The organism is Alcanivorax nanhaiticus (genome assembly GCF_000756665.1).
Lineage (GTDB): Bacteria > Pseudomonadota > Gammaproteobacteria > Pseudomonadales > Alcanivoracaceae > Alcanivorax > Alcanivorax nanhaiticus.
Genome location: NZ_ARXV01000005.1, coordinates 1 through 57,671 on the forward strand (window position 1 = coordinate 1; position 57,671 = coordinate 57,671).

At 58.2% G+C, this 57,671-nt stretch carries 51 protein-coding genes, 2 tRNA genes and 1 pseudogene (1 of these 54 running past the window's edge); 25 read left to right on the forward strand and 29 right to left on the reverse strand.

Annotated features, from left to right (window positions below; translation table 11 throughout):
• Window positions 1-180: 180 nt before the first annotated feature.
• Window positions 181-1,380: a tyrosine--tRNA ligase gene (gene tyrS, locus Y5S_RS07485; protein ID WP_035231884.1), complete on the reverse strand. Its 1,200-nt coding sequence runs from the start codon at window positions 1,378-1,380 to the stop codon at window positions 181-183.
• 172 nt (window positions 1,381-1,552) lie between these two features.
• On the opposite strand from tyrS, the gene Y5S_RS07490 reads away from it, so the two are divergent.
• The gene (locus Y5S_RS07490; protein WP_052041457.1) at window positions 1,553-2,872 is read left to right on the forward strand and encodes a peptidoglycan DD-metalloendopeptidase family protein; all 1,320 of its coding nucleotides are present in this window, start codon (window positions 1,553-1,555) and stop codon (window positions 2,870-2,872) included.
• Window positions 2,862-3,950 (forward strand): anhydro-N-acetylmuramic acid kinase, encoded by a 1,089-nt coding sequence (locus Y5S_RS07495; RefSeq protein WP_035231886.1) that lies wholly within the window; start codon window positions 2,862-2,864, stop codon window positions 3,948-3,950. The genes Y5S_RS07490 and Y5S_RS07495 overlap by 11 nt, the downstream gene beginning before the upstream one ends.
• 192 nt (window positions 3,951-4,142) lie before the next feature.
• On the opposite strand, the gene Y5S_RS07500 is transcribed toward Y5S_RS07495, so the two are convergent.
• The 6 genes from Y5S_RS07500 to Y5S_RS07525 all read right to left on the reverse strand — a co-directional run bounded on the left by Y5S_RS07500 (window position 4,143) and on the right by Y5S_RS07525 (window position 9,038).
• Window positions 4,143-4,676 (reverse strand): phosphatase PAP2 family protein, encoded by a 534-nt coding sequence (locus tag Y5S_RS07500; protein ID WP_231552651.1) that lies wholly within the window; start codon window positions 4,674-4,676, stop codon window positions 4,143-4,145.
• Window positions 4,677-4,862: 186 nt separating this feature from the next.
• Window positions 4,863-5,201, reverse strand: coding sequence for an iron-sulfur cluster insertion protein ErpA (erpA, locus tag Y5S_RS07505; RefSeq protein WP_052041459.1), 339 nt, complete (start codon window positions 5,199-5,201; stop codon window positions 4,863-4,865).
• 85 nt (window positions 5,202-5,286) lie between these two features.
• On the reverse strand, window positions 5,287-5,751 hold the full coding sequence (locus Y5S_RS07510) for a bactofilin family protein (protein WP_035231890.1): 465 nt from the start codon (window positions 5,749-5,751) through the stop codon (window positions 5,287-5,289).
• Between the two features lie 9 nt (window positions 5,752-5,760).
• A complete protein-coding gene (locus Y5S_RS07515) occupies window positions 5,761-6,489 on the reverse strand; it encodes a DUF6776 family protein (RefSeq protein WP_035231893.1) in 729 nt (242 codons plus the stop codon).
• 2 nt (window positions 6,490-6,491) lie between these two features.
• Window positions 6,492-7,547, reverse strand: coding sequence for an N-acetyl-gamma-glutamyl-phosphate reductase (argC, locus tag Y5S_RS07520; RefSeq protein ID WP_035231896.1), 1,056 nt, complete (start codon window positions 7,545-7,547; stop codon window positions 6,492-6,494).
• An 81-nt stretch (window positions 7,548-7,628) separates the two neighbouring features.
• Entirely contained in the window at window positions 7,629-9,038 is a 1,410-nt protein-coding gene (locus tag Y5S_RS07525; RefSeq protein WP_035231897.1) for a chloride channel protein, read from the reverse strand.
• A gap of 102 nt (window positions 9,039-9,140) precedes the next feature.
• On the opposite strand from Y5S_RS07525, the gene hemJ reads away from it, so the two are divergent.
• The 4 genes from hemJ to hemL all read left to right on the forward strand — a co-directional run bounded on the left by hemJ (window position 9,141) and on the right by hemL (window position 12,376).
• Complete coding sequence (hemJ, locus tag Y5S_RS07530) at window positions 9,141-9,584, forward strand: protoporphyrinogen oxidase HemJ (RefSeq protein WP_035231898.1); 444 nt, start codon at window positions 9,141-9,143, stop codon at window positions 9,582-9,584.
• Window positions 9,585-9,669: 85 nt separating this feature from the next.
• Complete coding sequence (gene thiD, locus Y5S_RS07535) at window positions 9,670-10,428, forward strand: bifunctional hydroxymethylpyrimidine kinase/phosphomethylpyrimidine kinase (RefSeq protein WP_035231900.1); 759 nt, start codon at window positions 9,670-9,672, stop codon at window positions 10,426-10,428.
• Window positions 10,428-11,057 carry a thiamine phosphate synthase gene (gene thiE / locus Y5S_RS07540; RefSeq protein WP_035231903.1) on the forward strand — a complete coding sequence of 210 codons (630 nt, stop codon included), beginning with the start codon at window positions 10,428-10,430 and terminating at the stop codon, window positions 11,055-11,057. The genes thiD and thiE overlap by 1 nt, the downstream gene beginning before the upstream one ends.
• Window positions 11,058-11,089: 32 nt before the next feature.
• Complete coding sequence (gene hemL, locus Y5S_RS07545; protein WP_035231905.1) at window positions 11,090-12,376, forward strand: glutamate-1-semialdehyde 2,1-aminomutase; 1,287 nt, start codon at window positions 11,090-11,092, stop codon at window positions 12,374-12,376.
• A 95-nt stretch (window positions 12,377-12,471) separates the two neighbouring features.
• On the opposite strand, the gene ybaK is transcribed toward hemL, so the two are convergent.
• From ybaK to mrcB, 3 genes are all read right to left on the reverse strand, one after another.
• Complete coding sequence (gene ybaK / locus Y5S_RS07550; RefSeq protein ID WP_035231907.1) at window positions 12,472-12,954, reverse strand: Cys-tRNA(Pro) deacylase; 483 nt, start codon at window positions 12,952-12,954, stop codon at window positions 12,472-12,474.
• Window positions 12,951-13,406, reverse strand: coding sequence for a tetratricopeptide repeat protein (locus Y5S_RS07555; RefSeq protein ID WP_035231908.1), 456 nt, complete (start codon window positions 13,404-13,406; stop codon window positions 12,951-12,953). The genes ybaK and Y5S_RS07555 overlap by 4 nt, the downstream gene beginning before the upstream one ends.
• 77 nt (window positions 13,407-13,483) lie before the next feature.
• The gene (gene mrcB, locus Y5S_RS07560; RefSeq protein WP_035231910.1) at window positions 13,484-15,835 is read right to left on the reverse strand and encodes a penicillin-binding protein 1B; all 2,352 of its coding nucleotides are present in this window, start codon (window positions 15,833-15,835) and stop codon (window positions 13,484-13,486) included.
• A 148-nt stretch (window positions 15,836-15,983) separates the two neighbouring features.
• Between mrcB and Y5S_RS07565 the strand changes: the two genes are divergently transcribed.
• The 4 genes from Y5S_RS07565 to Y5S_RS07580 all read left to right on the forward strand — a co-directional run bounded on the left by Y5S_RS07565 (window position 15,984) and on the right by Y5S_RS07580 (window position 19,843).
• Entirely contained in the window at window positions 15,984-16,988 is a 1,005-nt protein-coding gene (locus Y5S_RS07565) for an adenosine kinase (protein WP_035231912.1), read from the forward strand.
• A gap of 103 nt (window positions 16,989-17,091) precedes the next feature.
• Complete coding sequence (locus Y5S_RS07570; RefSeq protein WP_035231914.1) at window positions 17,092-17,424, forward strand: Rieske (2Fe-2S) protein; 333 nt, start codon at window positions 17,092-17,094, stop codon at window positions 17,422-17,424.
• Window positions 17,421-18,383: a serine/threonine protein kinase gene (locus Y5S_RS07575; RefSeq protein ID WP_035231915.1), complete on the forward strand. Its 963-nt coding sequence runs from the start codon at window positions 17,421-17,423 to the stop codon at window positions 18,381-18,383. Before Y5S_RS07570 ends, Y5S_RS07575 begins: the two co-directional genes overlap by 4 nt.
• Before the next feature lie 122 nt (window positions 18,384-18,505).
• Entirely contained in the window at window positions 18,506-19,843 is a 1,338-nt protein-coding gene (locus Y5S_RS07580; protein ID WP_156107641.1) for an NHL repeat-containing protein, read from the forward strand.
• 80 nt (window positions 19,844-19,923) lie between these two features.
• Here Y5S_RS07580 and sfsA read toward each other — a convergent pair whose 3' ends face one another.
• Together sfsA and Y5S_RS07590 are read right to left on the reverse strand one after the other, a co-directional pair.
• On the reverse strand, window positions 19,924-20,643 hold the full coding sequence (sfsA, locus tag Y5S_RS07585) for a DNA/RNA nuclease SfsA (protein ID WP_035231916.1): 720 nt from the start codon (window positions 20,641-20,643) through the stop codon (window positions 19,924-19,926).
• Complete coding sequence (locus Y5S_RS07590) at window positions 20,640-21,806, reverse strand: aminotransferase class I/II-fold pyridoxal phosphate-dependent enzyme (RefSeq protein WP_035231918.1); 1,167 nt, start codon at window positions 21,804-21,806, stop codon at window positions 20,640-20,642. The genes sfsA and Y5S_RS07590 overlap by 4 nt, the downstream gene beginning before the upstream one ends.
• A 200-nt stretch (window positions 21,807-22,006) precedes the next feature.
• Between Y5S_RS07590 and Y5S_RS20005 the strand changes: the two are divergent.
• From Y5S_RS20005 to Y5S_RS07655, 14 genes and pseudogenes are all read left to right on the forward strand, one after another.
• Window positions 22,007-22,306, forward strand: a pseudogene (locus tag Y5S_RS20005) (hypothetical protein); the annotation flags it as partial.
• 474 nt (window positions 22,307-22,780) lie between these two features.
• On the forward strand, window positions 22,781-23,197 hold the full coding sequence (gene dksA / locus Y5S_RS20010) for an RNA polymerase-binding protein DksA (protein ID WP_052041477.1): 417 nt from the start codon (window positions 22,781-22,783) through the stop codon (window positions 23,195-23,197).
• 187 nt (window positions 23,198-23,384) lie between these two features.
• Window positions 23,385-24,272, forward strand: coding sequence for a tRNA glutamyl-Q(34) synthetase GluQRS (gene gluQRS / locus Y5S_RS07600; RefSeq protein ID WP_035231922.1), 888 nt, complete (start codon window positions 23,385-23,387; stop codon window positions 24,270-24,272).
• Between the two features lie 202 nt (window positions 24,273-24,474).
• Window positions 24,475-24,651: a hypothetical protein gene (locus Y5S_RS19845; RefSeq protein ID WP_007149317.1), complete on the forward strand. Its 177-nt coding sequence runs from the start codon at window positions 24,475-24,477 to the stop codon at window positions 24,649-24,651.
• On the forward strand, window positions 24,641-27,577 hold the full coding sequence (locus Y5S_RS07610) for a sensor histidine kinase (RefSeq protein WP_035231927.1): 2,937 nt from the start codon (window positions 24,641-24,643) through the stop codon (window positions 27,575-27,577). Before Y5S_RS19845 ends, Y5S_RS07610 begins: the two co-directional genes overlap by 11 nt.
• Before the next feature lie 83 nt (window positions 27,578-27,660).
• Window positions 27,661-28,989: a sigma-54-dependent transcriptional regulator gene (locus tag Y5S_RS07615; RefSeq protein WP_035231929.1), complete on the forward strand. Its 1,329-nt coding sequence runs from the start codon at window positions 27,661-27,663 to the stop codon at window positions 28,987-28,989.
• Between the two features lie 710 nt (window positions 28,990-29,699).
• Window positions 29,700-31,010: a polynucleotide adenylyltransferase PcnB gene (gene pcnB, locus Y5S_RS07620; RefSeq protein ID WP_052041478.1), complete on the forward strand. Its 1,311-nt coding sequence runs from the start codon at window positions 29,700-29,702 to the stop codon at window positions 31,008-31,010.
• A 60-nt stretch (window positions 31,011-31,070) separates the two neighbouring features.
• Window positions 31,071-31,574, forward strand: a complete 504-nt coding sequence (gene folK, locus Y5S_RS07625; RefSeq protein WP_035231930.1) for a 2-amino-4-hydroxy-6-hydroxymethyldihydropteridine diphosphokinase — start codon at window positions 31,071-31,073, stop codon at window positions 31,572-31,574.
• Window positions 31,558-32,259 (forward strand): deoxynucleoside kinase, encoded by a 702-nt coding sequence (locus tag Y5S_RS07630; protein ID WP_052041461.1) that lies wholly within the window; start codon window positions 31,558-31,560, stop codon window positions 32,257-32,259. The genes folK and Y5S_RS07630 overlap by 17 nt, the downstream gene beginning before the upstream one ends.
• Before the next feature lie 264 nt (window positions 32,260-32,523).
• The gene (panB, locus tag Y5S_RS07635; RefSeq protein ID WP_035231932.1) at window positions 32,524-33,312 is read left to right on the forward strand and encodes a 3-methyl-2-oxobutanoate hydroxymethyltransferase; all 789 of its coding nucleotides are present in this window, start codon (window positions 32,524-32,526) and stop codon (window positions 33,310-33,312) included.
• 173 nt (window positions 33,313-33,485) lie between these two features.
• Window positions 33,486-34,343, forward strand: a complete 858-nt coding sequence (gene panC / locus Y5S_RS07640) for a pantoate--beta-alanine ligase (protein ID WP_035231934.1) — start codon at window positions 33,486-33,488, stop codon at window positions 34,341-34,343.
• A gap of 88 nt (window positions 34,344-34,431) precedes the next feature.
• A complete protein-coding gene (panD, locus tag Y5S_RS07645; protein WP_035231936.1) occupies window positions 34,432-34,812 on the forward strand; it encodes an aspartate 1-decarboxylase in 381 nt (126 codons plus the stop codon).
• A gap of 308 nt (window positions 34,813-35,120) precedes the next feature.
• Window positions 35,121-37,058: an acetate--CoA ligase gene (gene acs / locus Y5S_RS07650; RefSeq protein WP_035231938.1), complete on the forward strand. Its 1,938-nt coding sequence runs from the start codon at window positions 35,121-35,123 to the stop codon at window positions 37,056-37,058.
• Window positions 37,059-37,275: 217 nt separating this feature from the next.
• Window positions 37,276-37,587: a TRL domain-containing protein gene (locus Y5S_RS07655; RefSeq protein WP_035231940.1), complete on the forward strand. Its 312-nt coding sequence runs from the start codon at window positions 37,276-37,278 to the stop codon at window positions 37,585-37,587.
• A 77-nt stretch (window positions 37,588-37,664) separates the two neighbouring features.
• Here the strand turns inward: Y5S_RS07655 and pnp are convergent, their stop codons facing one another.
• The 15 genes from pnp to rlmE all read right to left on the reverse strand — a co-directional run bounded on the left by pnp (window position 37,665) and on the right by rlmE (window position 53,734).
• Window positions 37,665-39,758 carry a polyribonucleotide nucleotidyltransferase gene (gene pnp, locus Y5S_RS07660; protein ID WP_035231942.1) on the reverse strand — a complete coding sequence of 698 codons (2,094 nt, stop codon included), beginning with the start codon at window positions 39,756-39,758 and terminating at the stop codon, window positions 37,665-37,667.
• A gap of 273 nt (window positions 39,759-40,031) precedes the next feature.
• Window positions 40,032-40,301 (reverse strand): 30S ribosomal protein S15, encoded by a 270-nt coding sequence (gene rpsO, locus Y5S_RS07665; RefSeq protein WP_035231943.1) that lies wholly within the window; start codon window positions 40,299-40,301, stop codon window positions 40,032-40,034.
• Window positions 40,302-40,394: 93 nt separating this feature from the next.
• Window positions 40,395-41,312, reverse strand: coding sequence for a tRNA pseudouridine(55) synthase TruB (gene truB / locus Y5S_RS07670; RefSeq protein WP_035231944.1), 918 nt, complete (start codon window positions 41,310-41,312; stop codon window positions 40,395-40,397).
• Between the two features lie 48 nt (window positions 41,313-41,360).
• Entirely contained in the window at window positions 41,361-41,771 is a 411-nt protein-coding gene (gene rbfA / locus Y5S_RS07675) for a 30S ribosome-binding factor RbfA (protein WP_035231945.1), read from the reverse strand.
• A gap of 24 nt (window positions 41,772-41,795) precedes the next feature.
• Window positions 41,796-44,483, reverse strand: a complete 2,688-nt coding sequence (gene infB / locus Y5S_RS07680) for a translation initiation factor IF-2 (protein WP_035231946.1) — start codon at window positions 44,481-44,483, stop codon at window positions 41,796-41,798.
• Between the two features lie 233 nt (window positions 44,484-44,716).
• Window positions 44,717-46,219 carry a transcription termination factor NusA gene (gene nusA, locus Y5S_RS07685; protein ID WP_035231948.1) on the reverse strand — a complete coding sequence of 501 codons (1,503 nt, stop codon included), beginning with the start codon at window positions 46,217-46,219 and terminating at the stop codon, window positions 44,717-44,719.
• A gap of 39 nt (window positions 46,220-46,258) precedes the next feature.
• A complete protein-coding gene (gene rimP / locus Y5S_RS07690; protein ID WP_035231950.1) occupies window positions 46,259-46,714 on the reverse strand; it encodes a ribosome maturation factor RimP in 456 nt (151 codons plus the stop codon).
• Window positions 46,715-46,919: 205 nt separating this feature from the next.
• Window positions 46,920-46,996 (reverse strand) — tRNA-Met (locus Y5S_RS07695).
• A 259-nt stretch (window positions 46,997-47,255) separates the two neighbouring features.
• Window positions 47,256-47,341, reverse strand: a tRNA-Leu gene (locus Y5S_RS07700).
• Between the two features lie 14 nt (window positions 47,342-47,355).
• A complete protein-coding gene (secG, locus tag Y5S_RS07705; protein WP_035231951.1) occupies window positions 47,356-47,799 on the reverse strand; it encodes a preprotein translocase subunit SecG in 444 nt (147 codons plus the stop codon).
• A gap of 28 nt (window positions 47,800-47,827) precedes the next feature.
• Complete coding sequence (tpiA, locus tag Y5S_RS07710; protein ID WP_035231953.1) at window positions 47,828-48,574, reverse strand: triose-phosphate isomerase; 747 nt, start codon at window positions 48,572-48,574, stop codon at window positions 47,828-47,830.
• Window positions 48,575-48,742: 168 nt separating this feature from the next.
• Window positions 48,743-50,077, reverse strand: coding sequence for a phosphoglucosamine mutase (glmM, locus tag Y5S_RS07715; protein ID WP_035231955.1), 1,335 nt, complete (start codon window positions 50,075-50,077; stop codon window positions 48,743-48,745).
• Window positions 50,077-50,946: a dihydropteroate synthase gene (folP, locus tag Y5S_RS07720; protein WP_035231957.1), complete on the reverse strand. Its 870-nt coding sequence runs from the start codon at window positions 50,944-50,946 to the stop codon at window positions 50,077-50,079. Before folP ends, glmM begins: the two co-directional genes overlap by 1 nt.
• A 113-nt stretch (window positions 50,947-51,059) precedes the next feature.
• Window positions 51,060-52,970, reverse strand: a complete 1,911-nt coding sequence (ftsH, locus tag Y5S_RS07725) for an ATP-dependent zinc metalloprotease FtsH (protein WP_156107643.1) — start codon at window positions 52,968-52,970, stop codon at window positions 51,060-51,062.
• Between the two features lie 137 nt (window positions 52,971-53,107).
• Complete coding sequence (rlmE, locus tag Y5S_RS07730; protein ID WP_035231962.1) at window positions 53,108-53,734, reverse strand: 23S rRNA (uridine(2552)-2'-O)-methyltransferase RlmE; 627 nt, start codon at window positions 53,732-53,734, stop codon at window positions 53,108-53,110.
• Window positions 53,735-54,025: 291 nt separating this feature from the next.
• Between rlmE and Y5S_RS07735 the strand changes: the two genes are divergently transcribed.
• Window positions 54,026-54,340 carry a YhbY family RNA-binding protein gene (locus Y5S_RS07735; protein ID WP_035231963.1) on the forward strand — a complete coding sequence of 105 codons (315 nt, stop codon included), beginning with the start codon at window positions 54,026-54,028 and terminating at the stop codon, window positions 54,338-54,340.
• 102 nt (window positions 54,341-54,442) lie between these two features.
• Here the strand turns inward: Y5S_RS07735 and greA are convergent, their stop codons facing one another.
• Complete coding sequence (gene greA / locus Y5S_RS07740) at window positions 54,443-54,919, reverse strand: transcription elongation factor GreA (RefSeq protein WP_035231966.1); 477 nt, start codon at window positions 54,917-54,919, stop codon at window positions 54,443-54,445.
• Window positions 54,920-54,984: 65 nt separating this feature from the next.
• On the reverse strand, window positions 54,985-57,671 hold the 3' portion of the coding sequence (gene carB, locus Y5S_RS07745; protein WP_035231969.1) for a carbamoyl-phosphate synthase large subunit. The gene runs 532 nt beyond the window's last position; the window shows 2,687 of its 3,219 coding nt (coding positions 533-3,219); its start codon lies beyond the right edge, outside the window — the gene reads right to left on this strand; the stop codon is at window positions 54,985-54,987.

Sequence of the window (57,671 nt, forward strand, 5' to 3'; positions counted from 1 at the left end):
TGCTTGCCTGATTGTTAAAGAGCGTCTCGTTCGTGGCGCCGTGTTTCGTTGTTGCCCCGTCGAGGAGTGCGCATTCTAGGGATTTCCCCGTGGGAGTCAAACCCTTTTTCGCACTTTTTTTAAAAAACTTGCCGAACGTTCATTTTCTACCCAAAAAGGCCCTAAAAGGGCCATTTTTGGTTACTTAATGATCACTTTGGCGATCTTTTTCTTGCCCGCCTGAATGACATGGCTATCGCCGGCACGGAAAGTTCGCTCCTCGGAGAGCTTCTCCCCATCCAGATACACCGCACCACGGGCAAATACATCCTTGGCCGCCTTACCGTTCTGGGCCAGTCCAGCCTCACGGAGCAGCGGCACGATATGGATATCGGCCTGATCACCCAGCTCCACCACCACTTCGGGCACATTGTCCGGGATCTCACCAAGCGCAATCTGGTTACCTGCAGACTTGGGTGCAGCTTCCGCCGCCTCTGCCCCATGGAAGCGTGTCACCATTTCCAGCGCAAAGCGCTTCTTTGCCTCCTGGGGCGTACCGAGCTTGTCCGCCTCAACCTTAATGGCCTCCAGCTCCTCATTAGAGCAGGCACTCAGCAGCTCATAGTAGCGCCAGGTCAAATCATCCGGAAGCGACAGCAACTTTCTGTACATATCACCGGGGGCATCATTTACCCCAACATAGTTACCCAGCGACTTGGACATCTTTTGCACCCCGTCCAGGCCCTCCAGAATGGGCATGGTCAGGCAAATCTGCGGTGCCTGGCCATGAGACTTCTGCAGTGTACGCCCCATCAACAGGTTGAACTTTTGATCCGTGCCGCCCAGCTCCACATCCGCCTCCAGCGCCACAGAGTCATAGCCTTGCACCAGCGGGTACAGGAACTCATGAATGGCAATGGGCTGATTTCCCTTGTAGCGCTTGTCGAAATCATCACGTTCCAGCATCCGCGCCACAGTGTACTGACCGGCCAGCTTGATCATTCCCGCCGCGCCGATCTCATTCATCCAGCTGGAATTGAATTCCACCCGGGTCTTGGCGGGATCCAGAATCTTGAATACCTGCTCTTTATAGGTCTCCGCATTGCGCAGCACATCTTCGCGGCTCAGCGGCGGGCGAGTCGCGCTCTTGCCTGTAGGATCACCGATCATGCCGGTGAAATCACCAATCAGAAAGATCACCTCATGTCCCAGCTCCTGGAACTGGCGCAATTTGTTGATCAGCACCGTATGGCCAAGGTGCAAATCCGGTGCTGTCGGATCGAACCCCGCCTTGACGCGCAGGGGGCGGCCAGAAGCCAGCTTTTCCCGCAATTCGTCTTCCTGGATGATTTCATCCGCCCCTCGGGAAATGAGCGCCAGTTGTTCGTCCACCGTGGCCATGCCTACCTCTGCTGATCTGCGGCTATCTGGGTTGGGGGCTGCGCCCCCGTGAAAGCGCGCCATTGTAGCACTTGAATGCGGCCAGAGAAGGCAGGTATCTTTGCAGGTCTGTTTTTCGTTGTGTCTCTGTTACTCTCGGCACGCTTTCACCCAACCAGATCCCGCGATTTTCATGAAACAATTTTTCTCTGCTGTCGGCAGACTGGTGCGCCAGTTTCCCCGCACCCATTTACTGCTGGCCATGGTGGTCCTCGGTGGCGTCATTATCGTCGCCCTTCAACCCGATGCGCCGGCACCTCAGCAAGCCACCAAAACCCTGGAATTGCCTGCCCGATCCATCACCACTGCGCCAGCACCCGAACAACCCTCCCCTCCCAAAGGCCCTCAATGGCAGACGCTGACGGTTAAACCCGGCGACAGCCTCTCCTCCCTGCTTCACCCTCTGGGGGTTGGTGCTGGTCAGGTGTACGCTCTGATCAACAGCGATGAAAAGCTGGCACGCCTGACCAAACTGCGCCCCGGAGAGCAGCTGGAGGTTATCGTCAGCGAAGATGGCGCACTGCGAGGCGTTCGCTACAACCCCTCGCGGGTAGAAACGCTGACCGCCAAACTCACTGGCGGCGGCTGGACGGCACGCCTCAGCCAGCGGGAATATCAGAAACAAACTCGCTTTGCTCAGGCCGAAATCACCAATTCACTGTTCCTGGCTGGCGCCGCTGCAGGCATCAGTGATCGACTGACCATGCAACTGGCGGAGCTCTTCGCCTGGGACGTGGACTTCGTCCTGGATATCCGCAAAGGCGACCAGTTCCGGGTGCTCTATGAAGAACTGTATCTGGACGGCGAAAAAGTGGGAGAAGGCGATATTCTGATGGCGGAGTTCTGGAATCAGGGCCGTCACCTGTCCGCATTTCGCTATGAAACCCTGTCCGGCGATGTGGAATACCTGGATATCAAGGGCGATTCGATGCGCAAGGAGTTCATCCGCACACCAGTCGCCTTTGCCCGCATCAGCTCACGCTTCAATCTGAGCCGCAAGCATCCGGTACTCAACCGAATTCGCGCCCACAAGGGCACCGACTATGCAGCGCCATCTGGCACTCCGATCCGCGCCGCCGGAGACGGCAAAGTCATCTTTGCCGGGGTCAAGGGGGGTTACGGCAACGTCATCATTCTCAAACATGGCCAGATCTACACCACCCTGTATGCCCACATGCGCAGCTTTGCCAAGGGCATTCGGGTCGGCAAACGGGTGAAACAGGGGCAAACCATCGGCTATGTCGGCTCTTCCGGCCTGGCCACCGGTCCTCACTTGCATTATGAATTCCGTATCAACGGGGTGCATCGCAACCCGCAAACCGTGCCTCTTCCCAAGGCTCGGGGCATCAATGACAACGAGCGCTCGGAATTCCTGATCGCCGCCAACCGGCTCAAGGCACAGATGACCCTGTTTGCCGAAGCCGCAACCCTGGCCAGCAGCGATGTCTTCTAAGCTTTATATCGGCTTGATGACCGGCACCAGCGTCGACGGGGTCGACGCGGTGCTGGCTGAAGTCAGCGACCAGGATTTCACTCTGGTTTCCAGCCATAGCCACGACCTCCCCGCCTCTCTAGCAGCAGACATTCTGGCCCTGTGCCAACCCGGCGACAGCGAGCTGGATAGCGCAGGCAAAGTCAGCCGCCAGCTCGGCCGAGTCTATGCCGAGGCCTGCCATGCACTACTTGAGAGTGCGGGCGTAGCCGCCTGCCAGATCAACGCCATTGGCTGCCACGGGCAGACCGTGCGCCACAGGCCAGGACCAGACGGTTTCAGCATTCAGCTTGGCTGCCCGGACACCCTGGCCTGCGCCACCGGCATTCCGGTGGTCAGCAACTTCCGCAATAAGGATATGGCGCTTGGCGGTCAGGGCGCCCCCCTTGTTCCCCCATTCCACAGCCGCCTGTTTGGCGTGGATGGCGAGCGACGCGCCGTGGTGAATATCGGCGGCATGGCCAATGCCTCTCTGCTGGACGGAGAAACGCTGGTGGGCGGATTCGATACCGGCCCCGGCAACGTGCTGCTGGACCTGTGGAACCAGCTACACAATGGCACCCCCTATGATGCAGGAGGCTGCTGGGCGGCCAGCGGCAAGGTCAACAAGCCGCTACTCAAGCGACTGCTTCGTGATCCGTATTTCCGTCAGCCGCCGCCGAAAAGCACGGGCCGGGAGCGCTTCAATCGTCAGTGGCTCACCCAGCACCTGGAAAACGATCTGCCTGCCGAGAACCTGCAGGCAACACTGGCTGAACTGACAGCACGCAGCATCCATGACAGTCTGGCCGAATTTGCCCCGCAGCGAATGCTGATCTGCGGCGGCGGCGCCCATAATCAGGACCTGCTGGAGCGTCTCAAGCAAAATAGTGGCGTCCCGGTTGAAAGCACCGCTAACGCTGGCCTGGACCCGGACTGGGTAGAAGCGGCAGCCTTTGCCTGGCTGGCATGGGCTCGACTTGAGGAGAAACCGGGTAACGCGCCCGTGGTCACCGGGGCATCAAGGGAAGCCATTCTGGGACAGGTCACACTGCCGTAAGAGCAGCTACTAGCTACGAGCTATGAGCTATGAGCTACCAGACGCGAACCAAGGATTGCGCCAACCGACAAACTCCTGGGCCGCGCTTCGGCGTTGCTTTTACCCTCGCCCAGACGCAGCGCACCGCAGCGAATCTTGCTCCGGCTTTTCCTACACCTCGCAGCTAGTAGCTCGTAGCTCGTAGCTAGCCCCTCAAACCAACCAGAGGCCGATCATGGCGCAACTGAAGCCCAGGGTAGCACCAGCGAGGATGTCCGAGGGATAGTGAACGCCCAGCAGCACCCGGGACAGCCCCACCATCACCGCCAGCCCCAGCGCCAACGCCATTACCGGCGGATAGAACACACACAGCAAGGTTGCCATCACGAAGGCGGCAGCGGTATGTCCGGAGGGGAAGCTGAAACGGTCCGCCGGCTGAATGAACGCCGACAGACTTTCCAATGCATCTGCCGGGCGTGGTCGCTGAATCAGGTGTTTGAGCCCCACAAACAGCGGCACTTCAAGGGCATAGGCAGCCATGGCCGTGAGCGCAAACAAGCTTCCGCCTTCCTTATCGAACCACCAGATCAACAAGGTCAGCGCCACATAGAAAGGGCCGTCACCCAACCGGGAGATCTGGCGAGCCATCCGCGCGCGACGCTCGGCCTGAGGCTGCTGCAACAGCCAGCACATGGCCCGGGTATCGGCGGCGGTCATTTTCTGAAATGTCGGTTTTGTCGTCATCATGGGTTTAGTTTCCACCCCAAAAACGACGAAATGTTGATCAACTGGTTAAGGTTTTATGACAGCAAGAGGCGCAACAGGCAGAAGCCCTGTGGGAGCGGTCGTTCGACCGCGAAAGAGGCTGGCAGGGTATGTCACTCGGAAACGTGAGTATCGCGGTGGAACCACCGCTCCCACGGAACGCCAGAATCAGACCGAAAAGGAGGAGCCGCAGCCACAGGTGGTGGCGGCGTTGGGGTTGCTGACCACGAAGCGGGAACCCATCAGACCTTTCTCATAGTCCACCTGGGAACCATCCAGATACTGAATGCTCATGGCGTCTACCAGCAAGGTGACACCGTCTTTCTCGACGATGGTGTCATCGTCGTTCACCGCTTCATCAAAGGTGAAGCCATAGGAAAATCCGGCACAGCCGCCCCCGGTGATATACACCCGCAGCTTGAGTTCAGGATTACCTTCGTCGTCGCGCAGCTCTTTTACCTTGGCAGCGGCGGCGTCAGTGAATGAGATCGGGGCTTGCTCGGTCATACTCTCGCTAATGCTATAAAGACAGAAAACCCGCTGTCTTGTTCAGACAGCGGGTTCACTATGTTCCAGTACCCGACTAAAACAGTCAAGAATTATCCGCGGCCGCCTGCTTGCCTGCTTCGACCTTTTCGCCTTTTTTATCGGGCGCAGGCAGATTGCGGCGCTCATCATCAAGGCGAACCAGCTTGCCGTTGACCCGAGCCCCCATGACCATCTCGATCATCAGGTAATAGACATTGCCTTCAACGGATGCCTTTTCCGCCAGCTCCAGATTTTCAGTGGCGTGGACATCTCCTTCGACGCGACCATTGATGACCACCTGAGGCACCTGAATTTCGCCTTTGACCACCCCGGTTTCACCAATAATCAGACGGCCACCTTCCTTGCCGACACTGATATTGCCTTCCACCGTGCCTTGAACATGCAAGCCACCGGTGAACTCAACATCCCCGCTAACCTTGGCGCTGGGGGCAATGAGGGTATGGTTCCGGTAATCCTGGGACGCAGCTCCACCACTGGAAGCTGCATTTTTCTTGTCTCGCCCTAGCACACGTCTCTCCTACTGCCACTTTATGGTTTTCTGTGTTTCGTAACGGTTTCTGCCGCCGCTCTCAGCATCCACGTCCAGCGCAATAATCTCCACCCCTTCTGGCAGAATAAAGCGCCCATTCAGCTCCTGAAAATAGCGAAACCGGAAGCGCGTCTCACTTCCGTCGTTCAACCAATCGCTACCAGACAGCTTGATGGCCTGACCGTCGCGGCTGCCGCGCAGGGTCAGGGAAATGTCACCGGACAGATAATTACGGTTATCGCCGGACTGGACCAGCACCACTTTGTAACTGTACTCACCCTCTTTCTCGGTGGGCTGCAGGGTCAACTTCTCGATCTGCATACCCCGCTCGCTGCCCCCTGGAGCCATCACATTCTTGTAGAACGCCACCGCCTCTTCCAGCTCAGCCGCCTGATCGCGTAAGCCTTTGATCTCCTGACGCAGATTTTCACGGGCCTGCTGGGTCACTTCCGTGTCCGTACGGTACAGGGCAAGCTCATTGCGCGCGGCCTCCAACTCCCGGGACTGGCTCTTCAGCTCTGCCCGTAACCGACGATTGGTTTCCGACGTATCGAGAGCACCGCTGTTACCACTCCACAACCCGCCAAAGAACAGCACCAACGCCGCCACGATGGCACCGCTAATGAGCAAGCGGCGGCGCTTTTTTCGCTGGGAAGGGCTTACCGGAATCAACACAACATCGTCGATACCCGCCCGGCTTTTCGGTTTCTTCGCCATAATCAGGGTGCCAGCGGAACCACAGAAAGCCCCGCCGCCTCATCCAGACCAAACATGATATTCATTGCCTGCACAGCCTGACCGGACGCACCCTTGACCAGATTATCGATCACGGACAGCACCACAATCACATTCTCACCCCGCGGCTGATGCAACGCGATACGACAGGTATTGGCCCCTTTCACAAAGCGGGTTTCCGGATGACTGCCTAACGGCATCACGTCCACGAATGGCTCGTTGGCATAGCGAGCTTCATAGGCCGCCTGCATCTCTTCCAGTGATGGCGCGCCCTCCACCAACTGACCATACAACGTGGCGTGAATGCCACGGATCATGGGAATCAGGTGCGGCACAAAAGTCGCCTTGACCGGACCTCCTGCGATGTCGGCGAGCCCCTGTTCGATCTCGGGCAAGTGACGGTGACCGCTGGCCCCATAGGCTTTGTAGCTTTCGCCAGCTTCCGCCAGCAACATTGCCACTTTAGCCCCTTTCCCTGCACCACTGGCCCCGCTGGCGGCGTTGGCAATCAACTGATCCGGTTTGATCCAGCCATTTTCCAGCAACGGCAGGTATCCCAACTGGATAGACGTGGGATAACAGCCCGCACAGGCCACCAGCCGGGCATCACGCATCTTTTCCCGGTTGACCTCAGGCAGGCCATAAACAGCTTCGGCTAGCAATTCCGGGCACGCATGGGGCTCACCGTACCACTCGCTCCACAGCTCATGATCACGCAGACGAAAATCAGCAGACAGATCCACCACCCGCACGCCGGCGTCCATCAGCTCGGGCATCATGCGCATGGCCACGTTGTGGGGGGTCGCAAAGAACACCACATCGCATTGAGCAAGGCGTGTCACATCCGGCTCGGAGAACACCAAATCCGTGCGACCACGCAACGAGGGGAACATGTCAGCCACCGCCGTGCCGGCATCGCCACGGGAGGTAATCACCTCCAGCTCTGCCTGAGGGTGATTGACCAGCAGGCGCAGCAGCTCAACCCCGGTATACCCGGTACCGCCAACTACCCCTACCTTGAGGACAGACCCCGTTGCCATATCGCTTACTCCAACCAGTTAACATCTTCACCGCAAAGCGCGGCCACGCATAATAGGCGTCGCAGCCTGCCCTCAGCAACTTTAGCCCGGCAGCTTGCGCTCGCTCTCTTCATTGCCAACCTCTGCCTGTGCTTCCTCGACGCGAGGTTTCTCCAATGCCATCCCCTGCCCATCGGCCATGCGTTCGGCCAGAGAATCGTAAAGCGGCCGCGCCCAGACCAGTTTGGCCACCGCAGCGGAGAGGAAAGCCCCGGCCATTAATGGCAACAGAATATCGTGGCGGTTGCCTGTGAGCTCCATCACGATCACAAAGGAAGTGATTGGACGCTGAATGACCGCTGCCAGAAACGCCGCCATCGCCACCAACGTAAGTCCGACTATCGAAACGTCCGGAAAAAAGCTGCCCACTACATTACCAAAACCTGCCCCGGCAGCGAGACTCGGCGAGAACAGCCCTCCCGGAATACCGGTGAAGTAGGACACCAGCGTGGCCGACATTTTAGCCAGCGCAAAACTCCAGTTACCCGGGTGCTCGCCATCCAGCAGCGTACTCGCCTGCTCATAACCACTGCCGTAAGTCGCACCCCCGGTGGCGAGCCCGAGGAATACCAGCACCAGCGAACACATCAGCACAACGCGATAGGGGTGTGCCTTGGCATAAGGGGAGAGAAACTGGCTGCCGCGAATAAGCAGGCGACTGAACAAACCACCAAACAGACCACACACCAGCGCCGTCACCCCAATCGCCAGCCAGTCCCTGGTGATATCCAGCGTTCCGCCCGGATGCCCGAAAAAGCTGTAGTGCCCCATGATCATCAAAACCACCACCCCGGACAGGATGATCGCCAGGATCAGGGTACCACTGGTGCGCTGCTCGAAGGAGCCTGCCAACTCTTCAATGGCAAACACAATCCCCGCCAGGGGCGCGTTAAAAGCCGCCGACACCCCCGCTGCACCACCCGCCACAATCAGGGAATTATCCACATACTTCTGGTTGAGCCTGCCAATCTGGCCCACCGAGTACATCATCGCCGCACCCATGTGCACACTGGGCCCTTCGCGGCCGATACTGGCCCCGCACAGCAACCCCAGGCAGGTAAGTACGAATTTGCCAAAAATGACGCGCAAGGAAAGAAAGGTGGGCCGCAGCCAGTGGTAGCGCTGCTTGAGCACCACCAACACCTGGGGAATACCACTGCCCTGGGATTCCGTGCCCAATTGACGCATCAGCCAGACAATCAGCAGCATGCCAAGTGGGGTCACCAGCACCGGGAGATACGGGGAACGATCATGAATCTGCGTAAAGGTGTGAGAGGCCAGCTCGGCCACCCAGGCAAACGCCACCACCAGCAGCCCCACCAGAATCGCGCCGGTCCAGAACACCATGCGCAATTTCCAGTCCTGCCAGGAGCCCAGTTGTCTGCGGCTGACGCGTCGCGTGCGAAACAGGTAGTAACGCAACAATCGACGATGGCGAGGCCGCTTGTTCACAGGACTCCTTACGGATTCGAAATAGAGAATGGGAAGGCTGTATAGTGTACGCCGACTAAAGCGCCACTTCTATTCCACACGCCATAACCACAGGATCAAACGATGCAGTTCGCACTCGACCACTTTCTCTGGATCAAGGCCATCCACCTGATCGCCGTTATCTGCTGGTTTGCCGGCATCTTCTATCTGCCACGCCTGTTCGTATACCACGCCATGGCCGAGGATCAGATCAGCAAGGATCGCTTCAAGATCATGGAGCGCAAGCTGTACCGGGGCATCATGAACCCCAGCATGATCATCACCGTAGTACTGGGCCTGTGGATGTTCATGGCCAACATGGAAGCCTACAAGGGCAGCGGCTGGATGCATGCCAAACTGACACTGGTATTCCTGTTGATCGGCTATCACCATGTTTGTCTCACCTACATGAAAAAATTCGCTAACGACGCTAACACCAAGAGCGACAAGTTTTACCGGATCTTCAACGAGATTCCTGTATTCCTGTTGGTCGCCATTGTTATTCTCGTCATAGTTCGTCCATTTTGATCACGCCTGATGCCTGACCACCAAGCGCCGGACGACAATCCAGCACCCGCTGTCAGGCATCCGGCACCTTGCCTCAGGCACGCCAATGAAACCGAATATTCTTGTTATTGCCGGCCATGACCCCTCCGGGGGAGCTGGCATCCATGCAGATATCGAGGCTATCCGAGCCCTGGGAGGCTTTGCTTCCACCCTGATCACCGGGCTGACCGTGCAAAACAGTCAGAATGTACGCGGTTTCCAGCTCACAGATATTGCCCTGCTGGAGCAACAGGCAGAGGCCCTGCTGGATGACATCGAGTATCAGGCCGTCAAGATCGGCATGACCGGGTCGGTGGCGATTATCGAGTTTATCGCTCGCCTGCTGGATCGCCTGCCCGGCGTCCCGGTGGTGCTTGACCCGGTGCTGGCTGCCGAAGCGGGTGGCAGCCTGACCCGCGAATCCCTTGCCGACGTCATGCTGGAACAGCTGGCTCCACGGTGCGAAGTCATGACCCCCAACCTGCCAGAGGCGGAACAACTCAGTGGCCTGCAAGGGGTGCAGTCCTGCGGCGAAGCACTGGTGCAAGCAAGCGGCCAGTCGGTACTCATTACCGGCACCCATGACGACACCGCTCACGTGACCAATCACCTGTTCACCGCCAGCGGCACCCAGCAGTGGCAATGGGAACGCCTGCCGCATAGTTACCACGGCTCCGGCTGCACCCTGGCGTCCTCCATCGCCTGCCTGCGCGGCCACGGCGAATCGCTGGCCAATGCGGTGGCCGATGGACAAGCGCACGTGGATCGATTTCTACGCAACGCCTTCCGCCCCGGCCATGGCCAGTACGTTCCGGACCGCCGCTGATGAAGCAAAACATCCAGGGGCTGTATGCCATCACTGACCCGACGCTGACCCCGGACGAGCACCTGCTTCCGGCTGCCGAGGCGGCATTGTTTGGCGGTGCCAGGCTGCTGCAATACCGTGACAAGACCGCCCCCCCCGACCTGCGCCGTCGCCGGGCCAGCCAGCTGCGCGCGCTCTGCCACGAATACGAGGCATTGTTCATCGTCAATGACGACCCCGCACTGGCCGCAGAAGTGAACGCAGATGGTGTCCATATCGGTCAGAGCGATGGCGGCATCGCCACCGCCCGCGCCCTGCTGGGCGACAATCGCATTATCGGCGTGACCTGCCACGGTGACCTGACACTGGCGCGGGAAGCAGCAGCTGCGGGCGCAGATTACCTGGCCATGGGGCGTTTCTTTCCCTCCCGCACCAAGCCTCAAGCCCCCCCTGCCGAGATTGCCACTCTGAAACAGGCCTGCGGCGAGTTTCATCTGCCCGTGGTAGCCATCGGCGGGGTGAATGCGGATAATGCGCCCCTGCTGATCCAGGCTGGCGCCGCCAGCGTGGCCGTTATCGAGGCCCTGTTCGGCCATTCCGACCCGGCGGATATCGAAGCCGCTGCACGTCGTATCAGCACGCTTTTTTGACCCTTTCGGGTTCCAGATTCAGGAGACACACCATGCCCCGCAAGCAATCCGAGAAACTGTTTCGTCAGGCCCAGAAGCACATCCCCGGAGGCGTCAACTCTCCGGTACGCGCATTCAAGGGCGTCGGTGGCACCCCGGTGTTCTTCCACCAGGCCGAGGGTCCCTACCTGTTTGATGAAGACGACAACCGTTACATCGACTATGTGGGCTCCTGGGGCCCAATGATCCTCGGCCACAATCACCCTGAGGTCATCAGCGCGGTGCAGTCCGCCGTAAACAATGGCCTCAGCTTCGGCGCGCCGACTGCTGCCGAGATCGCCATGGCCGACAAGGTCTGCGAACTGGTGCCCTCCATGGACATGGTACGCATGGTCAACTCCGGCACCGAAGCCACCATGAGCGCCATCCGTCTGGCTCGGGGCTACACCGGCCGCGACAAGATCATCAAGTTTGAAGGCTGCTACCACGGCCACGTGGACAGCCTGCTGGTAAAAGCCGGCTCCGGCGCCCTGACACTTGGTAATCCCAGTTCCCCGGGTGTGCCAGAAGCGGTGACTGCCGACACCCTGGTGCTCAACTACAACGATGCCGCTGCCGTGGAAACCGCCTTTAATGAATATGGCGCGGACATTGCCGCCGTGATCGTTGAGCCCGTGGCCGGCAACATGAATTGCGTGCCGCCCACCCCGGCGTTTCTGCAATCGCTGCGCAAGTATTGCGACGACAACGGCAGCGTGCTGATTTTTGATGAAGTGATGACCGGTTTCCGGGTCGCTCTGGGCGGTGCCCAGGCCATGTATGACATCACTCCTGATATGACCACCCTGGGCAAGATTATTGGTGGCGGCATGCCGGTGGGGGCCTTCGGCGGCAAAAAGGAAATCATGGAGCATCTGGCCCCGCTGGGGCCGGTCTACCAGGCGGGCACTCTGTCCGGCAACCCCGTTGCCATGGCCGCCGGCCTCGCTACCCTGAAGCTGATCAGCCAGCCTGGGTTCCACGAAGCCCTGACAGAGAAGACCACCCGTTTACTCAATGGCCTCACCGAAGCCGCCCATGCTGAAGGCGTCGCTTTCACCACTGCTCAAGCTGGAGCCATGTTCGGTCTGTTCTTCACCGACCAGAGCCGGGTCAGCAGCTTTGCCGAAGTAATGGCCTGCGACAGCGACCGCTTCAACCGCTTCTTCCACGCCATGCTGGATCAAGGCATCTATCTGGCACCCAGCGCGTTCGAAGCCGGTTTTGTGTCTGCTGCACACAGCGAAGAGGACATCGATGCCACCATTGCGGCGGCAAGAAAGGCATTCGGGAAGGTCTGAAGAAACAGGTTCGAGTTGCGAGAAGCGAGTTTCGAAAAGCAAAAGCGGAGAACCGCATTGTTTAAAGGTTTTCGCAACTCGTAACTCGCTTCTCGTTACTCCTTACTGCTTTTATTGCGGACCAGCTCGGCCAGTTTTCCCCCGGTGAGCTTTAGCAAGTCCTGCGGCGCCATGGCGATTTCCAGGCCGCGCCGGCCGGCGCTCATATAGAGGGTTTCCTGCGTCCCGGCACTTTGCTCAAGATACAGAGGCAACCGCTTTTTCTGGCCCAACGGGCTGATCCCACCGAGCACATAACCCGTCAGGCGCTGCGCCTTGTCCGCCGGACACATCTGCGCCTTCTTGCCGCCGTGAGCCTTGGCGAGAAATTTGAGATCCAGCTGATAAATCACCGGCACCATGGCCACCACCGGCTCATCATCTACCAGTGCCACCAGGGTCTTGAACACTTGCTCAGGCGGCAAACCCAAGACTTCGGCTGCTTCCAGACCGTAACTTTCCGCCTTGGGATCATGCTCATAGCTGAGCAGCTGATGTGGCACCTTTGCCTTTTTGGTCGCCGCTACCGCCGGGGTCATACCGGCTTACCGGGCATCAACGCATCAGCCGCATGCTGGCGGGCTTCGTCTGCCCCAGTCTTGTCTCCCTGCCGCTCCCGCGCAGTGGCAACCAACTCCCACAGATCCGCACGATACTGCGGGTGATCCGGCGCCAACCGCAACGCTTTCAGGGCAAAACCTTCGGCACTGCGGGCATCACCTTCGAACAAGCGCAGATCTGCCAGCGATTTGTACAGCCAGGAAGAGTCCGGAGCGATATTCAATGCCCGCTCCAGATAACGCTCCGCGGCCGCAGTCTCTCCCTGCTGACGAGCCGTTTCGGCACGCTGCAGCAGGGACAACGCTGGCGACCCTTCCAGCTCAACGCTAGCGCTCATGGGTTCTGTCGGAGCATCAGGAACGCTCACCGCACAACCGGTCAGCCAAAAACTCACAACCAGTACTCGAAACAACATCTGCATCGCTTTCATCCTGATAGCTCTTTGCTGCCAGTAAGCAGCGGAAAACACCGAATCAGCTCGCCAGCAAATTCCCACAAAAAGGCCCGCTAATCAAACAACCCCTTGAACCAGCCCTTGATCCCCTTACCGGTTTGCTTCACTGCCCCGCAGCCATCTGCATCCTGGGGAATTGAGGCTTCCAGCATCGGGTAGCGGCGCGCATCGCCACACCCTTCTGCGCTGACCTGTTGGCCATTGGGGTTCATCCACACCCACTCCACACCGGCAGGCGGGTTCTGGGAAAGGCTGCGCTGGGGCAGCTTGCCCATCAATCGTGCCCATACCGGCAGTGCACCACTGGAACCGGTGATACCAGCATTGCCATTGTCATCCCGACCGACCCAGACCACCGCCAGATGGTTGGCGGAGAAACCGGCAAACCAGGCATCACGATAATCATCACTGGTGCCTGTCTTGCCCGCCACGTTCAGCCCTTCGGGCAAATAAGCACGAGCCGAACGGGCGGTGCCATTGTCCACCACCTGCTGCATGGCCCATTGGGTGAGGAAGGCCGGCCCCGCTTCAATCACCTCGTCCGCGCTGACCGGGTAACGAGCCAACGGCTGCCCTTCCTTATCCAGCACATCGGTAATGGAGCGTAGCCGGGTACTGAAGCCGCCGGTGGCCAGCGGCTGATACATCATCGCCACTTCAAAAGGGGTGAGCGCCAGACTGCCAAGCAGAATGCTTGGGTAGCGAGGTACGTTTCGGGTCACTCCCAGGGTTTCCATGGTGCCGGCCACCTTATCCAGCCCCACATCCAGTCCAAGCCGTGCAGTGGCCTGGTTCCTGGACTGAGCCAGCACATCCACCACCGGCATGGCCCCACGCGCCTGCTTGTCAAAGTTTTGGGGCTCCCACAGGTCACCATTTGGCATCGCCACTTGAATCGGACCGTCTTCCACCAGAGTTGCCAACGACCATTTCTGGGGCTGCTGAACAGCAGAGAGAATAACCGCCGGCTTGGCCAGCGACCCCATGGGACGTTGGGCATCCAGCGCACGGTTAAAGCCCGCCTCTCGCGAGTTACGGTTACTCACCAGAGCCAGCACATCACCCTGAGCGGGAGCCACCACCACCACGGCACCGTTCAGTTTCTTGTCCTGTTTCGGGTCACGGTTATCGAGATGTTCTTTCAGTGCACCCTCAGCGGCCAGCTGGGCCAACACGTCCAGAGTCGAGTGAATATTCAGCCCCTCATCGCTGAGGACTTCCGGCGGGTAATCCCGCGCCAGCTGTCGCCGCACCAAATCAATAAAGGCAGGGAAGGCATACAGTGCGGAAGCCCCCCGCGGTACCACTTCCAGCGGCCGGGCACTGTATTTATCAAAATCGGCCTGGGACAGCGCGCCCTGTTCCACCGCCACCCCGAGCACCGTATTACGGCGTTCCAGCGCCCGCTCAGGACGACGGCGGGGATCGTACCAGCTGGGCCCCTTCAGCAGCGCCACCAGCGTGGCCAGCTGATGAGGTTCAAGCTCCTGTAAAGGACGCCCGAACAGGAACTGGGCTCCCAACCCCATGCCATGGATGGCGCGAGCGCCGTCCTGACCCAGATAGACCTCATTCAGGTAAGCCTCAAGGATTTGCTGCTTGCTGTAATGCAGCTCCAGCAGCAATGCCATAGGCATTTCCAACAGCTTGCGTGACAAGGTGCGGTCGGAGGTAAGCCAGAAATTTTTCACCAGCTGCTGCGTCAGGGTACTACCACCCTGCACTAACCTTCCGGCTTTCAGGTTAGCCAGCATGGCGCGGGCCAGACCGCGCAAAGAGACCCCATGGTGGTCGTAAAAGCCCTGGTCTTCGGTGGCGATCAGCATCTCCACCAACAGCGGTGGCACCTCCTCCAAGGGAACCAGCACCCGGTCTTCCGCATGCTGAGGATGAATACTGCCGATTTGCAGCGGCTCCAGACGGGCAAGTCCATCGCCCCCAGCCTGTAGAAACTGAATCTGCCCGCCAGAGAGAGACAGGCGAATACGGCGCGGCTTTTCCCCGCCGTCACTGTCGTGAAAACCCCGGGTGTGAATCAACAAGCTGTTACCCTGGGCCGAAAAACTGCCTGGGGTAGAAGCCCTGGAATCCTTGCGATAACGCATCAGGTCGAGCAGCTTGAGCATGTCTTCTCTGGACAATACCCGCCCCTCATACAGCTCTACCGGGCGCGCATACACCCGCGCGGGCAGCTGCCAGACATGGGCATCAAAACGCTGTCGAACCATGGCATCCAGATACGCCATCCCTGCCGCCCCGATGACCAGCAAGACCAGTGACACCTTGGCCACAAACGCCCAACTGAACCAGCGACGGCTGGCCGTCTTTTTCTTTCGGGCCGGCGTTTTCTTGCGTGGTGATTGCCCCCGCGATCGCGCCGGGGTCTTTTTCGTGTTTTTAGCCATGGGGACGCAGTATAGAGAATAGTGTGGGTATTTTATGAGTGCAGGATACGCATTATGTTCCGCGCATCGGCAGGTCAGGTTTTGCAACTGGCTCTCAGCAGCCCATAATAGCCGCCCTTACAAGCCCATAACGCGACACGGAGCCTCCATGACCAAGAAATATGACGTTTATGCCCTCGGCAATGCCCTGGTGGATACCGAAATCGAGGTCAGTGACGCCTTTCTGGAACGCATGGAAATCGGCAAGGGCTTGATGACCCTGGTGGATGAAGCTCGCCAGACCGAATTGCTGACCGCGCTGGCCGATGAAGCCGAGCCCCATAAACAGGTCAGCGGCGGCTCGGCCTGTAACACGGTGGTCGCCGCACGCTACTTTGGTGGCAGCGGCTACTATGCGTGCAAAGTCGCCAGTGATGCGACCGGCGATATTTTCGTCAACGATCTTACTGCGGCCGGGGTCGACACTAACATGAACGGTAACCGCGACAGCGGCATTTCCGGCAAATGTCTGGTCATGCTCACCCCCGATGCCGAACGCACCATGAATACTTATCTGGGTATTTCCAGCGAGGTTTCAGAAAAGGATCTGGACGAAGCGGCCATCGCTGCCAGCCGCTATGTGTATCTGGAAGGCTACCTGGTCAGTGGTGAAGGCTCCCGTGCAGCCACCGTCAAACTGCGCCAGCTGGCGGAAAAGCATGGTGTCAAAACCTCGCTGACCTTCTCCGATCCGGCCATGGTGCAATTCTTCAAGGATGGCCTTACCGAAATGCTCGGTGACGGCGTGGACCTGCTGTTCTGCAATGAAGCGGAAGCTACCGGCTTTACCGACACCGATAGCGTAGAAGCAGCACTCGAAGCCCTGAAAGCGGTATGCCGTTCTGCCGTCATTACCCTTGGCGCGAAAGGTGCCCTGGTTTGGGACGGCATCGATACGCACCGCATTGACCCTGTGGAAGTGAAAGCCGTCGATACGAATGGAGCGGGAGATCTGTTTGCTGGTGCTTTCCTGTACGCCATCACTCATGGTCATGACTTTGCTACCGCCGGCAAGCTGGCCTCCGTCGCGTCTGCCAGACTGGTGACAGAATTTGGTCCACGCCTGGCCGCCGAAGATCACCTGGAAATCCGCAAGGCGGTACTGGGCGAATAAGCCAGGGGCTGAAATGGGCGCAAACCTGTCTCTGCGCCTGATGACATAATGGTGGAGATGGACTGACGGCCATTTCCGCCCGCGAAGACACACTGGAAGCACCATGGAACACGTTTGCAACCTGGACGACATTGAGCACGAGAGCGCCCGGGAATTTCAAAAAGATGGCCAACCTGTCGTAGTGGCAAAATTTGATGGCCAGGTACATGCCTACATCAACTGGTGCCCCCATCTGGGCATCGAGCTGAATTTCATGCCCGACGAATTCATGGACAGCGACAAGCAATTCATCATGTGCGCCAACCACGGTGCGTTATTCGAAGTGCAATCAGGCAACTGCCTGTCCGGTCCGTGCATGGGAGAAAAGCTGGTGCCGGTGCAGGTGGAAGTGCGCGGTGATGAGATCTGGCTGGGCGAGGTACCGGAGCCCGCATGAACACGGAGACCGGCCATCCCTTCGATCTGCTCACCCCGGACTTTATGCTGGATGCGGTGGATGCGGCCGGCTTTCTCAGCGATGGCCGCCTGCTGCAGCTGAACAGCTTTGAAAACCGGGTTTATCAGGTGGGCCAGGAAGAGGGGCCGCCGGTCATCGTCAAATTCTACCGCCCCAACCGCTGGAGCGACGAACAGATTCTCGAAGAGCACGCTTTCAGCCTGTTTCTGGTAGAGCGAGATCTTCCCGTCATCGCCCCGGAAGTACGCGAGGGCAACAGCCTGTTCCATTGCGATGGATTTTCCTTCGCGGTATTCCGCCGCGCGGGCGGGCACGCCCCGGAACTGGCCAACGATAGTCATCTGGAACAACTTGGCCGTACCCTGGCCCGCTGGCACGCTTGCGGCAGCGACCGCCCTTACCAGCAGCGTCCCACTCTGGATGTGGTCGAGGATATTCGCACCGCCAGCACCTACCTGATCAACGACGTGGTAGACCTGAACTATCGCGGCCAGTACCGCGACCTGATTGGCCAGTTGCTGGAAACGATTGCCAACCGCCTTGATGGCCAGAGCTTTCCGCTACTCAACGTCCACGGCGACTGCCACACCGGCAACATCCTGTGGCGAGATGATAGTCCACACTTCGTGGACCTGGACGACAGCCTGCGGGCCCCAGCCATGCAAGACTTGTGGATGCTGCTGTCCGGCGAAGACGACGAGCAGCAACACCAGCTGCGAGTACTGGCCCAGGGCTATGACACCTTCCTGCCCTTCCCCTGGGAACAGAAAGCCCTGATCGAGCCGCTGCGCATTCGCCGCATGGTCTGCTACGACGCCTGGCTGGCCCGGCGCTGGGACGATCCCGCTTTCCCGCCAGCCTTCCCCTGGTTCGAGTCCATGAACTATTGGGGGCAACAGATCAACCTGCTTCAGCAGCAATCTCAAAACCTGCTCTGATTCCGTGATGACAGCCCCCCTAGCGGCTATAACAGATTACAGCCTCACGCTCTCAAATCGTTACCAAGTGGTTACTTTTTAACCGCCAACGCAGTTCTATACTGAATAGTGAGCCCAAGGGGATGGAACCCCCTGGACCGCCTGATACCAACGACTGGATCACGGGGGACACTGCCATGGCCGCACGGACGCTATTATGGATTGCGATAGGAGCCACTCTACTCTCCGGGTGCGGGGGAGGCGGAGGCAGTAGCGGCGGGGGCGGTAACAATGCTTCAGGCAATCCCCCTCCCCCCACGTTCAACTTCAAGACCGCATCCGTGGTGATTGGGCAAGCCGATTTCACCAGCAGCAGCCCCAACCAGGGGGGCACCACTGCAGCCAATACCATCAACAATCCCTATGGCAGCCCCGCATACGACAACGGGGTGCTCTACCTTCCCGATGGTGGCAATAACCGGATTCTGGGATTTAACGCCTTGCCAACCATCAACAATGCCACCGCCGACTTTGTTATCGGCCAGACCGGCGACACCCAGAATACTTCCGGAACCAGTGCTTCAGCCGTCGACTCGCCCCAGTCTCCCTCAATCAGCGATGGACAACTCTTTATTACCGATTACTTCAATAACCGCGCTCTGGTGTATAACCCAGTGCCGACCACAGGCCCGGTTTCTGCCAGCCTGGCACTGGGCCAGGCCGACCTCACCAGCAACGCAGAGGCATGTTCACAAACCGGCATGATCGCGCCGGAAAGTCTGTCCGCCGCCGCTGGCAAGCTGGTCGTTGCGGATACCGACAACAGCCGGGTACTGATCTGGAATAACAATAGCAGCCTCTCCAATGGCAGCCCGGCCGATGTGGTACTGGGTCAGAACAGCTTCACCAACTGCACCGATAATGATGACGATCAGAACGGCAGCCCGGACGCCCAACCCAGTAATCGCACCCTGGCCTTTCCTACTGGCGTCTGGACAGACGGCAACAAACTGGTGGTTCTGGATTCGGATAACAATCGCGCCCTGATCTGGAACAGCTTTCCAACCACCCACTTTACGCCTGCGGACATAGTACTGGGGCAGGAGACATTCCAGAACAACACCGCCAATGATGACAATCAGGATGGAGTTCCGGAGGCCAAGGCAACAGCGCGAACCCTTAACTTTCCCTACGACGGTGTGGACTCCGATGGTACGCGGCTGGTGATTACCGACTCAGACAACCACCGTGTACTGATCTGGAACCAGTTTCCGCAGGTCAGCTTCGATCCCGCTGACGAAGTGATCGGGCAAACCGATTTCTTCAACAATCTACCCAATGATGATGATCAGGACGGGCTACCAGATACGCAACCCAGTAATCGCACTCTGAACGAGCCCACCGGTGTCGCCTTGATCGACAGCCAGACGCTGATCGTCGGAGACAGACAAAACAACCGCTTCCTGCTGTTCCGCAAATAAGGAACCTCTCAATAACTCCACGCTGAGTATGCAAGGAGTTATTGAGCGGCTACCTGGCCGGCCAACCCCGACTACCGACTCTACACCTGTAAAGGGAGAGGCGTTACCAATTGAAGCGCCTGGGGTGACACCTCAGCCTTCCAGGCCAGCACCTGCACTCCCGCAGCCATGGCCTCGCGCAACAGCTGGCCGTAGCGTTGGTCAATCTCATCTGCAGGCCGGGCCATTTGAGCCCCTGTGTGTTGAACACAGAAAAACAGCACCGCGCTTTTCCCTGATGCCACCACCGACATCAGCGTCTGCAAGTGCTTTTGACCTCGCTCAGTCACGGAATCAGGAAACGCAATCACCCCATCATCCCTGTCCTCAGGCCCCGGCCCCAACGTCACGTTTTTCACTTCGATAAAGGTATGCGGATCGCTGCGTTCACCCAGTGCCAGATCAAAACGGCTATCACCATATTTCACCTCCCGCTCGACCCCGCTCTGTGGCGACAGCTCAGGAATCTGCCCGGCTCGAACCGCCTCCTCCACCAGTGCATTGGGGCGGCCGGTATTCACCCCGGCCCAATGACCATGCGCTACCTGCAACGCCTCCAGGGTATGGCGATACTTGCGTTTGGGATTCCCGCTATCGGAAATCAGCGCCTGCTGGGGCGTTCCCAGCACACAGTTTTTCATGGAACCGGTATTCGGGCAGTGCACGGTGATCTCACTACCATCGGCGCGAACTACATCCGCCATAAAACGTTTATAGCGACGCAACAGGGTGACGGTTTCCAGCGGCGGGTCAAACTTCACAGGTTCTCCAGATAATGCTCGATACGATGCAGCGCCTCGGTAAGACGTGACTCCGTGCAAGTATAAGCCAACCGCACATAGCGACCGTGATCATGGCCTTCGCCAAAATCCAGCCCCGGTGTCATGGCGACACCGGCTTTCTCCAACAGGTCCACACAGAAAGCAAAGCTGTCATCGGTGAAGGCACTGACATCCGCGTAAAGGTAAAAGGCACCGTCGGCACGGGACACCACAGGCACCTTGAGATGGGCCAAACCATTAAGCAGACACTGCCGACGACGAGCCAGCAATTGGTGGCGCTGCTCAAGAATGGTCAGGGAGGCTTCTTCCAGTGCGGCAATGGCACCGTACTGCGCCGGAGTAGAGGGAGCCAAAAACAGGTTCTGGGCCAGCCGCTCGATGGCGGGCACCAGTGCAGGCGGTGCCACCAACCAACCAAGCCGCCAGCCCGTCATGCAGAAATACTTGCTGAAGCTGTTGATGACGACCACATCATCCGTTTCCGCCAGCACCGACCCCGCGGGCTGGCCATAGCACAAGCCCTGGTAGATCTCGTCCACCAGCAGGGTGCCGCCCCGTTGCTTCACCGCTTTTGCCATCTCGGCCAGCAGCGTCGGGCTCAACATATTGCCAGTAGGATTATCCGGGCTGGCGACCATGGCCACCCTGGTGCTGTCCTGCCAGGCCTCCGTCAAATCCCGGGTCGTCAACGCAAACTGGTTTTCCGCCGACAGTACCAGCGGCTGCACTTCGCCACCGACCAGGCGGACGAATTGCCGATTGCAGGGGTAGCCAGGGTCCGGCAACAACACCCCATCACCGGGGTTGATCAGCGCAGCCAGCGCCAGCTGCAACGCCCCGGACGCCCCTGGCGTTACCACCACCTGCCCCGGAGACACCGCCGCACCAAAGCGCTCCCGGTAATCGGCGGCAATAGCTTCACGCAGGGCAGGCAGGCCTGCAGCCGGCGTATAACCGGTCTGGCCATGGGCCATGGCATCCCGAATGGCATCCATGACGGGATCTGGCGTACTGAAATCCGGCTCCCCGACCTGCAGGTGAATCACATCCCGCCCCTGGGCAGTCAGCTGCTGGGCGCGCTCTAACAGGGCCATCACGTGAAAGGGCGGTACCTCGCTGGCATAGCGTGACAATTGGCTCATCGCAAGTTTCCTCTTCCATGCAATGCCTGCATGGCTATAATCGGCCAGATTTTCATCAATCAGGCTACCTCTTTGCGGCAGGCTCTGTAATTGGTGACAAGACTTGCCCATAAGGGGTAAGGTCGAAGATTACATTATGCCCTTGAGGGAAGTTCGGGCACAGACAGAGAGTCAAGACCATGCTAAGGGAGTTATTAAAAATGGCCACCGGCAAAAAGAAAGCGCCGAAGAAAGCGGCGGCTAAAAAACAAGCATCCGGAACTGCAGCCAGCAAGAAAGCCACGGCTTCCTCAGCAAAGAAAGCTCCTGCCAAAAAAGCCGCGGTGAAAAAGCCCGCCGCGAAGAAAGCCGCAGTGAAGAAAGCGCCCGCCAAGAAGGCGGTAGCAAAGAAGGCGGCGGTCAAGAAAGCCGTGGCCAAGAAACCGGCCAGCAAAGCGACCACCGCCAAAAAAGCGCCTGCAAAGGCTCCCGCCAAGAAAGCCGTAGCGAAGAAGGCCGTGGCCAAGAAAGCCGCCGTGAAAAAACCTGCGGCAAAGAAGCCCGCCGCCAAGCCGGCCGCAAAGAAAGCGGCAGCCAGCAAGCCCGCCACGAAAAAAGCCGTAGCGAAAAAAGCACCGGCCAAAAAGGCGGTCGCGAAGAAACCGGCAAGCAAACCCGTAGCAAACAAGGCTGCAGCTCCGAAACCGGCCAGCAAGGCCAAGACTACCAAAGCGACAGCAGCCAAACCCGCTGCTGCCGCCAAGCCTGCGGCCAAAAAAGCCGCAGTCAAGAAAGCAGCACCGGCTGCACCAAGAACAAAGCTGCCTACCTCCGGGAAGGCACGGTCCGCAGCAGCAACCGCTGCGGCCACCCGCACAACGTACCCCGGTACCGCCAGGACAGCGTCTGCCGGCAATGGAATGTCGCCGAGCCGATCCACCTCTTCCGCTCAGGTAAAAAAGAACGTGAAAAAGTCATCCAACTCCGCTTCCTCCATGGCGCAGCTGCACGGTTTCGAGCCGTACCAGCCCAAGCCGAACGAGGAATACATGAATGAAAGCCAGCGCGAACACTTCCGCAAGATCCTTTTGGCCTGGCGCCAAGAGTTGATGGAAGAAGCTGATCGCACCATGCACCATCTTCAGGACGAGCAGGTCAACCTGCCCGATCCCGCCGATCGCGCCACCCAGGAAGAAGAATTCGCCCTGGAACTGCGTACCCGGGATCGTGAGCGCAAGCTTCTCAAGAAGATCGAGAAAACCCTGGATCTGGTCGATAAGGACGATTACGGCTACTGCGAAGCCTGCGGTATCGAAATCGGCATCCGTCGCCTGGAAGCCCGCCCCACCGCCGAGATGTGCATCGATTGCAAGGAACTGGCGGAGATCAAGGAAAAGCAGCTGGCAGGATAAAAGCAGTGAAGAGTTAACAGTGAACAGTGAATAGCTCGCGTTAGCGGGCTGTTGTTCCTGAAATGCCTGAAGCCGCGCCCACCCCTTGTGCGCGGCTTCTTGCGTTTAAACTCCTCACACGCTTGGCGCGCCGCTGTTAATTGTTAATTGTTAACTGTTAACTGTTAACTGTTCACTGTTTTGCCCTATGACCTATCGCGGACGTTTCGCCCCAACCCCCTCCGGCCCGTTGCATTTTGGTTCGCTGGTGGCAGCACTGGCCAGTTGGCTGGAGGCGCGTGCTGCGGGTGGGGAGTGGCTGGTACGGGTGGATGATCTGGATCCACCGCGGGAAGTACCCGGTGCCGCCGATACCATCCTGTGGCAGCTGGAACAGTTCGGGTTGGAGTGGGATCACAGCGTGATCTATCAAAGCCAACGCCACAGCGCCTATCAAGCGGCCGTGGATCAGCTGCTGGAGCAGGGACACGCTTTTTACTGCACGCTCACCCGCAAGCAACTGGCAGCCCTGGATCACAACCATCCCGGTATCCGTGCCGCCGTTGATGCCAACGCAGATGCATCAATTCGGCTTGCAGTGCCAGACCGTGAACTCTGCTATGGCGATGACATTCAGGGGGAAGTCTGCAACAACCTCCACAACGACGGCGGAGCCTTTGTCATCCGCCGACGTGACGGCCTGTTCGGCTACCAACTGGCCTGCGCACTGGATGATGCCGACGACGGCATTACCCATGTGTTGCGCGGCGCCGACTTGCTCGATTCCACCCTTCGCCAGCGCTGGCTGCTGGAATGCCTCGGCCGCCCCGCCCCGCACTACGCCCATCTGCCTGTGATCACTGATGGCCGCGACACCAAGCTGTCCAAGTCCGGCGGCAGCGAAGCGCTCGATCCTGGTCGCGCCAGCAAACTTCTCAGCGCGGCCCTGTATTGCATGGGACTGCAACCGCCGAAAGATCTTCAGGGCGCACCACCTGCCACCCTGCTCGAATGGGGCAAAGTCCATTACCCCGAACACCACTGGCCCCCAGGCCGGAAGCAACCCCTGCCCGCCGAGTTGAAAGTTGAAAGTTGAAAGTTCAAACGCGGCGCAGGTTACTGCGAGTGCGAAGGCGGAGCCCGCGATTCAGCGTATCGGCGTGGGCACAGAGGAGAAGCAACCCCAACCCCATCTCGCGCTTTTCAACTTTCAACTTTGAACTTTAAACTGCCGTCCCCGCTTTTACACACCTCCCCCACCTGACGTATGCTTTTCGCCTTGAAGGGGCAAAACCACCATGTATACCGATCGCCTGCTTATCATTTTCATTCTGGGAACCTACTTGCTATCCCCGGCGATTATCGACTGGTGGAGCGAAGGGGGCCGCGCCTGGTACCGGCCCTATTTGATCTGGCTGGGATTGATTGCCCTCAGTTACTGGATCGCCAAGAGCAAAGACGTCGATGGTCTATAGTGTCAGTGAACTGATCGCCATCGCCGGCGGTTATCTACTTTTTCTTTTTCTGGTCGCCTGGATTACTGAGCGGGGCTGGCTGCCTGCTCGCCTGGTTCGGCATCCTGCGGTTTACGTCTTTTCACTGGGCGTCTATGCCAGTGCCTGGGCGGTGTATGGTTCGGTGGGCTATGCCTACCAGTATGGCTATAACTTCCTCTCTTATTTTCTGGGCATATCCGGTGTATTCCTGCTCGCGCCCATACTGCTCGCTCCGATCCTGCGCCTGACCGCCACCTACCAGCTCAGCTCATTGGCCGATCTGTTTGCCTTCCGTTATCGCAGCAGAATGGCTGGCGCTCTGACCACCATTATCATGCTGATTGGGGTATTGCCCCTGCTGGCACTACAACTGAAGGCGGTAGGTGAATCCATCCAGATTCTTACCGGCACCGACGACCCTCGCTCACTGGCCGGCGGCTTCTGCATCATGATGGTGATCTTCGCCATTCTGTTTGGTGCGCGCCATGCCACGGCACGGGAAAAACACGAAGGTCTGGTGGTGGCCATCGCCACCGAATCGCTGATCAAGCTACTGGCCTTCGGCGCGGTTGCGCTGCTGGGCTTGTACGGGGTATTCGACGGCCCCGGTGATCTTGGTGCCTGGCTGGATGAACACCCGGAGATGCTGGCGCGTCTTTATTACCCGCTTCAGGATGGCACCTGGCATTCCATGATCATGGCATTCTTTGTGTCTGCGGTGGTGTTGCCGCACATGTTCTACATGGCTTTCACGGAAAACCTCAATCCGCGCGCGCTGATCACCGCCAGCTGGGCCCTGCCCCTGATGTTCCTGGTAATGGCGCTGTGCGTGCCAGTTATCCTCTGGGCCGCGGCCGCCAGTAACGCCCCGACACCTCCGGACTACTACGCGATTGGTATTGGCATGGTCACCGGTGGGCAGGGGGCCGTGCTGGGGTATCTGGCCGGGCTGGCAGGGGCTAGCGGCATGCTGATTGTCGCCACCCTCGCACTCTCCGGCATGTGCCTCAACCACCTTATCCTGCCAGCCAGCCCTCTTCATCAAGGGCAGAACCTGTATCGAAACCTGCTCTGGACGCGCCGCACCCTGATCGGTGCCATCCTGGCGCTGGCATATCTGTTCTACCGTTTTACTGGCGCCAACCACACTCTGGTTGAGCTGGGTGTGCTGTCCTTTGTCGCCACACTGCAGTTTGTGCCGGGCTTGATCGGCGCATTATTCTGGCCCACAGGCAATCGCAATGGCTTGTTTGCCGGCCTGATCATTGGCTTCCTGTTCTGGCTGCTGTTGCTACTGTTGCCCATCACCTACCCCAGCCTGCAGATTCCCGAACTGATGGAGCTACTGGGGATGCGTTACCAAAGCGGCGCCAACCAGTGGCACCATGTCGCTATTGCCTCGGTATCGGCCAACGGGCTGGTCTACGCCATCGTATCCATCGTCACCCCCATGTCCCAGGCGGAAAAGAATGCCGCCGAGGCCTGTGCGGTGGATAGTCTGCGGCGCCCTTACCGCTGGGAGCTGGAAGCCAAGAGTGTTGATGAATTCATCGACGCGCTGAGCCAACCGCTTGGCCCCATCACTGCCACTCGCGAAGTGGAAATGGCACTGCGTGATCTGAGACTTCCGCGCACAGAAACCCGGCCCTATGCCCTGCGTCGGCTGCGTGACCAGCTGGAAACCAACCTGTCCGGCCTGCTTGGCCCTTCTGTCTCTCACCAGCTGATGGATGACCACCTGCCCTATCTGCCCAAGGAAGAGCAAAGCACCAGCGAAGATATCCAGTTCATCGAATCCAGACTGGAACAATATCGGGACCGCCTCTCGGGCCTGGCAGCAGAATTGGACGGGCTGCGCCGTTTCCACCGTCAAACCTTGCTGGAACTGCCCATGGGGGTGGTGTCGTTGGGCGCCGACGATGAGATCATCGGCTGGAACCAGGCCATGGAGGCTCTCACCGGTATCACCTCTGCCGACACCATTGGTTCACGCCTGGCCGATCTGGACGATCCCTGGGGGGAGTTCCTCACCCGTTTCAGCCGTGACCCCAGCGCCCATCAGCCTCAACAGTCTCTTGAAGTGAGTGGCCAGACCCGCTGGCTGAGCCTGCATAAATCATCCGTAATGGGGGTGGGCACCGCAGAGCAGGCGGGCGGTCAGGTACTGGTGATCGAAGACATCACCGAGCTGCGTCACATGGAAGCCCATCTGGCCCACAACGAACGTCTGGCCTCTATCGGGCGACTGGCTGCTGGCGTGGCCCATGAAATTGGCAATCCGGTCACCGCCATCGCCTGCCTGGCACAAAACCTGGATAGCGAAAGCGACGCTCGCGAACAGATGGAATCCAGCCAGCAGATCCTTGAGCAGACTCGCCGAATCACCCGCATCGTGGAGTCGCTGGTCACGTTCAGCCACTCCGGCAGCGTTCGCCAGAGCGAACATGTGCCGGTCAGCATTCGTGACACAGTAGCAGAAGCCATCTCTCTCTTGCTGCTGGACCCGGATCATCGTCAACAACACTTCGATAACCAGTGCCCGGCCAACAAATGGGTGCAAGGCGATCCCCAGCGCTTGCTGCAGGTATTTATCAATCTGCTGGGTAACGCCGCCGATGCCTGCAAACCGGAACAACCTATTAGCATTCATTGCCAGGAGCACGACTCCTGGCTGGAGATTCAGGTAGAAGACCTCGGCCACGGTATCCCGGCTGATGTGCGGGATGCGCTATTCGAACCCTTTGTGACCAGTAAAAGCCCTGGCCGTGGTACAGGTCTTGGCCTCGCGCTGGTTTACAGTATTATCGAGGAACATTTCGGTAGCATCAGCGTAGAAAGCCCACTAAACGAACATGGCGGCACACGCTTTATTATTCGACTGCCGATCCACACCATTACAAGCTGAGTGAGTATTTTTCCGAAGGGAGCTCCCCCGTCGGGACAATCTTCCTGATAGTATTTGTCAGTCAGTACAGGAACCCATGATTCATGAGCCACATCCTGATTGTTGAAGACGAGCCTGTCATTCGCGGCGCACTGCGCAAATTGCTCGAGCGCCATGATCACTCCGTAGCAGAAGCAGACTCTGTAGAGCAGGCCAGAGAGAACAACCTCAATCAGTTTGATCTCATCATCAGCGATCTCCGGCTCCCCGGCGAACCCGGCACCAAGATGATCGATGCGGCCGGCACCACCCCCGTATTGATCATGACCAGCTATGCCAGCCTGCGTTCCGCCGTGGACGCCATGCGCCAGGGCGCAGTGGACTACATTCCCAAGCCTTTTGATCATGACGAAATGCTACTGGCTGTAGATCGGGTATTGAAAGAAGGTCGCCTGAATCGCGGCAACCGCGCCCTGCGCAGAGATATCGAACGCAGCTTCCCGGTACATAACATGGTCGGCGAAAGCGAAGTCATGCAGGAACTTCGTCACCGCATCAGTCGGGTTGGCCCTACCAACACCCCCGTCCTCATCATGGGCGAAGCCGGCACCGGCAAGGAGCTCACCGCCAGAGCCCTGCACGAAAACAGCGAGCGCACGTCTGGCCCCATGGTTTCCGTTCAGTGTGCAGCCATACCGCGCAATCTCCAGATTACCGAGCTGTTCGGGGATGATGACAATCCAGGCAGGATCGAAGAGGCCGATGGTGGCACCTTGTTCCTGGACGAAATTGGTGAGCTCGCCAGCGAAGTCCAGAGTCGCTTGCTGACACTACTGACACACCATGAAATTCATCGCCAGGGCTCTCTGTCCCCCCGCAAGGTCGATGTCAGGATACTGGCAAGTAGTCAGCTGGATCTGCCAACCCGGGTCGCCGAGGGGGCCTTCAGACAGGACCTCTATTACCGGCTCAATGTCATGGAGCTTACCCTGCCGCCTTTGCGCGAACGCGGTAATGATCTGGATTCCCTGGCAGATGCCCTGCTCAGCCGGGGGGTGGAGAAACTCAATCGCCCGGGACTGTCTTTCACCGAATCTGCACGCCAGGCCATGCACAACTACAGCTGGCCAGGAAATGTTCGGGAGCTGGAAAACGTGATTGAGCGGGCCATTATCCTCAGTGAGGAAGACGGCATCGGCCCCGCACAGCTGGGCCTGAACCCCAACCGCACCCCGCAACGGGTGAGCCGGGCCAGCCTGGACCCCAGTGAAGACCTCTCTCTGGAGGACTATTTCACCCGCTTCGTGATGGAAAATCAGGACAGCATGACGGAGACGGAGCTAGCCCAGAAGCTGGGTATCAGCCGAAAAAGCCTGTGGGAACGGCGCCAGAGACTGGGAATCCCGCGCAAAAAAGGCGCCGCAAGGCGTTAAATACGCATTGATATGCGGCTGAGGCGACTCAAAAGCGTTCATATTTCCTGCCGCTGGCCGCCTAATCCAGCCCACTCATCATTCAAGCCAATCAAAAAATTGCACCTTTGCATGGGCATTTTTTTTCCGGCTTTTGCCAAAACCGCGGCAAACACCTGGCAAGTGTTACCTCACTACCCAAGAAAGTAACACTGGTGTTACCCGCGTCACCCGCATCTGAAAGGCTTTTTTACAACAGAGTTGCAAGCTATTGTTTTTAAAGGAATTCACGCCGTGTTGCAAAGGCAGGGGGTCACAGGCACTATGAATCCCACGCCAGCAAACAACAAAAACAACGGCGTAACGGCTCAACAATAACAACAAGAAAGAATAAGAAGAATTTCACGAGCCAATGCAGTGCTGCTTGCAGCACAAGGCAGATAACAACACAAACAATAATAACAACAGAATCAGCGCAAAATATGGGAGTCACAACTTCGGTTGTGGCTCCTTTTTACTTTAGGGCTTTCACAAACCCAATTGCCGAGTATACGTGAGGAATCCCTCACCCGGCGAGGAAAAAGTGCTACCATCCCCGCTTTACTGCTTCTTTCTCTGAGTCCGGATATTCACGCATGCCCTGCAAGCTTCTAACAAGCACAATCAACTGGCTCAACCAGCTTCTGGAACATGTGACAGGGTGGTTTAAAAAGGGTTCCCACAATCCTTCAATGAATTCACCCCGAATTATCCCTCGCGATCAACACCCGATTTCCCGCCAGCAAATTTCCCGTGCCGCCCTGAATGTGCTCTATGGTCTGCACAAGGCCGGATTCGAGGCATTTCTGGTGGGCGGCTGCTTGCGCGACATCCTTTGTGGCCGGGAACCCAAGGACTTTGACGTTTCCACCAATGCCACCCCCGAGCAGGTGAATCGGCTATTCAAGCGCAGCCGTATCATCGGGCGCCGCTTTCAGATTGTGCATGTCCGCTTTGGCCGTGAAGTCATTGAAGTCTCCACCTTCCGGGCCATGAACCGGGACGAAAACCCGGACAAGCAACAGCATCACGCCCACGAAGAAACCGGCTTGGTACTGCGCGACAACACCTGGGGCAGCATCGAAGAAGATGCCCTGCGCCGCGATTTCACCTGCAACGCGCTGTACTACAACATCGCCGATTTCACCCTGCATGACTTCACCGGCAGCTTGCAGGACATCGAAAACGAGCGAATCCACCTGATCGGCGACCCGCACACCCGTTATCGCGAAGATCCGGTACGCATGCTGCGCGCGGCCCGTTTCGCCGCCAAACTGGGGTTCCATATCGACAAGGCCACCGCCGAGCCGATCCCGGAACTGGCCGAACTGCTGCTGCAGGTTCCCTCTGCACGCCTGTTTGATGAAGTCCTGAAACTGTTCCTCAGCGGCCACGCCCGGGCGTCCTACGAACAGCTTCAGCAGCTGCACTTGTTCCGCTTCCTGTTCCCCGGCACCCAGAAAGCGCTGGAGGGCGAACAAGGCCCGGTCTGGGAAGATATGCTGCTGGCCGCCATGGACAACACCGACAAGCGACTCGCCGTAGACAAGCCCGTCACGCCTGCCTTCATCTACGCGGTGTTGCTGTGGCCGGAAATCCAGCAGCGTATCGGCGGCTACCTTTCCAGCGGTCTGCCGCCCGCCCAGGCCCTGCACAAGGCGGCCACAAGGGCACTCAATGATCAGATCCAGCACACTGCCATACCTCGTCGCTTCTCTACCGTGATGCGGGAAATGTGGGAGCTGCAACTGCGACTGGACAAACGTGCCGGTCGTCGTGCCGATGCACTGATGGAGCATCCCCGTTTCCGGGCCGCCTATGATTTCCTGCTGTTGCGCGAACAGGCGGGCGAGATCAAACCCGGGCTGGGAGACTGGTGGACCCGCTATCAGGAAGAAGACGAACAAGGACGCCGGCAGATGGTCAGCAACCTGGGCAACCAGAGCAACAGCACCAAGCGCCGCCGCCGTCGCCGTCCGCGTAAACCCAAGGCCGAGGGGTAACCCCCTCGTGCCAAGCACTTAGCACTAGCATCTAACACCCAGCACTTCTGGAAACGTGTCATGCAGGCTTTCATCGGACTTGGCAGCAATCTGGATAACCCCGTCCAACGGTTAATCAGCGCCCTGGCAGCGCTGCAGCGCTTGCCCGGCATAACACTGTTACATCATTCCCGCCTGTTCAGCAGCGCCCCCATTGGCCCCCAGGATCAGCCGGACTATGTCAATGCGGTGGCCGCAATTCGCTTTGCGGGCTCCCCCCACGATCTTCTGTATACCTTGCAGGCACTGGAATTGGCAGGAGGCCGGCAACGGCTGCGTCACTGGGGCGAACGCACCCTGGATCTGGATATCCTGCTCATTGATGATCAGCGTATCGACAGCCCGGACTTGCTGGTACCCCACCCGCAAATGACCCAGCGCGCCTTTGTGCTGGTACCGCTGATGGACATAGACCCGCACTGCCTCTTGCCGGACGGCACTCCTCTGAGTAGTTTTCTGGATCAGGTAGAGGATCAACAGCTATCGCCACTGGACGAACTGGATCTCGATGCACTCATTGACTGATAAAACACTCACCGAACGCATTGAACAACGCCGCCAGGCCGGCACCCTGCCGCGCTTTATTGCGGTGGAAGGCCCCATCGGCGCAGGCAAGACCAGCCTGGCTCGCCGCTTGGCCATGACGTTTGGCTATGACTTGCTGCTGGAACAGGCGGAGGAGAACCCCTTCCTCACTCGCTTCTATCAGGACCCCGCTCGTTACGCACTGCAAACCGAGCTGTTCTTCCTGTTCCAGCGGGCAGACCAATTACGCCAAATCCAGCAGCAGGATCTGTTTGCTGGCCCCCGCATTGCCGACTTCCTGATCGACAAGAACCGCCTGTTTGCCCAGGTCACCCTGGATGACGATGAATTTGAACTGTATCGCAATGTGGATGACCACCTGACCCTGGATGCCCCACAACCGGACCTGGTGATCTACCTTCAAGCCCCTTCACCAGTACTGCGCCAGCGTATTTCCCGGCGTGGCAACGACTTCGAACAGGGCATTGAAGGTGACTACCTGGACCGCCTGAGCAATGCCTATACGGAGTTCTTCCATTTTTACGACCGCGCGCCGCTACTGATCGTCAATGCTGCCGAGATTGATTTGGTGAATCACGACCGGGATTACCACCAACTGATCGGCGAGCTGCTGGACATCCGCTCCGGGCGACACTATTTTAACCCCCGGCCGCTAGTGGACTGATTCCCACCTTGGCCAGCTGATTCTGAATTCAGCCGGGACCGCCATTATTGATGGTGTGGAGCGGCAAGTGACAAGTTTCAAGTTGCAACGCGGTCCGGGAGAGCGGTAACGATGACGCCCAGATCCGCACACAACACGCCGGCATGTGCTGAAGCGCGGCAAAAGAGCAGCCAGTTAGCAAGGCCTCGCCCGCGCCTTGCAACTTGAAACTTGTGACTTGCAACGCTTATCTCCGGCCAGCCCATCGTTTTCGGGAGGTTTCCCATGTCCGTGACCATTCGCACCCTGCAAAAACGCAAACAGGACGGTGAAAAATTCTCCGTTCTCACCGCCTATGACGCCTGTTTTTCCAAGCTGATTTCTGAAGCGGGGATCGATGCCATTCTGGTTGGCGACTCCCTGGGCAATGTCATCCAGGGCCAGTCCAGCACTGTCCCGGTCACCCTTGAGCAGATGGCCTATCACACCGAATGCGTGGCCCGCGGCAACAGTGGCAGCCTGATCATTGCTGACGTCCCCTTTATGGGCGCCGCCACCGTCGAGCGAGCACTGGAAAGCTCCACCGCCCTGATGCAGGCCGGTGCCAACATGGTCAAACTGGAAGGCAGTGCCTGGCTGGCCGAAAGCATTGAACTACTCAACCGCAACGGTATTCCGGTATGCGCCCACATGGGCCTGACCCCCCAGGCGGTCAACGCCCTTGGCGGCTACCGGGTGCAGGGCAAGGACGACGATAGCGCCACTGAAATGCTGGAAGCCGCCCGCATTCTGGAGCAAGCTGGTGCTGCCATGCTGCTGCTGGAATGTGTACCCCGCGAACTGAGCACCCGCATCACCCAGGCGGTGAATATCCCCGTCATCGGTATCGGTGCCGCACCGGAGTGCGATGGTCAGGTACTGGTAATGCATGACATGCTCGGCATCAGCCCCGGCAAGCCGGCACGCTTTGTGAAAAACTTCATGACCGACGCCAGCGATATCCCATCCGCCTTCAAGGCGTATCATGAAGCCGTACTGAACGTCAGTTTCCCGGCGGAAGAGCACTGTTTTTAAAGGCCGTTGCAAGTTGCAAGTTGCAACGCGATCAGAGGCCGAAGTGCTTCCAGAGCTTACTGCCCGCGTTCAGACCTGAAATCGCGGGCACCGAGTTAGTCAATCAGCACTCATATTGATCGCGCCTTGTAACTTGCAACTTGAAACTTGCGCCTCCAACCCAAGGATTTCACATGCAAACTGCCCATACCGTCTCCCAGGTCCGCGAAGTAGTCCGCGGCTGGCATCGCGAAGGCCTGAACGTGGGCTTTGTGCCTACCATGGGCAACCTGCACAGCGGTCATATCAGCCTGGTGCGCGAAGCCATGGCACGGTGCGATAAAGTCGTGGTGTCCATCTTCGTTAACCCTACCCAGTTTGGCCCCAACGAAGATTTCGACCGTTACCCGCGCACCCTGGACGCCGATGCAGCCCAACTGGTGGATGCCGGTGCCGATCTACTGTTTGCGCCTTCTGTCGAGGAGATGTATCCCCTTGGCCAGAACCAGACCTGGGTAGACGTTGACCGTCTTGGTGACTACCTCTGCGGAGCCAGCCGCGAAGGACACTTCCGCGGTGTCACTACGGTGGTCTCGAAACTGTTCAACATCGTCCAGCCGGATGTGGCCGTATTCGGCGAGAAAGACTTCCAGCAACTGGCGATCCTGCGACGCATGTGCGAGGAACTGCTGTTCCCGGTCAAGATCGTCGGCGCCCCCACCAGCCGGGAAGAAGACGGCCTGGCCAGAAGCTCAAGAAATGGCTTCCTTGATGATAGTGAGCGCAAACTCGCGCCCTCCATCCATGCCAAACTCCAGGCCCTTCGCACCGATATTGAGCAGGGGGAGAGGGACTACGAGGCATTACAACAGCGCTATACCAACGAGCTGAATGCTGCAGGTTTTGAGGTAGATTACCTGACCATCGCCAATGCCCGATCACTGGCTCCCGCGGCCAAAAGCGACACAGATCTGGTGATTGCCGTAGCCGCAAAACTGGGCAAAACACGATTGATAGACAATGTCTCACTGGCCGTTGTAGACAACCATTGATTCGTGCATACTTCGGGCCCCTTGAAGCGCCTGCTTGGTTCTAACGTCCTGTAATTGCAGGCTTCGGGTAGTGTGAGAGGTAACCAACATGCAGTGCACCATGCTGAAAGCAAAACTCCATCAGGCTCGTGTCACCCACGCGGAACTCGAGTACGAAGGCTCCTGCGCCATCGATGGTGATCTGATGGACATGGCGGGTATCCTGGAGTACGAGCAGATCCAGATTTACAACATCGACAACGGCGAGCGTTTCGAGACCTACGCTATCCGTGGCGAAGCTGGCTCCAAGATCATTTCTGTTAATGGTGCGGCTGCACACAAGGCACAACCGGGTCACCGTGTGATCATCTGCGCCTACGCCAGCTACTCCAGCGCAGAGCTGATCAACTTCAAGCCCAGCCTGATCTACATGGATGAAGGCAATGCCGTAAAAGGCACCAGCAACGCGATCCCGGTTCAGGTCGCCTGATCCCGATCCCGTTCTGAAGAACACTTGAAACGCCGGCTTATGCCGGCGTTTTTTTATGGGTCATAAACACGCTCGCCCCCTCCCCCTCTTTTTCCTCTACGAAACCGCAAAAAAAAGCCCGATTTTGTGCCGCTTTCCGCAATGGACCTTGGCCATTACTCAACGCTTTGTTTACTCTTGATCCAAACCATTTCTTTCCTCCCCACCCTACGACCATGGTGGAATAGGCGAGGAACGAGATACTCACAATAATGAAGGAAAACGAGTGCCCATCGGCACCCAGAGGCAGTATTCCAAGGAGGCCCTTGATGTCCAACCCTATCGTTCACCCTGTTCCAGAAGCCTTCAAGGCGAACACCCTGATGGACCGCGACACTTATGATCGCCTGTATACACAGTCTATCAACGACCCGAATACCTTCTGGGCGGATCGTGCCAATGAATTTCTGGACTGGAAAACACCATGGGACACCGTCAGCGACTGGGATTTTCACGAAGGCCGAGCCGCCTGGTTCAAGGGCGCCACACTGAACGTTTGCTACAACTGCGTGGACCGTCACCTGCCCGCACGTGCCAACCAGACCGCGATTATCTGGGAAGGCGACGAACCGGATCAGGACAAGCACATCAGCTACCAGGAGCTATTCGAGGAAGTCAGCAAGTTTGGTAACGCCCTCAAGGCCCGTGGCGTCAAAAAAGGCGATCGTGTGGTGATCTATATGCCCATGATCCCTGAGGCAGCCTATGCCATGCTGGCCTGCGCCCGCATCGGCGCCATCCACTCTGTGGTGTTCGGCGGCTTCTCGCCTGAAGCCCTCAAGGATCGCATCAACGACGCCGGCGCCTGCGCAGTGATCACCGCTGATGAGGGCGTGCGTGGCGGCAAAACCGTGCCCCTTAAAGTGAATGCCGATAAAGCAATGGATGGCATCGACAGCGTTCATACCTGCTTTACCGTCAAACGCACAGGCGCCGATGTTGCCTGGCAGGATGCGCGCGATGTCTGGTATCACGAGGCCGTGTCCGCAGCGTCTACCGACTGCGAGCCTGAGTGGGTAGAAGCCGAAGACCCTTTGTTCACCCTTTACACTTCCGGCTCCACCGGCAAGCCCAAAGGCGTGGTTCACACCACCGCGGGCTACCTGCTAAGCGCCGCCCTCACCCATAAATATGTGTTCGATTACCACGAAGGCGACATCTACTGGTGCACCGCTGATGTGGGGTGGATCACCGGGCACAGCTACATCGTCTACGGACCACTGGCCAATGGCGCCACCACCCTGATGTATGAAGGGGTACCCACCTACCCGGATGCCTCCCGTTGCTGGCAGGTAGTGGACAAGCACAAGGTCAATATTTTCTACACCGCACCGACGGCTATTCGCGCCCTGATGGGCCTTGGCGACAGCCCTGTCACCGGCACCTCACGGGCCAGCCTGAAGCTGCTTGGCACCGTAGGTGAACCCATCAATCCGGAAGCCTGGGAGTGGTACTACAAGGTGGTGGGCGAGTCCCGCTGCCCCATCGTAGACACCTGGTGGCAAACGGAAACTGGCGCCATCATGATCGCCCCGCTTCCCGGTGCCGTGGATCTGAAACCCGGCTCCGCCACCCTGCCCATGTTCGGTATCGAACCCGTACTCATGGATCCTGACGGTAACGAACTGGAAGGCGCCACCTCCGGCAACCTGGCCATCAAATCCAGCTGGCCAAGCCAGATCCGTACGGTATACGGTGACCACCAGCGCATGATCGACACCTACTTCAGTGCCTACAAAGGCTATTACTTCACCGGCGACGGCGCCCGTCGCGATGAAGACGGTTACTACTGGATCACCGGCCGGGTAGATGACGTGCTGAACGTTTCCGGTCACCGCCTCGGTACGGCGGAAATCGAGTCCGCGCTGGTACTGCATCCCAGCATTTCCGAAGCGGCTGTAGTCGGCTACCAGCACGACGTGAAGGGTCAGGGCATCTATGCCTATGTGTCTCTGATGGCGGGCAAGGAAGGCAGCGACGAATTGGTACAGGAACTGCGCGACATGGTGAACCAGGAGATCGGCCCCATCGCCAAGCCCGACCTGATCCACTTCGCCCCCGGCCTGCCCAAAACCCGTTCCGGCAAGATCATGCGCCGCATCCTGCGCAAGATCGCCGCCAACGAGCTGGACAGCCTGGGCGACACCTCCACGCTGGCGGATCCCGGCGTGGTAGATCAGCTAATCGAGACGCGCTTGAACAAGTAACGTTCTTCAGCCAGACAAAAACGGCGGCCACTGGCCGCCGTTTTTATTTGGCTTGCCATCATCAGAGCCTGTCATCACATCATCGTGACGACACTCCAACAACCTCACCAAATACAGAATCAGCAATCTCTTGCGCGCCTTCGAGCTAAAATATTACAGATTTATTTCACGGAAGCCCCATCCTCCACGCTCCATTTAAATTGCGTGAGGAATTCCAATGAAAAAAATGATTTTGCTTGCCTCTATCGTTGCTGCCACCTCCCTGACAGGTTGCCAGGCGCCTTACTCTGGCGGTGTGGTCTACAACAACTTTCGCGCTCCTATCGATGTACGCGACAACGCCGGGGACTGCAGCAAACGTGGCGAAGCCAGCATGGTCAATGTGCTCAACATCCTGTCCTTTGGTGATGCTGGTGTCGCCGCAGCCAAAGAGCAGGCCGGCGTCACCAAGGTGACCAACGTGGACATGAACTTCCAAAGCCTGCTGGGCATCTTCGGCAAAACCACCACGGTGGTGTGCGGCGAGTAACTCTCCGCATAAAACCCGCACAACAAAAAAGGCCGGCAAATGCCGGCCTTTTTTGTGCTTCGGATTACTGATCAGGATCAGTCTTCCTTGGCTTCCTTCATGGACAGCTTGATGCGGCCACGCTGGTCTACGTCGAGAACCTTAACCTTGATCAGGTCACCCTCGTTAACGTAGTCGGTCACTTTCTCCACACGCTCTTCAGCGATCTGGGAGATGTGCAGCAGACCCTCAGTGCCCGGCATGATGGCAACAAAAGCGCCGAAATCGACAACGCGGGTTACCTTGCCTTCGTAGATCACGCCTACTTCAGCTTCTGCGGTGATCTCTTCAACGCGACGCACAGCTTCATCAGCCGCTTCTCGGGTGTCACCGTAGATCTTCACGCTGCCATCGTCTTCGATGTCGATGGTGCAACCGGTCTCTTCGGTCAGAGCACGGATAGTCGCGCCGCCCTTACCGATCACGTCACGGATCTTGTCCGGGTTGATCTTCAGGGTCAGCAGGGTCGGAGCGTTCTCGGAGACCTGGGTACGGGAAGCACTGATCGCCTTGGACATTTCACCAAGGATGTGGAGACGACCGGCGTTAGCCTGTTCCAGCGCCTTCTCCATGATCTCTTCGGTGATACCTTCGATCTTGATGTCCATCTGCAGAGCAGTCACACCACGAGCGGTACCGGCTACCTTAAAGTCCATGTCGCCCAGATGATCTTCATCACCAAGGATGTCAGACAGTACCGCGAAGCGACCGTCTTCTTCCTTCACCAGACCCATGGCGATACCCGCCACCGGTGCAGTCAGGGGAACACCGGCATCCATCAGCGCCATGGAAGTACCACATACGGACGCCATGGAAGAAGAACCGTTGGACTCAGTGATCTCGGATACCACACGGATGGTGTAGGGGAAGTCCTGCACGGTAGGCAGTACCGCCTGCACACCACGACGGGCCAGACGGCCGTGACCAATCTCACGACGCTTCGGAGAGCCGATCATGCCGGTCTCGCCTACGCAGTAAGGAGGGAAGTTGTAGTGCAGCATGAAGTGATCCTGACGGGATCCTTCCAGCGCGTCGATGAACTGGGCATCGCGCATGCCACCCAGGGTAGCGGCCACAATGGCCTGGGTCTCACCACGGGTAAACAGGGCAGAACCGTGGGTCTTGGCCAGTGCACCAACCTGACAGTCGATGGCACGGACTGCGTCCAGGGCACGACCGTCGATACGCGGCTTGCCAGATACCACGGCTTCGCGCACCACGTTCTTCTCGATCTTGCCGAACAGGTCTTTCACTTCACCGGCTTCCGGTGCACCTTCTTCGCCAGTGGCAAATTCAGCCACACAGGCATCACGCAGCTCGCCCACTTTGGCGTAACGAGCCATCTTCTCAGTGATGGTGTAGGCCTCGGCCAGCCCCGCTTCGAACTTGGCCTTGATGGCGTCTTTCAGTTCGGTGTTCACGGCCGGTGCAGTCCACTCCCAGGTCGGAGTGCCCACTTCGGCAGCAAACTCGCGAATGCCCTGAATCACCGGCTGCATTTCCATGTGGCCGAACAGTACCGCGCCCAGCATCTGGTCTTCAGACAGCTCTTTCGCTTCGGATTCCACCATCAATACCGCAGGCTCGGTACCGGCAACCACCAGGTCCAGCGCAGACTCGGCCAGCTCGGCGTAGCTCGGGTTGAGGATGTACATGCCGTCCTTGAAGCCGACACGGGCGGCACCGATCGGGCCGCTGAACGGGATACCGGAAATGGACAGAGCGGCGGAGGTACCGATCATGGCGGCGATATCCGGATCGTTTTCCTTGTCCACGGACATCACGGTGGCCACAACCTGGACTTCATTCATGAAACCGTTGGGGAACAGCGGACGAATCGGGCGGTCAATCAGGCGGCAGGTCAGGGTCTCTTTCTCGGACGGACGACCTTCACGCTTCAGGAAGCCACCCGGGATACGGCCGGCAGCGTAGGTCTTTTCCTGATAGTTCACAGTCAGGGGGAAAAAGTTCTTGCTCGGATCAGCTTCTTTCTTGCCTACCACGGTTACCAGCACTTCGGTGGCACCGATGCGAACCATGACAGCAGCAGTCGCCTGGCGGGCGATCTGCCCGGTTTCCAGGATAACCGTGTCACGGCCGAACTGAATTTCTTTGGTGATTTTATTGAACATATCTCGTCTCTTCTCTCTTCTTCACGACAATCTTCGAGGCCCGTGCCTCTGACAACATCTCTTCTTTGCCCGGGCATAATAGCCCGGCAACGCCATCAGCCCAACCGGTAATTGGCCGATGAGCCTGCGCGAGGCAACCTGCATCCGATTCGTCGACCAAAACCGCAATCGCTCACCGGCAGGTACCCGCAGCGGCCAAAAAATCCGGCCGCCAGAAACAACAAAAGCCCGGGGTTAACCGAGCTTCTGTTGCTGTTACCTCAGACCCGCATCTTAACGACGCAGACCCAGCTTCTCGATCAGCTGCAGGTAACGGGTGCGGTCTTTCTTGGCCAGGTAGTCCAGCAGCTTACGACGCTGGTTTACCATGCGGATCAGGCCGCGACGGCTGTGGTGATCCTTCTTGTGGTCCTTGAAGTGACCTTGCAGACCATTAATGTTGGCGGTCAGCAGGGCAACCTGCACTTCCGGGGAACCGGTATCGCCTTCTTTCTGGCCGTGCTCTTTCAGGATCTCAGCTTTAACTTCAGCGCTCAACGCCATGATATTTCTCCAATATGCACAATGAATGTCACGGCCAGCCATGCATATTTATAGCTGCCGTCGTTACTTCCAATCCGGCTGCCCAGGGGCAACTCAGTTTGAAACCAGTCGACGCGGCGCGATTCGCCCGTCTTCCAACACCTCACCAACGCCAAGGAACTTGCCGCTGGAGGCCTCATAAACACTGACCCAGCCGTCCGCAGGACGGTCTGAAGCCATCACCGGCTGACCCTGCTGAATGTAATAGGCAGCATTGTCACCCAGTTCAACGCGCGGCCAGTCTGCCACGCTGGTAGATAAAGGCAAGAGCAGTTCGTCGATTGCCTCGAACCCGCCCTCGGCCTTGATATTGCCCAGTTCTTCCAGGGTCAGCATCTTCTCGGCCGGGTAAGGGCCAGCCGACAGACGGCGCAGCACGGTCACATGGCCGCCGCAACCCAGCTTTTCACCGGTGTCTTCCACCAGCGAACGCACATAGGTGCCCTTGGAGCAGTCCACCTCGAATTCCAGCTCATCGCCTTCGATGCGCAGGATACGGATGTCATAAATGGTCACCGCGCGCGGCTTGCGCTCCACCGTCTTGCCCTCACGGGCCAGCTTGTAGAGCGGCACACCTTCATGCTTGATGGCCGAATACATGCTCGGGATCTGCTCGATATCGCCAACAAAGGACATTAGCGCATCTTCAATCTCGGCGGCCGAGGCTGTCACTTCGGTGGTATTGACCACCTCACCGTCAGCATCTCCGGTTTCGGTGGTCACGCCCAGCTTGGCGGTCACCCGGTAGCTCTTGTCCGATTCCAGCAAGAACTGGCTGAACTTTGTGGCCTCACCAAAACAAATCGGCAGCATACCGGTGGCCAAGGGGTCCAGGCTGCCAGTGTGACCGGCCTTGGCCGCGGCAAACATTTTCTTGGCCATCTGCAGGGCGCCATTACTGCTCACGCCACCAACCTTATCCAGCAACAGAATGCCGTTGAGATCACGGCCGCGAGGACGACGTTTTGCCACCTGGGTACTCTCCGATTCTGCCGTAAATTCTGTGTAGATACTGCCCGGTTAGTCCTGCTCGGGCTCGTCGCTATCCAGACCCAGCTCCCGATCTTCTGCGCGGGCATCGTCAATCAGACGAGAGATTTCCGCAGCATGCTCCGGGGTGGTGTCATAGTGGAAACGCAATTTGGGGGTGGTGCGGGTGTTCAGGCTCTGGGCCAGGCTGCTACGCAGAAAGCCAGCGGCTTTCTCCAGCACGACTTCCGCCTCGGCACCTTCTTCCTCGCCCTTGCCAAGCAAGGTGAAATACACTTCCGCGTAGGACAGATCACGAGATACGGTCACGTCCTGGATGGTGGCCAGATTGACCCGCGGGTCTTTCATCTCAAACTGCAGCAGACGGGACAGCTCACGCTGGATCTGGTCAGCAATCCGGTCTGTGCGGTTAAAGCCCTGCGGGCGACGATGACGACTCATGGGTAATCCGGCTGGGCACGCCCCTTACAGGGAGCGCGCCACCTCCTTCACTTCGAAGACTTCGATCTTGTCGCCTTCTTTCACGTCGTTGTAGCTCTTCACGGCGATACCACATTCCATGCCGTTGCGAACTTCCGCCACGTCGTCCTTGAAACGACGCAGGGATTCCAGTTCGCCTTCGAAGACCACCACATCGTCGCGCAGAACGCGGATCGGGCGATTGCGGTACAGGGTACCTTCGATAACCATACAGCCGGCCACGGCACCGAACTTGGAAGAACGGAACACGTCGCGCACTTGGGCGGTACCGAGGATCTCTTCGCGCTTCTCCGGTGCCAGCAGACCGCTCATGGCCTGCTTCACATCGTCGATCAGCTCGTAGATCACGCTGTAGTAGCGCAGGTCAATACCTTCCTGTTCGCACAGCTTCTTGGCCTTGGAATCGGCACGGACGTTGAAGCCCAGCAGCACCGCTTCACTGGTCATGGCCAGGTTGACGTCGGACTCGTTGATGGCGCCCACACCCACGGATACCAGATTCACCTTCACTTCTTCAGTACCCAGATCGTTCAGGGCACCAGTGAGCGCTTCCAGGGAACCGCGCACGTCGGTCTTCAGCACGATGTTCACGGTGCTGGCTTCGGCGCTGCCCATGTTGGCAAACAGGTTTTCCAGCTTGGAAGCCTGCTGACGCTTGAGCTTCACATCGCGATCGCGATCCTGACGGAACTCGGCCACTTCGCGGGCCTTGCGCTCATCGGACACCACCTGAACCTGCTCACCGGCTTCCGGTGCACCATCCAGACCCAGCACTTCCACCGGAATGGACGGGCCGGCCGTGTTGATCGGCTTGCCGTTCTCGTCAATCATGGCCCGCACGCGACCAAAGTGGGCACCAGCCAGCAGCATGTCACCGACATTCAGCTCACCACCCTGAATCAGGATGGACGCCACGGTACCGCGGCCTTTCTCGATACGGGATTCGATCACCACACCGGTAGCCGGGCCAGTGGCCGGCGCGGTCAGCTCCAGCAGTTCAGCCTGCACCAGGATGGAGTCGAGCAGTTCGTCGACACCCTGGCCGGAATGCGCAGAGACATTGATGAACTGATAGTCACCGCCCCACTCTTCCGGAATCACTTCCTTGGCTGCCAGCTCGGTACGCACCCGATCCGGGTCCGCAGCCTCTTTATCAATCTTGTTCACCGCGATAATGATCGGCACACCGGACGCCTTGGCGTGGTTAATCGCCTCTTCGGTCTGCGGCATCATGCCGTCATCGGCAGCGACTACGATCACCACGATATCGGTCGCCTTGGCACCACGAGCCCGCATGGCGGTAAAGGCGGCGTGGCCAGGAGTATCGAGGAAGGTGATCATGCCTTTCTCGTGCTCTACATGGTACGCACCGATGTGCTGGGTAATACCACCCGCTTCACCCGCAGCCACCTTGGCTTTACGGATATAATCCAGCAGGGAGGTTTTACCGTGGTCAACGTGACCCATGATGGTCACCACCGGAGCACGATCAGACAGCTCTGCGCCATCACGGTTAACCATGGTCGCCAGGTGATCTTCCAGCACCTCTTCCTCGCCCTTGCCGGCAACGGCCTTGTGGCCCATTTCTTCTACCAGCAGGATGGCGGTTTCCTGGTCGATCAGCTGATTCACGGTCGCCATTTCACCCATCTTCATGAGTGACTTGATCAGCTCTTTGGACTTGATGTTCAGGCGCTGAGCCAGATCACCCACGGTGATGCTTTCCGGCACCTCAACTTCCATAATTTTCTTCTCGGTCGGGGCTTTAAAGCCGTGAGCCTTGTTCATGGAGCTCTTCATCTGTCCATGAGCCACACCGGCCGCTTTCGGCTTGCGACGACGACGACGGGATTGACGCTCCTCACGCTGATAGCTGGCTTCCTGAGCCGCCACCACGATGGAAGAGCCATCATCCACTTCCTCTTCTTTCTTCTCTGGCTGGTCGCCACGCTTTTCCAGCTCAGCAGCGATACGCGCTGCTTCTTCAGCAGTACGACGGGCCGCTTCTTCTTCTGCCTTCTTGCGCGCTTCGGCTTCCTGCTTGCGCTTGGCTTCTTCTGCCTCACGCTGCTTTTTCTCTTCCTCTTCGCGCTTGGCCTTTTCTTCCGGCGTTTCTTCTTTGGCCGGCTTCTTGGCGGTGGCGGTCTTGGGCACCGCTACACGCTTGGCTTTCTCTTCTGCCGCCTTTTCTTCAGCAACCTTGCGGTCTGCCTCGGCAGCAGCCTTGGCCTCTTCCTCTTTCTTGCGAGCCGCTTCTTCTTCCGCCTGACGCTTAACGGCTTCTTCCGCTTCGCGTTTTTCCTGCTCGGCTTTCAGCGCTGCCTCTTCGGCCGCCTTGCGCTCTGCCTCTTCACGCTCCTCGGCTTCCAGCACTTCACGCTTCACGTACGTACGCTTCTTGCGCACCTCTACGTTAACGGTCTTGGCCTTGCCGGCTGCACCAGTAGTCTTGATGGTGCTGGTGGACTTGCGCTTGAGGGTAATCTTTTTGGCATCGTCAGCTTTGGCACCATGAGACTTGCGCAGGTGAGCCAGCAGTTGCTGTTTCTGCTCACCGGAGACCTCTTCGCTGGCGTCGCCATGAGGCAAACCCGCTTCTTTCATCTGAGAAAGCAGCTTCTCAACGGGCATACCTACTGTTTCGGCCAGTTTCTTTACGGTCGTTTCTGCCATGTCAGCAACACTCTCCTGTCCGCGTCTCTTGCAGGCTATGGTCATAGCCTGGGCCTCCCGCCATTGCGGTTGGCCACTTTAGCCAGCGACGAGCCGGCCACGCTGTCTGTCATCATTTCAGCCAAAGCCAAAATGCCGGAAAAGGGCAGATGCTGCCCTTCCCATACACTGCAGGAAATCTGCAGTACTTCAGTGGGTACCTGCGAAGACGAACCCGCCCAAATAAACGGCGGTTATTCTCCGTCTTCGTTTTCGAACCAGGGCGCACGGGCAGTCATAATCAACTGGGCTGCACGCTCTTCGTTCATACCTTCAATTTCCAGCAGGTCATCCACCGCCTGTTCGGCCAGGTCTTCCATGGTGGCAATACCACGGGAAGCCAGCTCCACAGCCAGATCACGATCCATGCCTTCCATAGTCAGAAGGTCTTCCGCAGGCTCTGCGTTTTCAAACTTCTCTTCGGAAACCAGCGCCTTGGTCAACAATACGTCCTTGGCGCGCTGACGCAGGGCTTCAACGATGTCTTCATCAAAACCGTCGATCGCCAGCATTTCCTCTTCCGGTACGTAGGCCACTTCTTCCAGCGTGGAGAAGCCTTCCTCGACCAGAACACCTGCCACATCCTCGTCCACGTCCAGTTCGTTCATGAACGTTTCCAGAGCCTGGGCAGCTTCTTCCTGTTGCTTGTTCTCGGCGTCGTCCAGGGTCATTACATTCAGTTCCCAGCCGGTCAGCTCGGAAGCAAGGCGAATGTTCTGACCGCTGCGGCCAATGGCCTGCGCCAGGGCAGACTCATCTTCAACAGCGATATCCATGGCGTGGCTTTCTTCATCCATCACAATGGACGCCACTTCCGCCGGCTGCATGGCGTTGATCACCAGCTGGGCAGGATTGTCATCCCACAGCACGATGTCGATACGCTCGCCGGCCAACTCGTTGGACACCGCCTGGACACGCGCACCGCGCATACCCACACAAGCACCCACCGGATCGATACGCTGATCATTGGTCTTCACTGCGATCTTGGCGCGGGAACCCGGATCGCGGGCAGCGCCCTTGATCTCGATCAGTTCTTCACCGATTTCCGGCACTTCAATCTTGAACAGCTCGATCAGCATTTCCGGGCAGGCGCGGCTGGCAAACAGCTGCGGACCACGGTTCTCTTCGTTCACGCCCAACAGGTAGGCGCGAATGCGATCGTTCTGGCGCACCGCTTCACGCGGAATCATATGCTCGCGAGTGATCAGGGCCTCGGCATTGCCGCCCAGATCCAGCACGATGGAGTCACGGTTGGCCTTCTTGACCGTACCGCTGACCAGATCGCCGATGCGATCACGATATTCTTCAATGATTTGACGGCGTTCGGCTTCGCGCACCTTCTGCACGATAACCTGCTTGGCAGTTTGCGCAGCGATACGACCAAAGGCTTCGGATTCGATTTCCTCTTCCCAGGTGTCACCAATCTGCAGCGAGGTGTCCTGCTCATGAGCCTCGTCCAGAGTCAGCTGCTTGCCGAACTCATAGAGGTCTTCATCAGGCACCACATGCCAGACACGGAAAGTACGGGAATCGCCGGACACACGATCGATGTCCACGCGGATCTCCACGTCTTCTTCCTTAAAACGCTTTTTCGTAGCAGCAGCCAAGGCCAGCTCGATGGCCTCGAAGATTACATCGCGGCTGACGCCTTTTTCGTTTGATACCGTTTCCGCTACCAGCAGGATCTCTTTGTTCATGGCCAGGCCTTTACAAAGACAAAGTTTTCCAGGGCGTGCTCAGTCGAAGCGAGGCTGCAACCGGGCACGATCTACCTGACTGTAAGGAATACGCAGGGTTTCGCCATCCAGCTCTACCACTAGCGTTTCGCCGTCTACGGCCACAATGGCCGCCGTCATTTTACGCTTGCCGGACACCGGTGCCAGCAACTTCAGCTGTACATCTTCACCGATGTAATCGACATATTGCGTAATTTCAAACATGGGACGATCCATCCCCGGAGAGGAGACTTCCAGGTTGTACTCACCCGGAATCGGATCTTCCACATCCAGCACGCCGCTGATCTCGTGACTCACCGCCGCGCAATTATCTACCGTAATACCGTCAGCATGGTCGATAAACACACGCAAAACGGCCCCGCGCCCCTGAAGGTATTCCAACCCCCAAAGCACGAAGCCCAGATCTTCCACTACCGGAGCCAACAGCTCCGTTAATTGCTCTACGCGTTTCGACATACCATTCCGACATTACGCCTGAAACCATGACTTCATCGTTTCAGGCACAAACAAAAAATGGGCCTGGAGACATCACAGGCGACCGCAACGAAAACATGCAATCGACCGCACATCCACCGCCCATTCCACTGTCGCGGATAACAAAAAGCCCCTGCTAGAGGGGCTTTTTGTCCGCTTTAAGCCAACCGTAGCTGACTCTTCTAAGTGGTAGCGGGGGCAGGATTTGAACCTACGACCTTCGGGTTATGAGCCCGACGAGCTACCAGACTGCTCCACCCCGCAATAAACCTTGTGCCCTTTAAAGCCCTCTGCACCGGGCTGCTGATTCAGGAAACCTGAATCAATGATTGCAGCATCTTGCCCCTGCAATCACCTCAAATCCGAGAGCGCAAATACTACTTACGAGACGTTACGCTGTCAAGACAACTTCAAAAAAAGGTTATATTTTTCGAAGTCTTAGCATCAGGAAAAGCCGCTTAACCTGATGCTTTTTTCAGCAGGCGTCCTGGCACGAAAATCTCGCCAGACCACCTTCCCAAATTGGTGCCGAAGGCCGGACTTGAACCGGCACGAGCGAAGCTCACTACCCCCTCAAGATAGCGTGTCTACCAATTCCACCACTTCGGCAAAGAACGCTTAACTTACTGCGCCGGCTGAGGCACCTCAGCCGGGGACGCGGATTCTACATCAGCTTGCGGCACTTCTGAAACTTCTTTTTCAGAATTTGTTTCATCAGCTGCTTCAGGCACTTCGGAAAGCACCACCGGCACTTCACCCTGATCCGCCGCTACAGGCACATCCGCCTGCTCTTCAATGGTTTCCAGCTCGGGCAGGTAAGTACGTGCACCACTGGCTTCCTGACGCGCCATCCACGCCAGCACCAGACTGGTCACAAAGAACAGCGCTGCCAGTATTGCCGTAGCACGAGTCAGAAAGTTGGCGGAACCTGCGCTGCCAAATACGCTCTGGGAAGCGCCACCACCAAAAGAGGCGCCAGCATCGGCACCCTTGCCGTGCTGAATCAGCACCAGGCCAATCAGGCCAAGCGCGGTCAGGATGTGCACTACGTGAACGACGATATCCATAGTTACTCTATTTGTTCATTAACATGGGCTACTGCGCTGCCTGGCAGATAGCAATAAAACTGTCGGCGGTCAGTGACGCCCCACCAATCAGACCCCCATCGATGTCTGACTGTGAAAACAGAAGGGCGGCATTATCCGCCTTTACACTGCCGCCGTAAAGCAAGCGTGTCGAAGCGGCAATTTCCGGGCTTTTCTCGGACAACGTCTGACGCAGGGTCGCATGCACCTCCTGCGCCTGTTCCGGCGAGGCCGTCTTGCCGGTGCCGATAGCCCAGACCGGCTCATAGGCCACCACTGCCGAAGCAAATGCTTCAATCCCCACCGCCTCAACGACTGCCAGCAGCTGCCCGCAAACCACGGATTCGGTGTTGCCCGCTTCACGTTCTTCCAGGGTTTCCCCCACACACAGAATCGGCACCAGCCCGGCAGCCTGGGCTTGGGCAAACTTGGCCGCCACCAGGGCATCATCCTCACCATAGAGTGCGCGGCGCTCGGAATGACCGATAATCACATAGCGGCAACCCGCCTCAGACAACATGCTCCCGGCGACCTCGCCAGTGAACGCCCCTTCAGCCTGATCACTGAGGTTCTGGGCACCAACCTGCACACTGGCAGGCAGTGCAGCCCGGGCTGCAGCCAGATAAGGGAACGGCGGGCACACTACCGCCTCCGCCTTCCCTTGATAGCCCACCAAGGCACCGGCGATTTCCCCAAGCAGCACTTGGCTGCCATTCATTTTCCAGTTACCGGCCACAAGCGGCTGTCTTGTTGTCATCTGTATTCCTTGGATTTCTCTCTCGGCGGCCTCGTTTCAGCCCCCTCATCTGGCCAGCATTGTACAGGCCTGACATGCCATATCGGAGATGCCCTGAGGCATTTCCGACCTACTTGACGCGCCCGACGCTCACCCTATGCCTATTTTGGGCTTCGAGCATCAGGCGGGTCATGCTATTGCCTTTTCCACCACATCAGCCAGCTCGCGACACAGCGATTCCACCTGTTGCGGATCCTTGCCTTCGACCATCACCCGCACCAGCGGCTCGGTGCCGGAAGGACGCAACAGGATACGACCGCTACCCGCCAGTTTGGCCTCCACTTCCGCCATGGCAGCCTGTACTTCCGGCAGTGCCTCGAAACCATCACGGTTGGCGCCACGCACATTGATCATGGTCTGCGGCAACAGCGCCACATCGGCGACCGCATCCGCCAGGGACTGCTTGCGACGCGCCAGCGCCGCCAACACCTGCAAGGCTGAGACGGTGCCATCACCCGTGGAGGTGCGATCCAGGCACACCAGATGTCCGGAAGATTCGCCACCGATCAACCAGCCACGCTGATCCAGCTGCTCCATGACATAGCGGTCGCCAACCTTGGCACGGACGAACTCCACACCCAACTCCTGCAGAGCCAACTCAAGACCGAAGTTGGACATCAAGGTGCCGACAACACCCGCCACTTCGGCACCGGCCTCCTTTCGATCCCGCGCCACCACATACAGCAGCTGATCGCCATCGATCAGCTTGCCGGTGTGATCCACCATGATCAGGCGATCTGCATCCCCGTCCAGGGCGATGCCCAGATCGGCCTTTTCATCGATGACGCGCTGCTGCAATTTCTCTGGATGCGTTGAGCCGCAATCGCGATTGATATTGAAACCATCCGGCTGGTTGGCCATGGCAATCACATCTGCACCCAGCTCTTCCAGTACATCCGGAGCAATGTGATAGGCCGCTCCATTGGCGGTATCCACCACAATCTTCATGCCGCTCAGATCCAGTCCCGGCGCCGTGCTTTTGCAAAATTCAATATAGCGGCCACGGGCATCATCAATGCGACGCACCTTGCCGATCTGATCAGTGGCCACCACGGACATCTCTTCGTCCAGCAGCCTCTCGATTTCCAGCTCGATTTCATCGTTGAGTTTGCGGCCATCGGCGCCAAAGAACTTGATGCCGTTATCCGTGTAGGCGTTATGGGACGCGGAAATCACAATCCCGGCCTGGGCCGACAGGGTGCGGGTCAAATAGGCAATCCCCGGGGTTGGCAGCGGGCCCAATAGACGCACATCCACGCCAGCAGCGGAAATACCCGCCTCCAGTGCTGATTCGAACATGTATCCGGAAATCCGCGTGTCCTTGCCGATCAGGATCTTGCTACCACCATGGGCCGCCAGCACCTTGCCTGCCGCCCAACCCAACTTGAGCACAAAATCCGGGGTAATCGGAAACTGTCCCACCGTACCGCGGACCCCATCGGTACCAAAATATTTACGCGCCATCATGACTCCTTGTGCGCTTCGCGGACGGCATGAGCAAAACGCACCGCGTCCACGGTTTCCCGTACATCGTGGGCGCGCACGATGGCCGCACCGCGCTCCACACACATTACTGCCGCTGCCAGACTGCCCGGCAACCGCTCATTCACTTCTCGCCCCAGCACCTTGCCAAACAAGGACTTGCGCGAGACACCAATCAATATGGGCAAGTGCAACGCCTGGAGCGCTGCCATTTCCCGCATCAGGGTCAGGTTATGATTCATGGACTTGGCAAAACCGAACCCCGGATCCACAAGCAATTGCTCACGAGACATGCCTGCCGCTTCGCAGACAGAGATGCGTTCCCGCAAAAACGTCACCACCTCAGCGGTGACATCGTCATATTGCGGATCGTCCTGCATATTGCCCGGCTCTCCCTGCATATGCATCAGGCACACCGGCAGGCCACTGGCAACAGCCGCCTCCAGGGCGCCATGGCGACGCAGAGCTCGCACGTCATTGATCAGGCCTGCACCTGCCGCAGCGCTGTCTCGGATCACAGCAGCAGTACTGGTATCCACGGAGACCAATGCACCCAGCTCCTGATGCAGCACTTCAACAACAGGTACTACCCGGTCCAGTTCTTCCTGCTCACTTACCGGTGCCGCACCAGGACGAGTCGACTCTCCTCCCACATCAATAATCGCCGCACCATCCGCCAGCATCTGCTCAGCCTGACGCAACGCAGCATCTCGCTCATTAAAGCGACCACCATCTGAAAAAGAGTCAGGAGTAACATTGAGAATACCCATGACGACAGGTGCGGAAAGATCCAGCGAACGCGAGCCGCAGCGCAAGTGGGTCATTGGGGAATATCCAGAATCCGATGTCATTGTTCTCTCCGGCCATCCTGCCGCCAACGCCCAGACACAGGAGCAACCGGAATCATGAGTGCAAAAACGCCTGACCCGGGAGATCCCGGATCAGGCGCGTCTGTCAGTCTTGATCAGTGAGTCTTGGCAGGTCCACCGATGGCATCATCACCCGGCTTTTTATCACCGGAAGCAGCGGCACCATTACCCGGGCCTTGATCTCGCCAGTCCTTGGGCGGACGAGGCTTGTGGCCTTCCATGATGTCGTCGATCTGATCCGCATCAATGGTTTCATACTGCATCAGGGCATCGGCCATCAGATCCAGCTTGTCACGATTCTCTTCCAGAATCGCCTTGGCGCGGTTGTAGCAGTCATCAATGATGGCACGCACTTCACGATCAATCTCTTCGGCGGTCTGCTCGGACACGTGCTTGCGCTGGGACATCTGTTTGCCAAGGAACACTTCACCTTCGTCTTCCTCATAAGCCAGCGGCCCCAGCTTCTCACTCAGCCCCCACTTGGTCACCATGGCACGGGCCAGTTTGGTGGCGCGCTCGATATCATTGGACGCCCCCGTGGTCACACCATCAAAGCCAAGGGTCATTTCTTCAGCCAGACGCCCGCCGTACAGAGAGCAGATGGAAGACTCCAGACCACGCTTGGACTGGGAGTACTTGTCTTCTTCCGGCAGATACATGGTCACACCCAAGGCGCGGCCGCGGGGAATAATGCTCACCTTGTAGACCGGATCGTGTTCCGGCACCAGACGACCAACGATGGCGTGACCCGCCTCGTGGTACGCGGTGTTCAGTTTCTCTTTCTCGTTCATCACCATGGAACGGCGCTCAGCGCCCATCAGGATCTTGTCCTTGGCCTTCTCGAACTCTTCCATGGACACCATGCGCTTGTTGGCACGGGCGGCGAACAGGGCAGCTTCGTTGACCAGGTTGGCCAGATCGGCACCGGAGAAACCGGGGGTGCCACGGGCAATTACCGCAGGCTCCACATCATCGGCAATCGGGACCTGACGCATGTGCACTTTCAGCACCTGCTCACGGCCACGGATGTCCGGCAACGGCACGGTCACCTGACGGTCGAAACGACCGGGACGCAGCAGCGCCGGATCCAACACGTCAGGACGGTTGGTGGCAGCGATCACGATAATGCCTTCATTGCCGTCGAAGCCGTCCATTTCCACCAGCAGCTGGTTGAGGGTTTGCTCACGCTCATCGTGACCACCACCCAGACCAGCACCACGGGAACGGCCCACGGCATCGATTTCATCGATAAAGATAATGCAGGGAGAGTGCTTCTTGGCCTGCTCGAACATGTCGCGCACCCGGCTGGCACCCACGCCCACAAACATTTCCACAAAGTCGGAACCGGAAATGCTGAAGAACGGCACCTTGGCTTCGCCGGCAATGGCCTTGGCCAGCAGCGTCTTACCGGTACCCGGCGAGCCGACCATCAGCACGCCGCGGGGAATCTTGCCACCCAGGCGCTGGAACTTGGCAGGATCACGCAGGAACTCGACAAGCTCTTGCACTTCTTCCTTGGCCTCTTCCACCCCGGCCACATCGGCAAAGGTAGTCTTGATCTGGTCTTCGCCCAGCAGTTTGGCCTTGGACTTGCCAAAGGTCATCGGACCACCGCCGCCCTTGCCACCGCCCTGCATCTGGCGCATGAAGAAGATAAAGATGGCCAGGATCAACAGGATAGGCAGGATGGACAGGAACAAACGCATCAGGAAGCCTTCCCGCTGCGGCTCAATCCCCTTCACCTCGACCTTGTTCTGGATCAGGGTGGGCATCAGGTTAGTGTCCAACGTACCCGGCGGCTTGACCGTGGTGAAGTTGCCGCCGCCACGATAGGTGCCGGTAATCGCTGTCTCACCGATTTCCACCGCTTCCACTCCACTGTTTTCCACCTTCGAAATAAAGGCCGAATAGGAGATGTTATCGCTGGAGGGCTGACTGCTGATGCTGGATGCCACAACATAAAGGACACCGGCAATCACCAGCCACAGCACAATATTCTTGGTCATGTCGTTCAAGGGAGACCTCGATCAGTTCCGGACGCCATACCGCGCCACATTCGCGAACCTACACCTTACACCATTTATCGGCGCCAGCGTAATGCCGGTTCGGACAGCAAAACGCCTGTTTTACGGCTTTTTAACGGCTATTTCAGACCGCTGGCCAGTTGGTAGACTTCAGTGGAGCGAGCCCGGCTGGCCGCCGGTTTGCGAGTCACCACCTTACGGAAACGCGACTGCAGCGCCCGGCGATACTCCTCGAATCCCTCTCCCTGAAATACCTTGACCAGAAACTGGCCATCCGGTTCCAGTACCCGCTCTGCCATCTCCAGCGCCAATTCCGCCAGATACATGGCTCGCGGCTGATCTACACCGCTGTTACCACTCATATTGGGGGCCATATCCGACATTACAAGGTCCAGCTTGCGATCCCCTACCGACGCAAGAATTTGCTCATAGACGTCATCTTCCCGGAAATCACCCTGAATGAAGGTCACATCCGGCAACGCATCCATGGCCAGGATGTCGCTGGCGATCACCACACCTTTTCCGCCGATCAGCTGGCCAGCCACCTGACTCCAGCCTCCCGGTGCCGCGCCCAGATCCAGCACGGTCATGCCTGGGCGAAACAGCTTGTCCTTCTCGTGCATTTCCAGCAGCTTGAAACTGGCCCGCGAGCGATAACCCTGCTCCTGGGCCTTGGCCACCCACTGGTCACTGAAATGCTCCTTGAGCCAGGCCTTGCTGGTCTTGGAGCGGCTGGATTTCGCCATGACTATTCTCTCGCCTATATCAGGGCGGAAATGGGCGCATGCCAATCTCCGCCGGTATTTCCAACGCCATCATCATGGCGGAGATCGGCCCTCGCCGATTTCCGCCCTACGAACAAGGGGTTGCGGGGTACGAGTTCGAGTGACGAAAACCAACCCCGGCAACCCTCAAGTCCAGGGTTTCGATTTTGCCTTTCGCAACTCGAAACTCGTTACTCGTACCTCGCAACGCCCCTATACCCTCAGCCCGGTTGCTGTAGAATAGCGCACCACACCCATTCGGAGCCTGTTACCGTGCCGTTATCTTCCCAGGACATCAAACGTCTACGCCGCATCGGCCATCACCTGAAGGCCATTCTCATTTTGGGCGACAAGGGCCTGACTGAGACCTTTATCGAGGAACTCAACGCCCGCCTGGAAGATCACGAGCTGATCAAAGTGAAGGTTAATGCCGAAAGCCGCGACGACCGCGCCGAGATCGTCAAAGCCCTGTGCGAAAACAGTGGTGCCGAACTGATCCAGCGCATTGGCAACATCGCCCTGCTCTACCGCGCCGCACAAAAACCGAACCCAAAGCTTTCCAACCTGCTGCGTTATCAAGAGGCATGAGGCAGGAAGCGTGAACATCGCAGTACGTTAAAAGCATAAAAAAGGCGACGTTAAACGTCGCCTTTTCTTTTCCGTTGCAACTTGAAACTCTCAACTTGCAACTCAGATGTGCTCTACCTTGTCGACCTCATACTCACGGGTACCCCCGGGAGTATCGATCTGCACCACATCACCCTCTTCACGGCCGATCAGGCCACGGGCAATCGGCGAGTTGACGCTGAGCTTGCCCAGCTTGATGTTGGCTTCATCGTCACCGACGATCTGGTACTGCTTTTCTTCGTCAGTATCCACATCGATGATGGTCACAGTGGTGCCGAAGATCACCTTGCCGGTGTTCTCGATTTCGGTGATATCGATAATCTGCGCATTGGACAGCTTGCTCTCGATATCGTTGATACGACCTTCGCAGAAGCCCTGCTGCTCACGGGCAGCATGGTATTCCGCATTTTCCTTCAGATCGCCATGCTCACGGGCTTCAGCGATGGCAGCGGAAATGCGCGGACGGTCTTCTTTTTTCAGTTTTTCCAGTTCCTCGCGCAGGGCCTTGGCGCCCTTTGCGGTCATCGGTACACGTTGCATAGTTATCCTCGCGTCTAAAAGGAAATCGCCCGGAGCACTCGGCTCCGAGCACTCCTGACGACGATTTACTGCATTTCTGCGTGCAGATCCTGCAGGCGGCGCACTTCAATCTCGCCGCTGATACCCAGCGCCTGACACACGGCGTGGGCTGCAGTAATGGTGGTGGTATAGAACACCTTGTGCTGCAGGGCAGAACGACGAATGGCAAAGGAATCGCGAATCGCCTGCTTGCCCTCGGTGGTGTTCACAATCAGGGCGATCTGGTCGTTCTTGATCATATCCACAATATGCGGACGCCCTTCCAGTACCTTGTTCACTTCTTTGACGGCCAGACCGGCTTCCGCGATCACCTTGGCGGTACCACGGGTGGCCACAAGGTCGAAACCGCGCTCGATCAGCATGCGCGCCACGCTCACTGCGGCCGGCTTGTCCACTTCGCGTACGGAAATGAATGCCGTGCCCTTGGCCGGCAACTTCTCGCCAGCGCCCAGGGACGCCTTGCCGAACGCTTCCGCGAAGGTGGCACCCACCCCCATCACCTCACCGGTGGATTTCATTTCCGGGCCGAGGATCGGATCCACTTTCGGGAACTTGGCGAACGGGAATACCGCTTCCTTCACAAAGAAGTGCTTCGGTGTGACCTCTTCAGTGAAGCCCTGTTCCTTGAGGCTGGTGCCCGCCATGCAGCGTGCCGCCACCTTGGCCAGGGAAGTACCGATGCACTTGGACACGTAAGGCACGGTCCGGGAGGCACGCGGGTTCACTTCCAGCACGTACACGTCGCCACCTTTTACTGCGAACTGCACGTTCATCAGACCGATCACGCCCAGCTCCAGCGCCATGTCACGGGACTGCTGACGCATCACGTTCTGCACGTCTTCGTCCAGGGAGTACGGCGGCAGGGAACAGGCAGAGTCACCGGAGTGAACACCGGCCTGCTCGATGTGCTGCATGATACCGCCGATCACCACGTCGGTGCCGTCACAGATGGCATCCACGTCCACTTCGATGGCGTCATCCAGGAAGCGGTCCAGCAGTACCGGGGAATCATTGGACACGGATACCGCGTTCATCATGTAGTTACGCAGCTCGGCTTCGTTGTACACGATTTCCATGGCGCGACCACCCAGTACATAGGAAGGACGCACCACCAGCGGGTAACCGATTTCTTCTGCCAGACGCACACCATCTTCCAGGGAGCGGGCGGTACGGTTCGGCGGCTGCTTCAGGCCAAGCTTGTTGACCATCTGCTGGAAACGCTCGCGGTCTTCCGCTTCGTCGATGGCATCCGGCGGGGTACCAATGATCGGCACGCCAGCGGCCTGCAGGGCACGAGCCAGCTTCAGCGGGGTCTGACCGCCGTACTGCACAATCACGCCCTTGGGCTTTTCTTTCGCCACGATGGCGAGCACGTCTTCGAGGGTAATCGGCTCGAAGAACAGGCGATCGGAGGTGTCGTAATCGGTGGATACGGTCTCCGGGTTACAGTTGACCATGATGGTCTCGTAACCGTCTTCGCGCATGGCGAACGCCGCGTGCACACAGCAGTAATCGAATTCGATACCCTGACCGATACGGTTCGGGCCGCCACCGATGACCATGATCTTTTCACGGTCAGACGGGTTGGCTTCACACTCTTCATCGTAGCTGGAGTACATGTAGGCAGTGTCGGTGGAGAATTCCGCCGCACAGGTATCCACACGCTTGTAGATCGGCAGGACGTTCAGCTCTTCACGCTTGCCACGCACATCCGCTTCCTTCACACCCAGCAGCTGCGCCAGACGGGCGTCGGAGAAACCCTTGCGCTTGAGGGCGTAGAGGCTGTCACGATCCAGGCCGCTGAAAGTGGTTTCGACCACGTTCTGCTCGGCGCGGATCAGGTCTTCGATCTGTACCAGGTACCAGCGATCGATCTTGGTGATGTTGAACACATCATCCACGGTCATGCCGACGCGGAAGGCATCGCCCACCACCCAGATACGCTCCGGGCCAGGGGTCGCCAGCAGCTGGGCCACCTGTTCGCGGGCATCCGGGGCAGCCGGATCCACTTTCGGGTCGAAGCCGATGGAATCGGTTTCCAGGCCGCGCAGGGCTTTCTGTACGGACTCCTGGAAGTTACGGCCGATGGCCATCACTTCACCCACGGACTTCATCTGGGTGGTCAGCACCGCGTCTGCTTCGGCGAATTTCTCGAAGTTGAAGCGCGGGATCTTGGTAACCACGTAATCGATGGACGGCTCGAAGGAGGCCGGGGTCTTGCCACCGGTGATCTCGTTCTGCAGCTCATCCAGGGTGTAACCCACCGCCAGCTTGGCCGCCACCTTGGCAATCGGGAAACCGGTTGCCTTGGACGCCAGCGCGGAGGAACGGCTCACCCGCGGGTTCATTTCGATCACCACCATACGGCCGTTGTCCGGGTTCACCCCGAACTGCACGTTGGAACCGCCGGTCTCTACACCGATCTCACGCAGTACCGCCAGGGAGGCGTCACGCATGATCTGGAATTCTTTATCGGTGAGGGTCTGGGCCGGCGCCACGGTGATGGAGTCACCGGTGTGCACGCCCATGGGATCGAAGTTCTCGATGGAACAGACGATGATGCAGTTGTCGTTTTTGTCACGAACCACCTCCATCTCGTACTCTTTCCAGCCGAGCAAGGATTCGTCGATCAGCAGTTCGTTGGTCGGCGACAGGTCCAGGCCGCGCTGACAGATTTCTTCAAACTCTTCACGGTTATACGCTACACCACCAC

Excerpts from the sequence above, each read along its gene's own strand:
- pcnB (WP_052041478.1), top strand. The coding sequence starts at position 29,700 with ATGAATTCACCCCGAATTATCCCTCGCGATCAACACCCGATTTCCCGC.
- rimP (WP_035231950.1), bottom strand. The coding sequence starts at position 46,714 with ATGTCGAAACGCGTAGAGCAATTAACGGAGCTGTTGGCTCCGGTAGTG.
- hemL (WP_035231905.1), top strand. The coding sequence starts at position 11,090 with ATGCCCCGCAAGCAATCCGAGAAACTGTTTCGTCAGGCCCAGAAGCAC.
- panD (WP_035231936.1), top strand. The coding sequence starts at position 34,432 with ATGCAGTGCACCATGCTGAAAGCAAAACTCCATCAGGCTCGTGTCACC.
- folP (WP_035231957.1), bottom strand. The coding sequence starts at position 50,946 with ATGACATCGGATTCTGGATATTCCCCAATGACCCACTTGCGCTGCGGC.
- rbfA (WP_035231945.1), bottom strand. The coding sequence starts at position 41,771 with ATGAGTCGTCATCGTCGCCCGCAGGGCTTTAACCGCACAGACCGGATT.
- erpA (WP_052041459.1), bottom strand. The coding sequence starts at position 5,201 with ATGACCGAGCAAGCCCCGATCTCATTCACTGACGCCGCCGCTGCCAAG.
- mrcB (WP_035231910.1), bottom strand. The coding sequence starts at position 15,835 with ATGGCTAAAAACACGAAAAAGACCCCGGCGCGATCGCGGGGGCAATCA.
- greA (WP_035231966.1), bottom strand. The coding sequence starts at position 54,919 with ATGCAACGTGTACCGATGACCGCAAAGGGCGCCAAGGCCCTGCGCGAG.
- Y5S_RS07515 (WP_035231893.1), bottom strand. The coding sequence starts at position 6,489 with ATGGCGAAGAAACCGAAAAGCCGGGCGGGTATCGACGATGTTGTGTTG.
- Y5S_RS07655 (WP_035231940.1), top strand. The coding sequence starts at position 37,276 with ATGAAAAAAATGATTTTGCTTGCCTCTATCGTTGCTGCCACCTCCCTG.
- thiE (WP_035231903.1), top strand. The coding sequence starts at position 10,428 with ATGAAGCAAAACATCCAGGGGCTGTATGCCATCACTGACCCGACGCTG.
- acs (WP_035231938.1), top strand. The coding sequence starts at position 35,121 with ATGTCCAACCCTATCGTTCACCCTGTTCCAGAAGCCTTCAAGGCGAAC.
- nusA (WP_035231948.1), bottom strand. The coding sequence starts at position 46,219 with ATGAACAAAGAGATCCTGCTGGTAGCGGAAACGGTATCAAACGAAAAA.
- panB (WP_035231932.1), top strand. The coding sequence starts at position 32,524 with ATGTCCGTGACCATTCGCACCCTGCAAAAACGCAAACAGGACGGTGAA.
- hemJ (WP_035231898.1), top strand. The coding sequence starts at position 9,141 with ATGCAGTTCGCACTCGACCACTTTCTCTGGATCAAGGCCATCCACCTG.
- Y5S_RS07615 (WP_035231929.1), top strand. The coding sequence starts at position 27,661 with ATGAGCCACATCCTGATTGTTGAAGACGAGCCTGTCATTCGCGGCGCA.
- thiD (WP_035231900.1), top strand. The coding sequence starts at position 9,670 with ATGAAACCGAATATTCTTGTTATTGCCGGCCATGACCCCTCCGGGGGA.
- ftsH (WP_156107643.1), bottom strand. The coding sequence starts at position 52,970 with ATGACCAAGAATATTGTGCTGTGGCTGGTGATTGCCGGTGTCCTTTAT.
- secG (WP_035231951.1), bottom strand. The coding sequence starts at position 47,799 with ATGGATATCGTCGTTCACGTAGTGCACATCCTGACCGCGCTTGGCCTG.
- Y5S_RS07500 (WP_231552651.1), bottom strand. The coding sequence starts at position 4,676 with ATGATGACGACAAAACCGACATTTCAGAAAATGACCGCCGCCGATACC.
- Y5S_RS19845 (WP_007149317.1), top strand. The coding sequence starts at position 24,475 with ATGTATACCGATCGCCTGCTTATCATTTTCATTCTGGGAACCTACTTG.
- Y5S_RS07495 (WP_035231886.1), top strand. The coding sequence starts at position 2,862 with ATGTCTTCTAAGCTTTATATCGGCTTGATGACCGGCACCAGCGTCGAC.
- pnp (WP_035231942.1), bottom strand. The coding sequence starts at position 39,758 with ATGTTCAATAAAATCACCAAAGAAATTCAGTTCGGCCGTGACACGGTT.
- glmM (WP_035231955.1), bottom strand. The coding sequence starts at position 50,077 with ATGGCGCGTAAATATTTTGGTACCGATGGGGTCCGCGGTACGGTGGGA.
- Y5S_RS07490 (WP_052041457.1), top strand. The coding sequence starts at position 1,553 with ATGAAACAATTTTTCTCTGCTGTCGGCAGACTGGTGCGCCAGTTTCCC.
- Y5S_RS07575 (WP_035231915.1), top strand. The coding sequence starts at position 17,421 with ATGAACACGGAGACCGGCCATCCCTTCGATCTGCTCACCCCGGACTTT.
- tpiA (WP_035231953.1), bottom strand. The coding sequence starts at position 48,574 with ATGACAACAAGACAGCCGCTTGTGGCCGGTAACTGGAAAATGAATGGC.
- Y5S_RS07555 (WP_035231908.1), bottom strand. The coding sequence starts at position 13,406 with ATGAAAGCGATGCAGATGTTGTTTCGAGTACTGGTTGTGAGTTTTTGG.
- ybaK (WP_035231907.1), bottom strand. The coding sequence starts at position 12,954 with ATGACCCCGGCGGTAGCGGCGACCAAAAAGGCAAAGGTGCCACATCAG.
- dksA (WP_052041477.1), top strand. The coding sequence starts at position 22,781 with ATGGCGCAGCTGCACGGTTTCGAGCCGTACCAGCCCAAGCCGAACGAG.
- Y5S_RS07590 (WP_035231918.1), bottom strand. The coding sequence starts at position 21,806 with ATGAGCCAATTGTCACGCTATGCCAGCGAGGTACCGCCCTTTCACGTG.
- tyrS (WP_035231884.1), bottom strand. The coding sequence starts at position 1,380 with ATGGCCACGGTGGACGAACAACTGGCGCTCATTTCCCGAGGGGCGGAT.
- panC (WP_035231934.1), top strand. The coding sequence starts at position 33,486 with ATGCAAACTGCCCATACCGTCTCCCAGGTCCGCGAAGTAGTCCGCGGC.
- Y5S_RS07610 (WP_035231927.1), top strand. The coding sequence starts at position 24,641 with ATGGTCTATAGTGTCAGTGAACTGATCGCCATCGCCGGCGGTTATCTA.
- Y5S_RS07580 (WP_156107641.1), top strand. The coding sequence starts at position 18,506 with ATGGAACCCCCTGGACCGCCTGATACCAACGACTGGATCACGGGGGAC.
- rpsO (WP_035231943.1), bottom strand. The coding sequence starts at position 40,301 with ATGGCGTTGAGCGCTGAAGTTAAAGCTGAGATCCTGAAAGAGCACGGC.
- Y5S_RS07630 (WP_052041461.1), top strand. The coding sequence starts at position 31,558 with ATGCACTCATTGACTGATAAAACACTCACCGAACGCATTGAACAACGC.
- gluQRS (WP_035231922.1), top strand. The coding sequence starts at position 23,385 with ATGACCTATCGCGGACGTTTCGCCCCAACCCCCTCCGGCCCGTTGCAT.
- Y5S_RS07565 (WP_035231912.1), top strand. The coding sequence starts at position 15,984 with ATGACCAAGAAATATGACGTTTATGCCCTCGGCAATGCCCTGGTGGAT.
- rlmE (WP_035231962.1), bottom strand. The coding sequence starts at position 53,734 with ATGGCGAAATCCAGCCGCTCCAAGACCAGCAAGGCCTGGCTCAAGGAG.
- folK (WP_035231930.1), top strand. The coding sequence starts at position 31,071 with ATGCAGGCTTTCATCGGACTTGGCAGCAATCTGGATAACCCCGTCCAA.
- infB (WP_035231946.1), bottom strand. The coding sequence starts at position 44,483 with ATGGCAGAAACGACCGTAAAGAAACTGGCCGAAACAGTAGGTATGCCC.
- argC (WP_035231896.1), bottom strand. The coding sequence starts at position 7,547 with ATGGCAACGGGGTCTGTCCTCAAGGTAGGGGTAGTTGGCGGTACCGGG.
- Y5S_RS07570 (WP_035231914.1), top strand. The coding sequence starts at position 17,092 with ATGGAACACGTTTGCAACCTGGACGACATTGAGCACGAGAGCGCCCGG.